Annotated in this window: 51 protein-coding genes (1 of these 51 running past the window's edge); 25 read left to right on the top strand and 26 right to left on the bottom strand. The window is 69.4% G+C overall.

Features of this window, described 5'->3' with window-relative positions:
* Window positions 1–96: 96 nt before the first annotated feature.
* Window positions 97–819, bottom strand: a complete 723-nt coding sequence (locus A4R44_RS15735; protein WP_067580657.1) for a TetR/AcrR family transcriptional regulator — start codon at window positions 817–819, stop codon at window positions 97–99.
* A 51-nt stretch (window positions 820–870) separates the two neighbouring features.
* Between A4R44_RS15735 and A4R44_RS15730 the strand changes: the two genes are divergently transcribed.
* Together A4R44_RS15730 and A4R44_RS15725 are read left to right on the top strand one after the other, a co-directional pair.
* Window positions 871–2,301, top strand: a complete 1,431-nt coding sequence (locus tag A4R44_RS15730; RefSeq protein ID WP_067580655.1) for an MFS transporter — start codon at window positions 871–873, stop codon at window positions 2,299–2,301.
* Window positions 2,302–2,469: 168 nt separating this feature from the next.
* A complete protein-coding gene (locus A4R44_RS15725) occupies window positions 2,470–2,961 on the top strand; it encodes a hypothetical protein (protein WP_067580652.1) in 492 nt (163 codons plus the stop codon).
* On the opposite strand, the gene A4R44_RS15720 is transcribed toward A4R44_RS15725, so the two are convergent.
* Window positions 2,955–4,277: an IniB N-terminal domain-containing protein gene (locus tag A4R44_RS15720; protein WP_198545297.1), complete on the bottom strand. Its 1,323-nt coding sequence runs from the start codon at window positions 4,275–4,277 to the stop codon at window positions 2,955–2,957. The two genes, A4R44_RS15725 and A4R44_RS15720, sit on opposite strands and share 7 nt — an antisense overlap.
* 896 nt (window positions 4,278–5,173) lie before the next feature.
* Window positions 5,174–8,617, bottom strand: coding sequence for an indolepyruvate ferredoxin oxidoreductase family protein (locus A4R44_RS15715; protein ID WP_067580647.1), 3,444 nt, complete (start codon window positions 8,615–8,617; stop codon window positions 5,174–5,176).
* 174 nt (window positions 8,618–8,791) lie between these two features.
* Between A4R44_RS15715 and A4R44_RS15710 the strand changes: the two genes are divergently transcribed.
* Window positions 8,792–9,250 carry an Lrp/AsnC family transcriptional regulator gene (locus A4R44_RS15710; RefSeq protein ID WP_043836493.1) on the top strand — a complete coding sequence of 153 codons (459 nt, stop codon included), beginning with the start codon at window positions 8,792–8,794 and terminating at the stop codon, window positions 9,248–9,250.
* 292 nt (window positions 9,251–9,542) lie between these two features.
* Here the strand turns inward: A4R44_RS15710 and A4R44_RS15705 are convergent, their stop codons facing one another.
* Complete coding sequence (locus A4R44_RS15705) at window positions 9,543–10,148, bottom strand: acetate uptake transporter family protein (protein ID WP_067581253.1); 606 nt, start codon at window positions 10,146–10,148, stop codon at window positions 9,543–9,545.
* A gap of 291 nt (window positions 10,149–10,439) precedes the next feature.
* On the opposite strand from A4R44_RS15705, the gene mftR reads away from it, so the two are divergent.
* Window positions 10,440–11,084: a mycofactocin system transcriptional regulator gene (mftR, locus tag A4R44_RS15700; protein ID WP_067580642.1), complete on the top strand. Its 645-nt coding sequence runs from the start codon at window positions 10,440–10,442 to the stop codon at window positions 11,082–11,084.
* Between the two features lie 238 nt (window positions 11,085–11,322).
* Here the strand turns inward: mftR and A4R44_RS15695 are convergent, their stop codons facing one another.
* The 5 genes from A4R44_RS15695 to A4R44_RS15675 form a co-directional block, all read right to left on the bottom strand.
* A complete protein-coding gene (locus A4R44_RS15695; protein ID WP_067581251.1) occupies window positions 11,323–12,078 on the bottom strand; it encodes a vWA domain-containing protein in 756 nt (251 codons plus the stop codon).
* 182 nt (window positions 12,079–12,260) lie between these two features.
* Window positions 12,261–13,199, bottom strand: a complete 939-nt coding sequence (locus A4R44_RS15690; RefSeq protein WP_067580640.1) for a MoxR family ATPase — start codon at window positions 13,197–13,199, stop codon at window positions 12,261–12,263.
* Window positions 13,196–14,317: an NDMA-dependent alcohol dehydrogenase gene (locus A4R44_RS15685; RefSeq protein ID WP_067580637.1), complete on the bottom strand. Its 1,122-nt coding sequence runs from the start codon at window positions 14,315–14,317 to the stop codon at window positions 13,196–13,198. The genes A4R44_RS15690 and A4R44_RS15685 overlap by 4 nt, the downstream gene beginning before the upstream one ends.
* 28 nt (window positions 14,318–14,345) lie before the next feature.
* The gene (locus A4R44_RS15680; protein ID WP_067580634.1) at window positions 14,346–15,845 is read right to left on the bottom strand and encodes an aldehyde dehydrogenase family protein; all 1,500 of its coding nucleotides are present in this window, start codon (window positions 15,843–15,845) and stop codon (window positions 14,346–14,348) included.
* A gap of 63 nt (window positions 15,846–15,908) precedes the next feature.
* A complete protein-coding gene (locus tag A4R44_RS15675) occupies window positions 15,909–17,555 on the bottom strand; it encodes a sigma-54-dependent Fis family transcriptional regulator (protein WP_067580632.1) in 1,647 nt (548 codons plus the stop codon).
* 129 nt (window positions 17,556–17,684) lie between these two features.
* Here A4R44_RS15675 and A4R44_RS15670 point away from each other — a divergent pair, with 129 nt between their 5' ends.
* Entirely contained in the window at window positions 17,685–18,254 is a 570-nt protein-coding gene (locus A4R44_RS15670) for a YdcF family protein (protein WP_232791621.1), read from the top strand.
* Between the two features lie 555 nt (window positions 18,255–18,809).
* Here the strand turns inward: A4R44_RS15670 and A4R44_RS48975 are convergent.
* Window positions 18,810–19,850: a TetR/AcrR family transcriptional regulator C-terminal ligand-binding domain-containing protein gene (locus tag A4R44_RS48975; RefSeq protein ID WP_067580628.1), complete on the bottom strand. Its 1,041-nt coding sequence runs from the start codon at window positions 19,848–19,850 to the stop codon at window positions 18,810–18,812.
* Between the two features lie 84 nt (window positions 19,851–19,934).
* Between A4R44_RS48975 and A4R44_RS15660 the strand changes: the two genes are divergently transcribed.
* From A4R44_RS15660 to A4R44_RS15610, 11 genes are all read left to right on the top strand, one after another.
* Entirely contained in the window at window positions 19,935–21,401 is a 1,467-nt protein-coding gene (locus tag A4R44_RS15660) for an FAD-dependent oxidoreductase (RefSeq protein WP_067580626.1), read from the top strand.
* A gap of 9 nt (window positions 21,402–21,410) precedes the next feature.
* Entirely contained in the window at window positions 21,411–21,839 is a 429-nt protein-coding gene (locus A4R44_RS15655; protein ID WP_067580624.1) for a MarR family winged helix-turn-helix transcriptional regulator, read from the top strand.
* A 388-nt stretch (window positions 21,840–22,227) separates the two neighbouring features.
* A complete protein-coding gene (locus A4R44_RS15650; protein ID WP_067580621.1) occupies window positions 22,228–23,850 on the top strand; it encodes an ABC-F family ATP-binding cassette domain-containing protein in 1,623 nt (540 codons plus the stop codon).
* Window positions 23,847–25,463: an ABC-F family ATP-binding cassette domain-containing protein gene (locus tag A4R44_RS15645; RefSeq protein WP_067580620.1), complete on the top strand. Its 1,617-nt coding sequence runs from the start codon at window positions 23,847–23,849 to the stop codon at window positions 25,461–25,463. The genes A4R44_RS15650 and A4R44_RS15645 overlap by 4 nt, the downstream gene beginning before the upstream one ends.
* A 276-nt stretch (window positions 25,464–25,739) precedes the next feature.
* Window positions 25,740–26,279 carry a serine hydrolase domain-containing protein gene (locus A4R44_RS15640; RefSeq protein ID WP_232791641.1) on the top strand — a complete coding sequence of 180 codons (540 nt, stop codon included), beginning with the start codon at window positions 25,740–25,742 and terminating at the stop codon, window positions 26,277–26,279.
* 155 nt (window positions 26,280–26,434) lie between these two features.
* A complete protein-coding gene (locus A4R44_RS15635) occupies window positions 26,435–27,577 on the top strand; it encodes an SPFH domain-containing protein (RefSeq protein WP_067580617.1) in 1,143 nt (380 codons plus the stop codon).
* Between the two features lie 25 nt (window positions 27,578–27,602).
* A complete protein-coding gene (locus A4R44_RS15630) occupies window positions 27,603–28,721 on the top strand; it encodes a hypothetical protein (RefSeq protein ID WP_067580614.1) in 1,119 nt (372 codons plus the stop codon).
* A gap of 174 nt (window positions 28,722–28,895) precedes the next feature.
* Window positions 28,896–29,996, top strand: a complete 1,101-nt coding sequence (locus tag A4R44_RS15625) for a class I SAM-dependent methyltransferase (RefSeq protein ID WP_067580612.1) — start codon at window positions 28,896–28,898, stop codon at window positions 29,994–29,996.
* A gap of 63 nt (window positions 29,997–30,059) precedes the next feature.
* Window positions 30,060–31,328, top strand: a complete 1,269-nt coding sequence (locus A4R44_RS15620) for an ATP-binding protein (RefSeq protein ID WP_067580610.1) — start codon at window positions 30,060–30,062, stop codon at window positions 31,326–31,328.
* 226 nt (window positions 31,329–31,554) lie between these two features.
* Window positions 31,555–31,929: a hypothetical protein gene (locus tag A4R44_RS15615; protein ID WP_067580608.1), complete on the top strand. Its 375-nt coding sequence runs from the start codon at window positions 31,555–31,557 to the stop codon at window positions 31,927–31,929.
* 80 nt (window positions 31,930–32,009) lie between these two features.
* A complete protein-coding gene (locus A4R44_RS15610) occupies window positions 32,010–33,983 on the top strand; it encodes a tetratricopeptide repeat protein (RefSeq protein WP_067580605.1) in 1,974 nt (657 codons plus the stop codon).
* A 221-nt stretch (window positions 33,984–34,204) separates the two neighbouring features.
* Here the strand turns inward: A4R44_RS15610 and A4R44_RS15605 are convergent, their stop codons facing one another.
* Complete coding sequence (locus A4R44_RS15605) at window positions 34,205–35,431, bottom strand: hypothetical protein (RefSeq protein WP_232791620.1); 1,227 nt, start codon at window positions 35,429–35,431, stop codon at window positions 34,205–34,207.
* A gap of 184 nt (window positions 35,432–35,615) precedes the next feature.
* Here A4R44_RS15605 and A4R44_RS15600 point away from each other — a divergent pair, with 184 nt between their 5' ends.
* The gene (locus A4R44_RS15600) at window positions 35,616–38,594 is read left to right on the top strand and encodes a tetratricopeptide repeat protein (protein WP_067580603.1); all 2,979 of its coding nucleotides are present in this window, start codon (window positions 35,616–35,618) and stop codon (window positions 38,592–38,594) included.
* A gap of 306 nt (window positions 38,595–38,900) precedes the next feature.
* Here the strand turns inward: A4R44_RS15600 and A4R44_RS45655 are convergent, their stop codons facing one another.
* Genes A4R44_RS45655 through A4R44_RS15580 form a run of 5 tightly spaced genes read right to left on the bottom strand, consistent with a single transcriptional unit; the run spans window position 38,901 to window position 41,932 of the window.
* Window positions 38,901–39,101 carry a ferredoxin gene (locus A4R44_RS45655; RefSeq protein WP_095213363.1) on the bottom strand — a complete coding sequence of 67 codons (201 nt, stop codon included), beginning with the start codon at window positions 39,099–39,101 and terminating at the stop codon, window positions 38,901–38,903.
* Window positions 39,098–40,213, bottom strand: a complete 1,116-nt coding sequence (locus tag A4R44_RS15595; RefSeq protein ID WP_095213403.1) for an NADH-ubiquinone oxidoreductase-F iron-sulfur binding region domain-containing protein — start codon at window positions 40,211–40,213, stop codon at window positions 39,098–39,100. The genes A4R44_RS45655 and A4R44_RS15595 overlap by 4 nt, the downstream gene beginning before the upstream one ends.
* Before the next feature lie 2 nt (window positions 40,214–40,215).
* Window positions 40,216–40,779, bottom strand: a complete 564-nt coding sequence (locus A4R44_RS15590; RefSeq protein WP_067580597.1) for a ferric reductase-like transmembrane domain-containing protein — start codon at window positions 40,777–40,779, stop codon at window positions 40,216–40,218.
* The gene (locus A4R44_RS15585) at window positions 40,776–41,702 is read right to left on the bottom strand and encodes an FAD:protein FMN transferase (RefSeq protein WP_067580596.1); all 927 of its coding nucleotides are present in this window, start codon (window positions 41,700–41,702) and stop codon (window positions 40,776–40,778) included. The genes A4R44_RS15590 and A4R44_RS15585 overlap by 4 nt, the downstream gene beginning before the upstream one ends.
* Entirely contained in the window at window positions 41,699–41,932 is a 234-nt protein-coding gene (locus A4R44_RS15580; protein ID WP_067580594.1) for a hypothetical protein, read from the bottom strand. Before A4R44_RS15580 ends, A4R44_RS15585 begins: the two co-directional genes overlap by 4 nt.
* A gap of 105 nt (window positions 41,933–42,037) precedes the next feature.
* On the opposite strand from A4R44_RS15580, the gene A4R44_RS15575 reads away from it, so the two are divergent.
* Window positions 42,038–43,123, top strand: coding sequence for a glycosyltransferase (locus A4R44_RS15575; protein ID WP_067580590.1), 1,086 nt, complete (start codon window positions 42,038–42,040; stop codon window positions 43,121–43,123).
* Between the two features lie 10 nt (window positions 43,124–43,133).
* Here A4R44_RS15575 and A4R44_RS47925 read toward each other — a convergent pair whose 3' ends face one another.
* Entirely contained in the window at window positions 43,134–43,379 is a 246-nt protein-coding gene (locus tag A4R44_RS47925) for a hypothetical protein (RefSeq protein ID WP_157904880.1), read from the bottom strand.
* 443 nt (window positions 43,380–43,822) lie between these two features.
* Window positions 43,823–44,155: a PadR family transcriptional regulator gene (locus A4R44_RS15570; RefSeq protein WP_232791619.1), complete on the bottom strand. Its 333-nt coding sequence runs from the start codon at window positions 44,153–44,155 to the stop codon at window positions 43,823–43,825.
* A 106-nt stretch (window positions 44,156–44,261) separates the two neighbouring features.
* Here A4R44_RS15570 and argG point away from each other — a divergent pair, with 106 nt between their 5' ends.
* Both argG and A4R44_RS15560 read left to right on the top strand, forming a co-directional pair.
* Entirely contained in the window at window positions 44,262–45,710 is a 1,449-nt protein-coding gene (argG, locus tag A4R44_RS15565; RefSeq protein ID WP_067580588.1) for an argininosuccinate synthase, read from the top strand.
* Window positions 45,711–45,828: 118 nt separating this feature from the next.
* Entirely contained in the window at window positions 45,829–47,430 is a 1,602-nt protein-coding gene (locus A4R44_RS15560; protein ID WP_067580586.1) for a DUF885 domain-containing protein, read from the top strand.
* A 48-nt stretch (window positions 47,431–47,478) separates the two neighbouring features.
* Here A4R44_RS15560 and A4R44_RS15555 read toward each other — a convergent pair whose 3' ends face one another.
* Window positions 47,479–47,901 (bottom strand): Fur family transcriptional regulator, encoded by a 423-nt coding sequence (locus A4R44_RS15555; RefSeq protein ID WP_067580583.1) that lies wholly within the window; start codon window positions 47,899–47,901, stop codon window positions 47,479–47,481.
* A 117-nt stretch (window positions 47,902–48,018) separates the two neighbouring features.
* Between A4R44_RS15555 and A4R44_RS15550 the strand changes: the two genes are divergently transcribed.
* Window positions 48,019–48,417, top strand: coding sequence for a Fur family transcriptional regulator (locus A4R44_RS15550; RefSeq protein ID WP_067580577.1), 399 nt, complete (start codon window positions 48,019–48,021; stop codon window positions 48,415–48,417).
* 3 nt (window positions 48,418–48,420) lie between these two features.
* On the opposite strand, the gene A4R44_RS15545 is transcribed toward A4R44_RS15550, so the two are convergent.
* The gene (locus A4R44_RS15545) at window positions 48,421–49,251 is read right to left on the bottom strand and encodes an SDR family oxidoreductase (RefSeq protein WP_067580574.1); all 831 of its coding nucleotides are present in this window, start codon (window positions 49,249–49,251) and stop codon (window positions 48,421–48,423) included.
* A 108-nt stretch (window positions 49,252–49,359) separates the two neighbouring features.
* Here A4R44_RS15545 and A4R44_RS15540 point away from each other — a divergent pair, with 108 nt between their 5' ends.
* The 3 genes from A4R44_RS15540 to A4R44_RS15530 all read left to right on the top strand — a co-directional run bounded on the left by A4R44_RS15540 (window position 49,360) and on the right by A4R44_RS15530 (window position 51,163).
* Window positions 49,360–49,626, top strand: a complete 267-nt coding sequence (locus A4R44_RS15540) for a helix-turn-helix domain-containing protein (RefSeq protein WP_232791618.1) — start codon at window positions 49,360–49,362, stop codon at window positions 49,624–49,626.
* A gap of 72 nt (window positions 49,627–49,698) precedes the next feature.
* Window positions 49,699–50,565, top strand: coding sequence for an alpha/beta fold hydrolase (locus tag A4R44_RS15535; RefSeq protein ID WP_067580568.1), 867 nt, complete (start codon window positions 49,699–49,701; stop codon window positions 50,563–50,565).
* A gap of 4 nt (window positions 50,566–50,569) precedes the next feature.
* Complete coding sequence (locus A4R44_RS15530) at window positions 50,570–51,163, top strand: TetR/AcrR family transcriptional regulator (RefSeq protein ID WP_067580564.1); 594 nt, start codon at window positions 50,570–50,572, stop codon at window positions 51,161–51,163.
* A gap of 1 nt (window position 51,164) precedes the next feature.
* Here the strand turns inward: A4R44_RS15530 and A4R44_RS51725 are convergent, their stop codons facing one another.
* Together A4R44_RS51725 and A4R44_RS50300 are read right to left on the bottom strand one after the other, a co-directional pair.
* Window positions 51,165–51,290, bottom strand: coding sequence for a hypothetical protein (locus A4R44_RS51725; RefSeq protein ID WP_255366094.1), 126 nt, complete (start codon window positions 51,288–51,290; stop codon window positions 51,165–51,167).
* Window positions 51,291–51,454: 164 nt separating this feature from the next.
* Window positions 51,455–51,898 (bottom strand): aldehyde dehydrogenase family protein, encoded by a 444-nt coding sequence (locus A4R44_RS50300; protein ID WP_232791617.1) that lies wholly within the window; start codon window positions 51,896–51,898, stop codon window positions 51,455–51,457.
* Between the two features lie 348 nt (window positions 51,899–52,246).
* Between A4R44_RS50300 and A4R44_RS15520 the strand changes: the two genes are divergently transcribed.
* A complete protein-coding gene (locus A4R44_RS15520) occupies window positions 52,247–52,762 on the top strand; it encodes a lytic polysaccharide monooxygenase auxiliary activity family 9 protein (protein ID WP_067580560.1) in 516 nt (171 codons plus the stop codon).
* A 141-nt stretch (window positions 52,763–52,903) separates the two neighbouring features.
* Here the strand turns inward: A4R44_RS15520 and A4R44_RS15515 are convergent, their stop codons facing one another.
* The 4 genes from A4R44_RS15515 to A4R44_RS15500 form a co-directional block, all read right to left on the bottom strand.
* Complete coding sequence (locus tag A4R44_RS15515) at window positions 52,904–53,167, bottom strand: hypothetical protein (protein WP_232791616.1); 264 nt, start codon at window positions 53,165–53,167, stop codon at window positions 52,904–52,906.
* Window positions 53,168–53,297: 130 nt separating this feature from the next.
* A complete protein-coding gene (locus A4R44_RS15510) occupies window positions 53,298–53,540 on the bottom strand; it encodes a PLD nuclease N-terminal domain-containing protein (protein ID WP_067580555.1) in 243 nt (80 codons plus the stop codon).
* 121 nt (window positions 53,541–53,661) lie between these two features.
* Window positions 53,662–54,777: an NAD(P)/FAD-dependent oxidoreductase gene (locus A4R44_RS15505; RefSeq protein ID WP_067580551.1), complete on the bottom strand. Its 1,116-nt coding sequence runs from the start codon at window positions 54,775–54,777 to the stop codon at window positions 53,662–53,664.
* Between the two features lie 1,825 nt (window positions 54,778–56,602).
* Window positions 56,603–57,072, bottom strand: partial view of a TM0106 family RecB-like putative nuclease gene (locus A4R44_RS15500; protein WP_067580547.1) — the 3' end only. It continues 2,881 nt past the right edge of the window; only the last 470 of its 3,351 coding nucleotides appear in the window; its start codon lies off the right edge, out of view — the gene reads right to left on this strand; the stop codon is at window positions 56,603–56,605.

The raw sequence follows: 57,072 nt of genomic DNA, 5'->3' as shown, positions 1-57,072 counted from the left end.
CAGCAGCGCAGCTTCCAGATGCCCGTGAAGGACTCCTTGAGGGAACCTGAGCCCTTCACGGACCTTCCGCAACGCGCACCGAGCCCGCCACCCCCGCTACCCCGGAGTCCCGCCAGCCAGATTCTGCGTGATCAGGTTGACCATGAAGGCGAACCGGTCATGCCCGGCACCGGACGTCAGCTCCGCCGCGTACCGCCGGGTGTGCGGGAACTTCTCCGCCGGCAGCCCGCTGAACCGCTCCATCAGCTCCTCCTGGCTGAGCACCCACTCGCCGCCGTGCTGCTGCCGTTGCTGGACGAGCGACCGCTCCCAGGCATACGCGGTGACGTAGAGCGTGAGCGAATCCAGCGCCCACGCGGCGGTCTGCGGTTCGATGCCGCCGGCCAGCAGGATCGCGAAAATCCCTTCGCTGACGCGCAGCGTTTCCAGATGCGTCGGGACCATCGCCAGCGCGGCGCGGGAGACACCGGGGTACTTGAGGTACAGGTCGCGGATCTGCCCGTAGACGTCCAGGACCTGCTGCCGCCAGGTCGCCGGGTCCGGTTCGGGCAGGTCGATCTGCGCGCAGAGCCTGCCGACGAGCAGATCGTCGAGGTCCTCTTTGTTGACGATGTGCGCGTACAGCGAAGACGGCCCGGTGCCGAGCACGGCGGTGACCCGGCGGACGGTCAGCGCGTCGTAGCCCTCGGTGGCGACGACCTGCAGTGCGGCGTCGGTGATCCGGTCGACCGTGATGGGTTCTTTCCGCGGTTTCGGCGCGCCCTCGGCGCCGGCGGACGCGTGCCGGGCGGCACGGCGCTCTCGGGGGGCAGCGGGCATGTCGTCACTATAGCTTGACACGAACTTAGTTCGTCATTTAGAACTTAGTTCGTGACTACTGAACTTAGTTCGTCAAGGCGCGTCGAGCCACTTCCGCTGGTCCAGGCGTGGCTCGTGCTGGCGGTCGTCGTGATCGCCGATCTGATGGACCTCATCGACACCAGCGTCGCGGCTCTCGCGGGCCCCTCGATCCGCGCCGACCTCGGCGGCGGGCCGATGACCCTGCAGTGGGTGCTGTCGGCCTACACCGCGGCGTTCGCGCTCGGTCTCGTGACCTCCGGCCGCCTCGGCGACCTGCTCGGCAGGCGCAGGCTGTTCCTGCTCGGCATGACCGGCTTCACCCTCGCGTCGCTGGCCTGCGGCTTCGCCCCCGGCCCCGGGTTCCTGATCGGAGCCCGCGTGTTCCAGGGCCTGTTCGGCGCGGCGATGATCCCGCAGGGCATCGCGCTGGTGAAGGTCGTCTTCCCGCCTGAGCGGCTGCGCGAAGCCCTGATGCCGTTCGGCCCGATCATGGGCCTCGCCACCGTCGCCGGACCGATCCTCGCCGGATGGCTGCTGCACCTGAACCTGTTCGGCAGCGAATGGCGCTCGATTTTCCTGATCAACGTCCCGTTCGGCGTCCTCGCCGGGCTGCTCGCCCTGCGTGTGCTGCCGCGGCACAGCGGCGAGGACCGCAGCGCCCGTCTCGACCTGCGCGGCGTCGGCCTGCTCACCGCCGCGTCAGCGCTGCTCATCGTCCCGCTCATCCAAGGCCGCGAACTCGGCTGGCCCGTCTGGACGTACGTGCTGATGGCCGCCGGCGTGGTCGCGTTCGTCCTCTTCGCCAGGTCTGAACGCCGCAGCAGCCACCCGGTCATCGCGCCGTCCCTGTTCGCCAAGCGCGGCTTCGTGTTCGGCCTGCTGATCACCGGCGGGTTCTACGCCTCCCTCAGCGGATTCGTGCTCGTCGTGAACCTGCTGCTGCAATCCGGTCTCGGCTGGACGCCGCTGCGGTCCGGGTTCGCCCTTCTCCCCTGGGCCGCCGGCACCGCGATCGCGACCCTGCTGTCCGGCGCGGCACTCGCCGCGAAACTCGGCCGCGCGTCCCTCCGCTTAGGACTGGTCATCGCGGTTGCCGGCCTGCTGGCCCTGTGGTGGTCAATCGCGCACTGGGGTGCCGCCAGCACTAGCTGGCAGCTCGCCCCCGCCCTCTTCGTCACCGGCGCCGGTTCCGGGCTGTTGTTCATTCCGCTCTTCGATTTCATTCTCGGCGACGCGACCCCCGAAGAAGCCGGCAGCGGTTCCGGAATGCTCAACGCCGCCCAGCAATTCGCCGGAGCCATTGGCGTCGCCGCACTCGGCACAGTGTTCTTCGCCCGCGTCGGACCTGCTGCCACGCCGTCCTGGATCCCTGCCGCCGAACTGGTTTTCGGCCTCTGCGCCGGTCTCTGCCTCGTAGCGCTGGCCCTCGTCGGATTCCTCCCGAAACACACCGCCCACTGAAACGAGCGACGCAGTGTCGAAAACCGCTCTGATTCGCCGTCGCCCGGCTTCTGTCCGAGCAGGACTACCACGTCATTCTCACCGCTCGGGCCGAATCCCTTGCCGCGCAACTCCCGAACGCCACGGCGTCGCGGCTCGATCTTTCCACCATGACCGCCACCCGGCTATGTGGCCGAAACCTTCGGCCGCCTCGACGCGTTGATCAACAATGCCGGCTACGTCGTCGATTTCGCCACGCTGTCCGCGCTCGACGTCGAGCTGCCCGCCGTCCAGTCCGCATTGGACATTGACGTACTCGGCCCGTGGCAGTCGACGCAGCTGTTGCTTCCTTCGCTGAAAGCCGCTCCGGCGCATTCCTTCGCCAAGAACACGCTGACTGGCGTGCTCGCCTCGGCACTGCGGAACACGCCGATCCTCGTCGACGCCGTCGATCCGGGAGAAACCGCCACGCACCCCGAACGCGGTGACGAGGACATCGCCCGCCCGGCACGCGAAACCGCCCGCGGCGCGGTGTGGGCCGCGACGCTGCCGACCGGCGGCCTCTTCCGGGACAGCGAACTAGTGCTGTCTCTGCTGCCCGGCACGGAAAACACCGCGGGCCCGGACCGTGACCGGTCCGAGCCCGCGGCGGGAAAACCCTTAGTGCGCCAGGATCAGTGACCCAGGTGCAGGCTGTCCAGGTGCACGTTGCCCGCGTGCGGCTCAAGGCCGCCCGCCACGTCGTGCAGGTGGTTCTGAACCTCGTTGAGCACCGGCGCGGCGTGCGAGGCGTCCGGCAGGTCGCCGGTCGTCGCGTGCTGGGTACCGGTCTCGACGGCGTCCTGGACGGTGCTCGTGACGTGCTGAGCAGCCGCGCTGACGGCCGGCGCGTGCGCGGTCGCGCCCTCGATCGCGTGGGTCAGCGAACCCGCGTTCGGGGCGGCAGGCAGCGCCGGAGCGTGCGGCAGTTCGCCGACACCCGGAACCTGCGGGAGCTCGCCCGCACCCGGCACCTGCGGGAGCGCACCGACACCCGGGACCTGCGGGAGCGCACCGACGCCCGGAACCTGCGGGAGTTCGCCCGCACCCGGCACCGCCGGGAGAGCCGGAACGGCCGGGAGACCCGGAACCGCGCTGGTGGCGTGGTCCAGCGTGCCGGACAGGTCGCCCGCCTGGGTCAGGTCGCCGGTCGCCTGGGTCAGGTCGGCGCGGAGGTCGTCGCCGTGGACGCCGACCGGGGTCGAGCCGATCGCCTCGTTGACGGTGCCCAGCAGGTCCGAGCCGCCCTGGCGGACGTCCTCGACGATCCCGCTGACCGGGCCGCCGACGACCGGGAGCTTGCCGGACTCGGACACGACGGCCTTCCAGGTCAGCGCGTCGCCGAGGTGGTTGGTGGTCGCGTCCACCGCGGAGCCGACGAGCTTGCCGTCGAAGACGTGCTCGCCCACCGCGTTGACGGTGTTCTGGGTGTCGATCGCGGCGGCGTCGACGATCGGGCCGACGACCGGGACCGAGTGGGTCGCCGCGGCGACGTGGTCCAGCACGCCGGAGACCGCGCCCAGCGCACCGTGGGTGACGGTGTTCAGGCCGGTCGCGTCCGCGACGTTGCTGACCCCCTCGAAGACCGGGCTGAGGTTCGGCAGGGCACCGGCGAGACCGCCGAGGCCCTCGCCCGCCTGGTGCGCCACCGGCTCGGCAGCGGCGTTCACCTGGTCGAAGGCACGGCCGAGGTCAGCGGACGGGATGCTCGGCGCGGCGGGCAAGCCCGGCACGGCCGGGACGCCCGGCACCGCGGGGACCGCCGGGACGGCGGGAGCGGCGGGCAGCGGGGCGCTGTCCATGACCAGCGGCATGATGTCCTGGACGTCCGAGGGGTTCAGCTCGCCCAGACCGGCGCCGTTCAGCACCCCCTGCGGGTCGGCCTTGTACTCCGCCAGCGACTGCGGGTCGTTCAGCAGGTTCAGCGCGAATTCATGCAGAGTCTGCACCGGGCCCATAGTTCGTATTCTCCTGTGGTGACAACGGATCGGGGTGGGGTGTCCGAGAAACGGACGAGCCGGCCCCAGAGCCGGCTCCTTTTCCGAACATAGGACTCCGCCGGATGCCCGCCATCGGGGGGTCACCCGGGTTAGCCGGGGCACCCACTAGGGACTTCACCGCTCCCCCGATTAGGGGCATTAGGGGATTCGGCTCGTCCGCGCTGGTCACAGGGCCGCCGTCGAGCCACCCCGCCGGGCGCCGCCCAACCCACCGTTCGGGGGACGGACGCGGGTCGCCGGGAGAGGTTCGCCAGGACCACCCATTGGTGTGACACCTACAAGGCTTTTCGCGCCGAGCCGGACGCGGCGGGAGGCCGGGACGGCAGGACGGCAGGGGACCGGGAAGCCGGGACGGCAGGACGGCAGCGGGCCCGGACGGCAGGAGGCCGCGAAGCCGGGACGGCAGCAGGCAGCAGGCCCGGACCGCAGGAGGCCGCGAAGCCGGGACGGCAGCAGGCAGCAGGCCCAGACCGCAGGAGGCCGCAGGCCCGAACGGCAGCAGGCAGCAGGCCCGGACCGCAGGAGGCCGCGAAGCCGGGACGGCAGGAGGGCCCGGACCGCAGGAGGCCGCAGGCCCGAACGGCAAGAGGCCCGGAGGGCGGAAAGCCGGGAGGCGGGCTTCCTGCTGCCGCCGGGCGGGTAGCTGGGCGATCCCGGTCCAGTGACCACAGCCGGGCTCGTGAGTGGCGATGCCGGTGCGACCAGGCGCAAGCGCTTACGACAAACCCGCGCCGCCGGTATCCAGCGCGCAGGTTCTCGTGGGTGGCAATGCCGGTGCGAACCGGCATTGCCACTCACGAGGCCCCGGCAGCAGCCGCGCGAACCAGCCGGACCGCCCTGTCGCGGCTGCCGCCTCAGGCAGTGGCGACCCGCACCGAGTCCGGCGTTTCCAGCTCCCGCAGCAGTTCCTCCTGCCGCCGCCGGTAGGAGGCCACGTTCGCCAGCTTGATCTCCTCGTACCCGCGCACCGAATCCGGCAGCGCGGCCAGTTCGACCAGCCGGGTGTCGCCCCGGTCGGTCGCTTCGAGCGCACGGGTCAGCGCCTGCCGGTACTCCCCGATCAGCGCCCGCTCGACCCGCCGGACCTCCGCGCGGCCGAACGGGTCCAGCTTCGTCCCGCGAAGCTTGCGCATCGCCCGCAGCGCCGCGAACGCGGGCCGGAAACCGCGGCCGCCGAGGCTGATCTTGCGGTTCATGCCCAGCGCGCGCAGCACCGGCGGGTGCAGCCGGTGCGCGAACCGCGTGCCGGCGCCGAACTGGGCTTCGATTTCCGCGGTCAGCTGCGGGTCCAGCGACAGCCGCGCCACCTCGTACTCGTCCTTGTAGGCCATGAGCTTGTAGAGGTTTCGTGCGACCGCCTCGGTCACCGAAGCACTGGCGCGGGTCCGGACCCGCTCGACGAACTCCGCGTACTCCCGCGCGTAGCGCTCGTCCTGGTAGGCGATGAGGTCCGGGACGCGCAGGTCGAGCACCCGGGCGAGTTCGCCGTCGGCCCGGACCACAGCGCGCACGCGGCGGACCGCTTCCGCGTCGGCCGCGGCCGGGGCCGGGGCCTCCGCCGACGGGGAGAGTTCCGCGTTGAGCACGTCCGGGTCGGCGACCAGCTGCCTGCCGCGCCGGAACGCCTGGAGGTTCGTCTCCACCGCGGTCCCGTTGATCCTGATGGCCTGTTCCAGGCTTTCCGCGGTGACCGCCAGCGAGCCGGTCTGGTACGCCGCGCCGAGCTGGAGGATGTTGGCGAACTGGTCGTCGCCGAAGATCTGCTCGGCGAGGCCGCGCGCGTCGAGGTAGTGCCCGGCCGCGGTCGCGTCGCCGAGTGCGCCGCGGATGCTCGACTGGTCCGGGTAGGAAACTTCCTTGTCCACCACCATGCGCCCGGTCGGAACCTCCGAAGTGGACACCACGGCGACCGTCCGCTCGGCGTCGGCCACGCCGAGGTACGCCGGGTCCGCGGCGACCAGCGCGTCGCAGGCGAGGTAGAGGTCGCACTCCCCGTTGGCGAGTTTCGGGGCCTGCTCGACCGCGCCGGTGGAGATCTTCACGTCCGAGACGACCGCGCCGCCCTTTTGCGCGAGGCCGGTCTGGTCGAGGGTGCGCACCTGTTTGCCGTCGAGAACCCCGGCGACCCCGAGGATTTGCGCGACGGTGACCACTCCGGTGCCGCCGATGCCGGTGATCCGCACGGCGACGTCGGACCGGGTTTTCGCCGGATCCGGCAGGACGTCCGCGCTGATCGGGGCGAGCTGCCGCCGCTTGACCTCGCCGGTCGGGACGACGGTCAGGAACGACGGGCAGTCGCCGTCGAGGCACGAGTAGTCGACGTTGCACGAAGCCTGGTGGATCTGGGTTTTACGGCCGAACTCCGTCTCGACCGGTTGCACCGAAAGGCAATTCGACTTCACGCCGCAGTCGCCGCAGCCTTCGCAGACGCGTTCGTTGATGAACACCTTGCGCGCAGGCGTTTCCTGCTTGCCCCGACGGCGCTTGCGCCGCTTCTCCGCCGCGCACTCCTGCTCGTGAATCAACACCGTGACCCCGCGATGCGCCGCCAGTTCTTCTTGCGTACGAAGAAGTTCCGACCGATCGCGCACCTCGACCCCGCGCGGCAGCTTGCGTTTCCGCAGCCGCCGCGGAGCGTCCGACGTGATGACGACCTTCGCCGCGCCCTCGGTCAGCAGCAGCGCAGCCACCTTCTCCACGGACAGCCCGCCGACAGCGTCCTGACCGCCGGTCATCGCGACCGCGGAGTTGTAAAGCAGCTTGTAGGTGATGTCGACGCCCGCCGCCACCGCCGCGCGCACGGCGAGGCTGCCCGAGTGCATGAACGTGCCGTCGCCGATGTTCTGCATCAGGTGCGGCGTCTCGACGAACGGGGCCATGCCGATCCACTGCGCGCCCTCGCCGCCCATCTGCGTCAGCCCGACGACCTCGCCGACCTGCTCCGGTTCCATGAACAAAGCCATGGTGTGGCAACCGATTCCGGCACCGACGAGCGTGCCGTCCGGGACCTTGGTGGACGAGTTGTGCGGGCAGCCGGAGCAGAAGTACGGCGTGCGAGCCAGCAGCGGCACCGCAATCCGCTCGCGACGACGCCGTTGTTTCCACGCCGCAACCGGTTCCGCTTCCGGCAGGCGCTTGGCCAGGCCGCTCGCGATGCGGTCCGGGTCCAGTTCGCCGAGTTCGGTGAACAGCACCTGGCCGTGCGGATCGGACTTGCCGTACACGCGCGGCGCGCCGGTGCGGCCGTAGAGGATCTCCTTGATCGCCGGTTCGACCAGCGCCCGCTTCTCCTCGACCACCAGGATTTCGTCCAGGCCCTCGGCGAATTCCTTGATGATGCCCGGTTCGACCGGGTACACGACGCCGAGCTTCAGCAGCCGGATGCCGTAACGGGACAGCTCCGATTCGTCGAGGCCGAGCATCCGCAGCGCCTGCCTGAGGTCCAAATAGGACTTCCCGGCGGTGACGATGCCGACCCGGTCGTCCGGTCCGGATCGGACGATCCGGTTGATTCCGCTGGCCCGCACGTATTCCATCGCGAGCGGCAGCCGCACGCGGTGCAGGCTGTGTTCGAGCGTGATCAGCTCCGGCCCGAGCAGGCGGCTGTTCGGCTGGTGCTTGTACGCGCCCTCGGGCATCTCCGGCGCGGTCCATTCCGAATCGACCAGCGCGGTGCCGCCGGAATCGGCGACGTTCGCGACGATCTTCATCGAGGACCACAGCCCGCTCGCGCGAGAAAGTTCGACGGCGTGCCTGCCGTGCTCCAGCACGTCCTGCGAGTCGGCCGGGAAGAACACCGGCATCGCGAGGTCGGCGAGCGCGTGCTCGGACGCACACGGGATGGTCGAGGATTTCGCATTGGGGTCGTCGCCGACCAGCGCGACCGCACCCCCGCGCGGATCGGTGCCGGCGAGGTTCGCGTGCCGCAGCGCATCGGTGGCGCGGTCGAGGCCAGGGGCCTTGCCGTACCACATGCCGACCACGCCGTCCGGACGCATCGTGCCTGCTCGGGCGGCCAGCTGGCTGCCCATGACCGCCGTCGCGCCGAGTTCCTCGTTCACGCCCGGCTTGTGCACGATGTTGTGCTCGGCCAGCAATCCCGACCGGCGCGCCAGCTCCAGGTCGAACCCGCCGAGCGGCGAACCCTGGTACCCGGACACGAAGGCCGCCGAATCGGCGCCGTTCCGGCGGTCCAGCCGGATCCGGTCGAGCAGGACGCGCACCAGCGCCTGCACCCCGGTCAGGTAGACAGTGCCCGCTTCGCGCACGTACCGGTCTTCCAACGTGAAGGCGTTCATCCGCACTTCCCTTCCGCACGCCATCAAGCCCACGGGCACCCGCCGCTGGGACGTGAGCCACCTCACCCCACGCCTGAGCCCGGCGCAACGTGCCCGGCCACTGTAGTGGCAAGGACGCAACGGATGACGCGCGAGAGGGCCGATCAGGCAGATCCGTTGCGTACGATGCCGCTCATGGCCGAAGAACTGCTGGACGCGACCGACCACGAGATCATCGCGTTGCTCCGCGAGGACGCCCGGCGCACGTTCTCGGACATCGCCGGGCGGGTGTCGCTCTCCACCGCGGCGGTGAAGCGGCGCGTCGACCGGCTCCGGGAGAAGGGCGTGATCACCGGCTTCACCGTGCAGGTCGACCACGCGAAACTCGGCTGGGGCATCGAGGCGTTCGCCCAGCTGAGATTTTTCGGCAGCACGAACGTCGCCGAGATCGTCGAGACCACCACGCGAATCCCGGAGGCGCAGGCGGTGTTCACCATCGCAGGCGACCCGGACGCGGTCGTGTGGCTGCGCAGCCGCGACATGGCGCACCTGCAAGCCACGATCGACGAACTGCGGCGCAGCCACCGGATCACCAGCACGCGCACCCTGATCGTGCTCGACTCGTGGGTGCGCGGCGAGGACCGGCCGGAATGACCTTCGGGCAGTGCTGCGGCGATCCGGCTGCCGCTCGGGCATCTTCGAGGTGACGCCGAAAGAGAGCCCGGGGTTCTGGTGCTGGAGGGCACGATCGCGGCGGCCCCTATCTGGCCGCTGACGGCGCACTGGCCAGTCGCCGGACGGCTGTCCCGCACTCAGCATCAGCGGCAAGCGGCTCGGGTCCGCCACTGACAGAAATCCAGCCGCCGGACTGTCCTCTTTCGTCGTGGACTATCCGGCCGAGGCGGCTGCCTGATCCTGTTCCTGCACGAACCGCTTCGCGGAGTGGTCAGCGCCTGCCGATCGGTGCCGTCGGCAGCACCGTGCGGCCGAAAGTGGCGTTGGTGACGACGGCGAACGAGCCGTACCAAGCGACCACCGCGGTGGCGAGTCCGAGCCAGCCGCCGATCTTGCCCGCGCCTTCCGCACCGCCCAATTCCCCGATTGTGAGGAAAAGGAAGGTCAGGAACAACAGGACGAACACTCCGATCAGGACGGCGTTCGTGCGCAGCGACGCGATCATCATGTAGCCGGTGAAAATGGTGAACACCAACAGGAACATCCCGGTCGCGGTCGCCGCGTCGGCGGGCGGGATCTTCGCCGCGAACTGCCAGACGTAGAAAGCGAAAGCCAGCCAGAACGCGCCGTAGGTGCCGAACGCGGTCGCGCCGAAGGTGTTGTTCTTGCGGAACTCCCACATCCCGGCCAGCAGCTGGGCCAGTCCGCCGTAGAAGAGGGCCAGTGGCAGGACTACCGGTTCGACGGCCTGGGGGACGAGTCCGGCGTTGACGGCGCTCAGGACGAACGTGGTGGCGGCGAAACCGGCCAGGCCGAGCGGTCCCGGATCGGCGATGCCAGTGGCGGTTGAGGCCGGGCGAGCAGCGGTCTCACTCATCGGATCCTCGATTCTGCTTTGCGGCAGGATCTTCACATCTGACACCTGGCGCAACAGACTTGTCCACTGTCCATAACGTCCCTCTTTCGAGTGGCTATGAGGGAATGCCGCGTGGCGAATCGGCGAATAGGGTTTGTTTCGGGCGTTCCGTCTTTTATCGCGCATTCTTCGTCAAGTCGACCGTCCATTGTGGATATCTCCGAGCGGCCTGGCGGTGGCCGCAGGCGCCACTGGGGGTGCGTGACCGAGTAGTGTCACCGGGTGACAGAAGCACCCGCGGGAGGGGGAGGCATGCCTGCTGATCCGGTCGGCGAGTCCGGCGAGGTGCGACCTCGGCGGGGCCGCCCTCGGGGGACCAGCGCGCGGCAGCTGGAGGAAATCGCGCTGCGGCTGTTCACTGAGCAGGGGTTTCACGAGACGACGGTGGATCAGATCGCGGCCGCGGCCGGGGTGAGCAGGCGGACGTTCTTCCGGTACTACGACGCCAAGTCGGATGTGCTGTGGAACGAGTTCGACTCCGAGGTGGACACGATCCGGGAGTCGCTTGCCGAGGCTCCGGAGGATGTGCCCGTGCTGGAGGCGGTGCGCCGGGCGGTGCTGGCGGCCAATCATTATCGCGCTGAGGATGTGCCTGAGCTGCGGATGCGGATGAATCTGCTCAGCACGGTCGCGGAGCTGGCGGCTAGTGCTACTCGGCATTATGACGCTTGGGAGCGGGCGGTGATCGGGTTCGTGGCTCGGCGGACGGGGCAGGCCGAGGATTCGCTGTATCCGCTGGCGGTGGGGCGGGCGGTCCTTGCCACCTGCCGGGCGGCTTATGAGCGGTGGTCCGCTCGGGCGGATGCTGATTTGACGTTGTATCTGGATGCCGGGTTGCGGGCGTTGGCGGCTGGGTTCGCCGATGAGGTGCTGGTCGGGGAGCCTGGGCCGGATTAGGGTTCGGCTTCCTCGCCTGGCGGCGACATTGCGCCCCTGGTTGCGGTGGGCACCCCGAAGCTGATGGTGCTGACGGGAAGCTTCGTATCGGGGTGCCCGGGGGGTGTGGATGCACCGTTCGCTGGGTGCACCGGCTGCGGTTTCGCGAGCTGGGATAGCGCCCCAGGCGGCGGGCGGGGCGTGCAGGCAACGGTCGTGAGGGGAACCCTCAGGGAATCAGGGTCGGTGAGGGTGGCCCTCACGGACGGTCTAACAGCGCGGCTAGTGCGGCGGGGGCGGCCGCGGCGCCGCTTAGTGGTTGCCAGCGGGCACCTGATTCGCGCGCGAAGCGTTCGGCTTCCTCGCAGTCCTCGGCTGGCGCCAGGATCAACAGTTCTTCGCACGCGCGGGCTGCGGGCAGCGGGTCCTGGTCATCTGTGGCTCGGCAGTCCGACAACAATAGAACCGTTTTCCTCGCTGCGCGTGAGGAAGCCAGTTGCTCATTCGCCTTCCGTAAGGCTGCCGCCAATGCGGTGACTCCGTGTCCTCGCAACGACAACACCGATTCCACCACCGCGGCCTTCGACCGGGAGGATCTCAGCGGGCGGATCACCTCCGCGTTCCGGGCGAAAGACACCACCGCGTGTTCCGCTGGGGCCCGCCACGAACAAGCCGCCGCGGTGAGGGCGGCTGCGGCCAGTCGGGCGCCGGTCATTGAGCCGCTGGTATCGATTACCAGGCATAGCGCCAATTCTGGTCGTGCCCAGCGGCGGGACACCAGGTCGTCCAGTGCTGGGACCCTGCCGACCGCGGCCGCGTCCACCAGTGCGGGCAAGGACCGGTCCAGGTCGAGTTCGCCGCCTCGGTCGGCCCGGTCGTGGCGTAGTTTTCCCACGCCCCGGCCCCGCGCGACGCCGCGTCTTGCGACGTCGATCATTAATCTGCGGGCCAGCGCTCGCGCCGCTGCGCGCAGGGACTCGTCGGTGGCTTTGCTCATTTCGACCAGCAGCGCCATTGCTTCGTCTGCGTCGTCGCGGAAGACCGCGTTGAACGCCTCCTCGTCCAATACGCCGACCTCGGGCGAGATTTCCGCGAAACGGCCGTTGCGGGAGAGTTCGGAGCGTGGGGTGGTGCTGCTCCGCGCTGAGCCTGGCCGGGGTGGGCGTTGCTGCTGCGGTGGGCCCGCCGGTGGCGGGCTCAGGCTTCCCCCGGCGGGTCACCGCCCTCGGAATCCGGCGGAGGGGATTCCTCGCCGAAAACCGCGATGTACAGCTCGTCGATCACCGATTCCGCGGTGCGTCCGCTGGATTCGTGCAGGCCGATTCGGCCGGACAACGCGGCCAGCGCGGCGTCGTGGCCGATTCGCCAATCCGTGGTCGAGGCGTCGCGGATGCGGGCCAGGGAAACTGCCAGTCGTACGACGTCGATCGCGCCGCGCACTGACGAACCGACTCGGACATCGGCGTGGTCGCGCGTGCGGCGTACCAGGTCTACGACTTGGTCGCGCCATCCGGCGGGGACCGCCGGGCCGCGGCGGGCGACGATGTCGCTTTCTTCGTCTTGGGTTTGGTAGCCCATCACGATTCGGCAGACCCGGTCGTAAATAGCCGACGAGATTCGGGCCGTGCCGACGGCGTCGAACGGGTTCATCGCGGCTACCAGACGGAATCCGTCCGCCGCGCGCACTCGGCCCAGGCGGGGCACGTGCAGTTCGGCTTCGGACATGACGGTGATCAGGACGTTGAGTGTCTCCTCCGGGATCCGGTTGATCTCTTCGACGTACAGCAGGCCGCCGGTGCGCAGTGCCTCGATGAGCGGACCGTCCACAAAGGTCTCGGGCACATAGCCTTCGGCCAGTACTCGCGAAGGGTCGAACTGTCCGACCAAGCGGGCGGGCGTGAGCTCGGCGTTGCCTTCGACGAACACGAACGGTGAGCCGCCTGCTTCCGCGACGGCGCGCAGCAGGGTGGTTTTGCCGGTGCCGGGCGGGCCTTCGAGCACGACGTGTGCGCCGCAATCGAGGCCGGCCAGCAGGAGTTCGATTTCGCGCCTGCGGCCGACCACGTCCGCGGTCAGGAGGGGAACCGCGGACTGCGGACCGGAAACCGGCCCGCAGTCCGCGGACAAAGCCGTCACGGTGCGTCGTGGACCAGCACGCCGCGCACGTTCCGGCCCTCCAGCAGATCGTCGTACCCCTGGTTGACCTCGTCCAGGGTGTACGTGCGGGTGATGATCTCGTCCAGCTTCAGGTCCCCGCTCTGGTACAGCCCGAGGATCTTCGGGATGTCCGTGGTCGGGTTGCAGTCGCCGAACAGGCTGCCCTTCACCGTCTTCTTGAACAGCGTCAGGATCGAGCCGGGGAGGTTGACGTTGTTCACCGACAGTTTGTTCAGCCCGGTCAGCACGATCGTGCCGCCCTTGCCGGTGGCGTTGAACGCGCCGGTCACGATCTCCTCGGTGACGATGCCCGCGGTGACGATCGTCTTGTCCGCGCCGTTGCCGTTGGTGAACGACTGCGCCAGCTCAGCCGCTTCCTCCGGCGTCGCGACCGCGTGCGTCGCGCCGAGTTCCATCGCCTTTTCGCGCTTGTTCTCCAGCGGGTCCAGCGCGATCACGTTCTTCGCGCCGGCGTAGCGCGCGCCCTGCACCGCGTTGATGCCGATGCCGCCGACGCCGGACACGACCACCGTCTCGCCCGGGCGTACGTTGGCCGCGTTGACCGCCGAACCCCATCCGGTCGGGACGCCGCAGCCGACGAGTACCGCCTTGTCGAGCGGAAGATCGTCGTCGACCTTCACGACCGAGTTCTGGTGAATGGTCGAGTACTGGCTGAACGTGCCGAGCATGCACATCGCGCCGTACTCCTTGACCGGGCCCGGGCCGCTGAACGGGAACCGCTCGCCCGGCAGGTAGCCCTCCAGGATCGTGGCGCCCATGTCGCAGATCGCCTGCTGCCCGGTGGAACACCAGCGGCACGTGCCGCAGTTCGGGATGAACGAGCACACCACGTGGTCGCCCGGCTTGACCCGGGTGACGCCGACCCCGACGTCCTCGATGATTCCCGCCCCCTCGTGGCCGAGCACCATCGGCAGCCGGGCCTCCAGGTCGCCGTGCGCGATGTGCACGTCGGAGTGGCACAGTCCGGCGTGCGTGTAGCGGATCAGCACCTCGCCCGGGCCCGGGCCTTCGAGATCGAGTTCGACCACCTCGATCGGCTTGCCCACCTCGTAGACGACCGCTGCTTTCGTCTTCATCCGGAACTCCTTTGTTCGAGCGGGCGGATCACAGCGCGATGTTCACGGACTTGGTCTGCGTGTAGAGGTCGAGCGCGGCCGCGCCCAGTTCCCGGCCCCAGCCGGATTGCTTGTAGCCGCCGAACGGCATCGCCGTGTCGAAGCCGTTGTACTGGTTGACCCACACCGAGCCTGCCTTCAGTTCCTTCGCAGTACGGTACGCCTTCGCGACGTCGCGTGTCCAGACCCCGGCAGCCAGTCCGTACTCGCTGTTGTTGGCCGCGGCGGCCACGCCCTGTTCGGCGTTGAACGGCATGGCCGCCACGACCGGGCCGAAGATTTCTTCCCGGACGATGCTGAATTCCGGTTTCACGTCAACGAAAACGGTCGGCTCGATGAAGTATCCGGTGTCGCCCCAGCGTTTTCCGCCGGTGAGCGCGCGGGCGCCGTCGGCGAGCCCTTCGCCGAGGTAGCGCGAAACACGGTCGAACTGCTCCTGGGAAACCATCGGCCCCAGCTGGGTTTCCGGGTCGAGTCCCGGCCCGATCTTCACCTGGCTCGCCGCCTGTGCGACCGCCTGAGTGAACTCCTCGAAAATCGTGTCCTCGACATACAGCCGCGTTCCGGCGACGCAGCACTGGCCGTGGTTGAACATCCACGCGTTGACCGAACCGGGCACCGCGAGGTCGAGATCGGCGTCGGCGAACACCACGTTCGGGCTCTTCCCGCCCAGCTCCAGGGAAACCTTTTTCAGGTTCCCGCTCGCCGCCTGGACGATCTTCTTGCCCACCTCGGTCGAGCCGGTGAAGGCGACCTTGTCGACGCCGTCGTGCGCGGCCAGCGCGGCACCGGCGTCGCCGAAACCGGTGACGATGTTGACCACGCCGGGCGGGAATCCGGCTTCCTCGAACAGCTTGCCCAGCAGCAGCGCGGTCAGCGGCGTCTGCTCGGCGGGCTTGAGCACCACGGTGTTGCCCGCGGCGAGCGCCGGCGCGATCTTCCACGCCGCCATCAGCAGCGGGAAGTTCCACGGGATGATCTGCCCGCACACGCCGACCGGCTCGCGCAGTGTGTAGGCGTGGAACTGCGCGTCCGGCGCGAACGGCATCGACACGTTCACCGTGCTGCCTTCGATCTTGGTCGCCCAGCCCGCGTAGTAGCGGAAGACGTCGGCGGCCCAGTTCGTGTCGACCGCCGTCGCGATCGCCGCGGACTTGCCGTTGTCGAGCGCTTCCAGCTGGCCGAAGATCTCCGCCCGCTCGGACAGCAGATCGCCGATGCGCCAGATCAGCCGTTCGCGCTCGTTCGGCTTCATCGCCGCCCACGGGCCCTCGTCGAACGCCTTGCGCGCGGCGGCGACGGCGCGGTTGACGTCCTCGGCCTCGCCGTGGGAGACCTCGGCGATCTTCTCCCCGTTCGCCGGGTCGTAGGTCGGGAACGTGCGGCCCGACGCGGCCGGGACCCAGTGCCCGCCGATGAGCAGTTCGAGCGGGCCGGACACGAACTCCCGGACCTCGGTGTGCAGGGGGAATTCCACCGTTGCGGTCACCTGACGCCTCCTCACTTCGTTGTGACGGAGGTCATCGTCACCCGGGGGACCGGGGGCGAAGTGTTACAGAAGTGGACAGTCGTCGGTCACGCCCAGCGCCTGCATGCGGCGGTAGAGCGTGGTGCGGCTGATGCCGAGTTCGCGGGCCGCGCGCAGCTTGTTGCCTTCGCTGGCGCGCAACGCCGTGACGATCGCGTTCCGTTCGGCGAGTTCGCGGCCGCCGAGCTGCCTCGTGCGCGAGCTGCCGCGATACGCGGGCGGCAGCTGGGCGAGGTCGATCACCCCCGTGTACGGAAGGCGCGACACTTCGCGCATCACCGCGCGCAGTTCGTGCAGGTTGCCCGGCCACGGATGCGTCCGCAGCGCGGCCAGCGCGGTACCGGTGAAATGCGGTTTCCGGTCCGGATACTCGTCACGGAGCATCGCCACGGCGATCGCGGGCAGGTCGTCGAGGCGTTCGCGCAGCGGGGCCAGGGTGACGGTTTCCGCACATCTCGCGGCGATCGCCGCGACGGCTGGGGACATTGCGGCCGATGGGACGGAAGTGAGCAGCAACCGGGCCGATTCCGGGCTGTCGAGCGCCTCGCCGACCAACGGGAGCAGGCTCTCCGGGAGCAGGTGAACGTCGTCCAGGACGACGGCGGCGCGCGGCTGCGCGACCAGGTCAGCGAATCTTGCCGCCCAGGCTCGCGGTTCCTCGCGCAGTGCGGCGGCGGAGTGCAGGACGACCGGATCGTCCACGCCGGCCCGCGCGCGGGCTTCGGTGGTGCGGCCGGTGCCGGATTCGCCTGTGATGAGGACCGAGCGTGCGGTTTTTGCCGCTGCGGGGGCCGGTTTCCGGCTGCTGCTCTGGCTCTTCGCGATGCGGAAGACGGCACCGTCTGCCGAACCCTCGACCCGCTCGGCTACGACCGAAAGGCTGATTCCGTCACCCACATCGAGGCGAGTGTCGAATACTCCGCGTTCCGGCACTTGCGGCAGCAACGTGCGCAACAGGGTCGGATCGGCGGGGCGAAGCTGTTCGATACAGGTTTCGTTGGCGAACACCAGATCGCCGCCGAGCACCGCGACCGGCATGCTGCGATGGTGCGTGGCCTGCTGGAACGCCAGGAACAGCCGCCGTTCGCAGGCGCGGGCGCTCTCCAGCACGAGCTGTTCGATGTCGCCGACGACGCGTTTCACCAGCGGCCCGAACAGCGGATTGCCGCTGTCGCTTTCGCCGGTGATGTCGAGGACGCCTTCGATCCGCCCGGTGAGCGGATGCCGGATCGGATGGCCGTAGCAGCTGAACCGCTTCAACGCGTCGGCGTAGTGCTCCTGGCCGTGGATTTCCACCGCCTGGCGAGATTCGTGCGGCGTGCCCAGCGCGTTCGTGCCGACGCGGCCCTCGCTGAGCTGCGAACCGTGCAGCACGCCGAGCTCCTCCAGCCGGTGCTGCATCCCGCGATCGCCGAACCAGCGGAAGACGAGACGGCAGTCGCGGTCGGCGAGCAGGATGGAGAACCGGGTGCCGGTCAGCTGCTCGACGAGCTGGTCCAGCACCGGACGGGCGGCGGTCATCAGCCTGCTGCGCGGATCGACGTCACCGATCGAAATCGCGGCCCGGTCCAGCTCCGGCACCACGCCGAACAGCTGGGACCGGCGCCACGAATCGGCGATCGGCGGCCGCAGGACAGCGGAGCCCTGCGACGGTATCCCTCCGAGCGACACTGCTCCTCCCGACTACCGGACGGCGACGTAGCGGTTCGTGTGACAGTACCTTCGCGGATCGACAAGTTCCAGACGTGCTTCTTTCCGTGACCTGGTCTGTCCTTTGTGGACAATGGTAGGGTCGGGTGCGTGCCGCGCCGTTTTCTGCTGTTTTTCGTCGTGTTGTTCGGCTGGGCCGAATGGGAACACTGGCGCGCCTCGCGCCGCGGGATGGGCGGCCGCCCCGGGACGTCGGGCACCGGCGAGGCGGTGGTCGTGCTCGGTTACCGCAACGGCGGGTCGCGGGCCAATTTCGTCAATCGCTGGCGAGTGCGAGCGGCAGTACGTTCGCAGGCGCCCGGACCGTCGCGACTGGTGCTGTGCGGCGGAGCCGTCGGCGGCGCGGAGACGGAGGCCGCGCTGATGGCACGATACGCGCGGGAGTACGGCTGCCGCGGGCCGCTCGTGCTCGAAACCGAGAGCCGGTCGACGTGGGAGAACGTGCTCCACGCGGTGCCGTTGATCGAGGACGCGGACCGGATCAAGATCGTCTCGAATTCCTTGCACGCGGAAAAAGCGCGGCACTACCTGCGACGGCACCGGCCGGATTTGGCGGAGCGGCTGGTGCCCGCGCGCGACTACCGGTTCGGGGAGTGGCTGGCGCTGAAGCCGGTGCTGGCGGTGATGGGGAAACGGAACCTGCGGCGGCTGCGGAGGTGAGCCGGGGGTGCCTGGCGGTGCGACTGGGGTTGCGGAGCCGCTAGCACCGAGAACTGGCGAACGCGGGTCGAAGGCGTCTCGCGGTACGTTGACATCGCGAGCGTGCGTGGACGGGCGTTTTGCCGTGCGCTGGCACCGTGAGCGTGCCGTGGACGGGCGTCTTGCGTTGTGTCGGCATCGCGAGCGTGCGTCGACGGGCGTCCTGCGCGCGAGCGTGCGTGGACGGGCGTCCTGCGGTGTGTCGGCACCGCGAGCGTGCATCGACGGGCGTCCTGCGGTGCGCTGGCACCGCGAGCGATCACGACCCGGAGAGATCTCGCCACACACCGTGCTCGCGAGCGCTGCGGCCGAGCGCGAGCCGGAGACATCTCGCAGCTCCGGGCATGCCTGCGGCCGAGACATCGCACGCACCGCGAGCACGCGCCTCGGGCCGAAGGCACTTTGCCGCGCAAAGGCATGGCGAGCAGCGCGAGCGAGCCGCAGCCGCAGCACAGACCTCACCCCGTCGGCGGGCACGCGTTCCGGGCTCGTGAGTGGCGATGCCGGCATCGCCACTCACGAGCCCCCGGGCAGGTGCGCGTTGATCTTGGCCACCAACGCTTCCAGCCCGGCCCGCTCGTCCCGGTCGAGCGGGGCGAAGACCATCTCGTCAGCCTCGGCCAGCACCTCGTCGAGCCCCGCGACCAGGTTGCTCCCGGCCGGAGTGGCATAGACGCGCTTGCGCCCGCCCTCCGTGCGGCGCTCGACCAGCCCGCGGCGTTCGAGCCCCTTCAGCAGCAGGGAGACGTTCGCGGGCGTCGTGTGACTCATCTCCGCGACGTCTCGCTGGATGACGCCAGGCCGCCGCTCCAGGTAGCCGAGCACCGTGGCCTGTTCGAAGGTGAGCTCGCGCGTACGGCTCCATTCCTCGATCCGCTTGTGCTGCGCCCAGCGAATCGACCGGAAAAGGTCGCCGGAGGTCGACCGCGGCTGATTTTTCCCGCAGCCAGTTAAGTACTTAACTGGCGCTTGAGGCTGGACCAGCGGCAGGAAAAGCTCGTCGACGATCGACCGGATCCGGGCGGGCCGCAGCGGCGCGAGATCCAGCAGCAAGTCGTGGCGCACCAGCTGGAACGGCAGTTCGAGCACCGTGCCGGAGAGGTGCGCCAGGTCGATCTCGCCCCGGTCGTGCGCGCGCTGGTAGATCGACCCTTGCGGGAGCAGCCGGTCGCCGATGATCCGGTCGCGGACTTCGCCGGGGGTGGCGGCGGCGCCGAACGACAGCCCGGAGAAAGCCGCGGCGGCCGCCATGGCGAAGAATCCGGCCAGTGCTTCGCTCGTCGAGGTCAGGTACGCGAGCAGATCACCGCGCAAACTTCCGGTGTCCGGGACGGCGATCGGGTTGACGTCGCGGTGCCGCCGCATCGCGGCCAGCACGAGTTCGTCCTTGTTGGCCCACCGCCGATAGAGCACGGCCTCGCTCGTGCGGGCCCGGACGGCGACCGATTCCATGGTCAGCCGCGCGTAACCGGCTTCGACCAGTTCGTCCCATCCGGCGGCCAGCAACGCGGATTCCAGCTGCTCGCCATGCCGGCGACGGGCGGTTTCAGGGGCCACTCAACTCACAATAGAAAGGTTTGCCTTTCTTAGCAAGTTTCCCTATCCTGGCGATCAGGAGTTCTTCGGAGCCAGGGGGTTGAAATGCCGAACGCAAACCTGTCCGCGCCGGAATTGCCGGTTCTGATCGTCGGTGCGGGCCCGACCGGGCTGACGCTGGCCTGCGAACTCGCCCGGCGCGGCGTCGCGTTCCGGCTGGTCGAAGCGTCCCCCGGCCTCCGCCCGGGCTCGCGCGGCAAGGGGCTGCAGCCGCGCAGCCTAGAGGTGTTCGACGACCTCGGCGTCATCGACCGCATCCTCGCCAACGGCCGGTCGGCGATGCCGATCCTGCTGACCGGCCCCGAAGGCCAGACGAGCGGCAGCCCGACCTACGAGGAACGACCCGATGTTCCTTACCCCGCATCGGTCATCACGCCGCAATGGCGGGTCGAAGAAACCCTCGGCCTGCGGCTGGCCGAACTCGGCGGCACGGTCGAGTTCGGCACCGCGCTCGAAAGTTTCGACCAGTCCGCCGACGCGGTGACGGCAGTGCTGCGCACCGGCGACCAGACCGAAACCGTCCGCGCGGAGTGGCTGGCCGGCTGCGACGGCGGCCGCGGTGTCGTCCGCAAACAAGCCGGAATCGCCTTCGAAGGCGAGACCGACGAACGGATCCGGATGATTGTCGCCGACCTGGCCGTCGACGGCCTCGACCGCGACGCCTGGCACATGTGGCGCTGCGCCGAGGGCTTCGTCAGCCTCTGCCCGCTGCCCTCCACCGACCTGTTCCAGTACCAGGCGCCCATCCTCGGCGAAACCGGCCTCGACCTCGCCACTCTGCAAACGATCTTCGACCGGCGAAGCGGCCGCGCCGACGTCCGCCTGCACGAGCCGGAATGGACGTCCCTGTGGCGCTCCAACACCCGCTTGGCCGACCGATACCGCGTTGGCCGCGTCTTCCTCGCCGGCGACGCCGCGCACGTGCACTCCCCCGCCGGCGGCCAGGGCATGAACACCGGCATCCAGGACGCGCACAACCTGGGCTGGAAACTCGCCGCCGGGGTACCGGAGCTGCTGGACACCTACGAGTCCGAACGCCGCCCGGTCGCCGCCGGCGTGCTGCGGCTGTCGACCGCGCGACTGGCCGAAGCCGCCGAGCAGAAGAGCATCCCGATCCGCAGCGACCGGGACACGACCCAGCTCAGCGTCAACTACCGCGGCTCCGCACTGGCCCGCGACGACCGCAGCGAGTCCGCGCAGCTCCGAGCAGGCGACCGCGCCCCCGACGCCCCCGGCCTCACCACCGCCACCGGCAACTGCCGCCTGTTCGACCTCACCCGCGGCGGCCGCTTCACGCTGCTGAACTTCGGTCCCCGATTCGACTCCCCGGTCCGCACCTTCCACGTCGTTCCCGAGCCCGCCGCCGACGACGAGATCGCCGATTCCGCCGGCCATCTGGCCCGCGCGTACTCCCCGGCCGACCGCACCCTGGTCCTGCTCCGCCCCGACGGCTACGTCGGGCTGATCTCCGACGCGGGCGACTTCTCCGCCGTCAAGGAGTACCTGCTCTAGCCTCTTCCCATGTCCGCCCCCGACGAACTGGCCGCCACGCTGTACGGCGCGGTCAGCCTGATCGCCCGCAGGCTGCGCCAAAGCCAGGTCGCGGCCGAACTGTCCCTGCCGGAACGCTCAGCCCTGTCCCGCCTCGACCGCGACGGCCCGGCCACCACCGCCGCGCTGGCCCGCGCCGAGCAAATCACCCCGCAAGCGATGAGCACGACCATCAGCGGCCTGTCCGTCCGCGGCTTCGTCACCCGCGACGCCGACCCCGCCGACGGACGGCAGATGATCGTCTCGCTGACCCCCGAGGGCAGCGAGGTGCTGCGGGCCCGCCGCGATGCCCGGATGCGCCAGTTCGCGGCTTCGCTCAGCTCGGGGTTTTCGCCGGAGGAGCTGGCGGTGCTGAAGGAGGCGGCACCGTTGCTGGAGCGGTTGGGGCAGACGTTCTGAACCGCTGTCCGTCCACTGTGGAACTCGGATGCGCATCCTCCGCTTCCTGGTATCCTGGCCGACGGACAGCAGACTCGATCAAGAGGACTCCTATCGTGGCAGGTGAAGACGACATCTCCGGGTGAGCCCGGGGCACGGGCCGTCACGGCACCGGCCCCTCGCTGATCCCTCGCGCGGTCCCAGGCCGCGCGTGGAGGTTCCCGTGCTGGTCAGGCGATGTACGCCCCCGGACCCACGGGCTGCGAGGCACTCTCGATCGAAGGCGAGCGCGCCGATCGGGTGAAGCCCAGGCACAAGCCGGGCAGCGGATCGCGAACGGCCCCACCTCAGTCGTCCACACCACCACCAGCGGGGACACCGCCCTGCCGATCCACCGCGAGGCCGCACCATGTCCGATCTTCGTATCGTCCTGTCCGGGATCTCCTTCTCCTGGCCCGACGACACCCTCGTCTTCGACCAGCTCTCCGCCACCTTCCCGGCAGGCCGCACCGGGCTCGTCGCGCCCAACGGGGCCGGGAAGTCCACTCTCCTGAAGCTCATCGCCGGGCAGCTCACACCGGCCGCGGGCAGCGTCACCGCCGACGGGGTGCTCGGGTATCTCCCGCAGGACCTGCCGCTCACCGCGGATCGCACGGTCGCTGAGGTGCTGGGCATCGACGCGATCCTCAAGGCCATCACGGCCGTCGAGGGAGGCGACGCGGCCGAGGAGCACTTCACCGCCATCGGCGCGGACTGGGACATCGAGGACCGCACCCGGGCGCAGCTGGACCGGCTCGGGCTTGGCGATCTCGCCCTCGACCGGCTGCTCGGCACGCTCAGCGGCGGACAGGTCGTCTCGCTCGGCCTCGCCGCGCAACTGCTGCGCAGCCCGGACGTCCTGCTGCTCGACGAACCCACCAACAACCTCGATCACGCCGCCCGCCAGCAGCTTTACGACCTGCTTTCCGACTGGTCCGGCTGCCTGCTCGTGGTGAGCCACGACCGTGCGCTGCTCGACCGGATGGACCGGATCGCCGAGCTCGGCGCGGGCGAAATCCGGTTCTACGGCGGCAATTTCACTGAATACGAACAAGCCGTGCGGGCCGAACGCGAGGTCGCGGAAAAGAATATCCGCAACGCCGAGCACGAGGTCAAACGCGAGAAGCGCGAAATGCAGCAAGCCCGGGAACGCGCGGACAAACGAGCGAGCAACGCGAAGCGCACTCTGTCCAGCGCTGGTCTGCCGAAGATTTTCGCGGGCACGATGAAGCGCAACGCGCAGGAGTCCGCGGCGAAGGCGGACGGTACGCATTCGGCGCGGGTCAGTGCGGCGAAGGCCAAGCTCGACCAGGCCGAACGGTCGTTGCGGGAGGATCAGAAGATCAGTCTGGAGCTGCCGAAAACGGCGGTTCCGGCTGGGCGGACGTTGTTTGACGGCAAGCATCTCCGAGTGCGCGGGCTGTTCGCGGGCGAGGGTGCGGACCTGTCTGTCCGGGGTCCGGAAAGAATTGCGCTTACCGGGCCGAACGGCGCGGGCAAGTCGACGTTGCTGCGGCTGACGCACGGCGGCCTCGCCCCGGACGCGGGCGAGATCAGCCGGGTGGACGGGCGCATTGCGTATCTGTCGCAGCGGCTTGATTTGCTGGATGCCGAACGGACAGTCGCGGAGAATCTCGCTGACGCCGCGCCGGAAATGCTGCCCGCGGACCGGATGAATCTGTTGGCACGCTTCCTGTTCCGCGGCGCGCGGGCGCATCTGCCGGTCGGGGTGCTGTCCGGCGGGGAACGGCTGCGCGCGACGCTCGCGTGCGTCCTGTTCGCCGAGCCCGCCCCGCAGCTGCTGCTGCTCGACGAACCGACGAACAACCTCGACCTGGTCAGCGCCGGCCAGCTGGAAAGCGCGCTCAACGCCTACCAGGGCGCGTTCGTGGTGGTCAGCCACGACGAGCGGTTCCTGGCCGAGATCGGCGTCGACCGCTGGCTGCGGCTGGAGAACGGGCAGCTCCGGGAAACGGCCGGGAGCACGGAATGACCGTCCTGCGCGCGCACGAGATCGTGCGGGTGCTCGGGGAACGGCGCGTGCTCGACGGAGTGTCGGTCACCGCCGCCCCCGGCCGCCGGATCGGGGTGATCGGCGAGAACGGCACCGGGAAAACGACGCTGTTGCGAGTGCTCGCGGGGGTGGACGCGCCGGATCGCGGCGAGGTCGAGCGGCCGCCGGATCTTGGCTTCCTGCACCAGGAGATGCCGTTCGATCCGGCCGAGACGGTCGCCGGCGTCCTCGATCAAGCCCTCGCCGCGGCCCGCGAAGCGCTGGCCGAGCTCGACCGGGTCGCGGCGCTGCTCGCCGAGGCGCCCGAAGAGGCCGCGCTCCTGACCGAGTACGCCGAATTGCTCGACCTGGCACAACAACACGAGGCGTGGGACGCGGACCGGCGCGCGGAGATCGTGCTCACCGGGCTCGGGCTCGCCGAGATCGAGCGGGAGCGCACGCTCGGCTCGCTTTCCGGTGGTCAGCGCGGCCGGCTCGCGCTGGCGGACCTGCTGGTACGCCGTCCGTCTGCGGTGCTGCTCGACGAACCCACCAACCACCTCGACGCCGAAGCCGCCGCGTTCCTCGAAGCGCAACTGCGCGAACTGCCCGGCGCCGTGGTGTTCGCCAGTCACGACCGGGCGTTCCTCGACGCGGCGTGCACCGACATCCTCGACCTCGACCCGGCTCCGGACGGCCCGGTACGCCACGGCGGCACCTACACCGAGTACCTCAGCTGGAAACGCGCCGAACGCGAGCGCTGGGAACGGCAGTACCTTGAGGAGCAGGAAGAACTGGAGGAACTGCGCGACGCGCTCGGCGTCACCACGCATCGGGTCGCGCCCGGCCGGCTCGCGCCGGACAACGAGAAAATGGGCCTCGGCCGCAGGTCCGGCCGGGTGCAGAACCAGATCTCGCGCCGGGCCCGGGCCACCGCTCGACGGCTGGACGAGCGGGAACGCGCCCAGCTTCCCGCGCCACCGCCGCCGCTGCGGTTCCGCCCGCGAGCACTGGCGGTCGAAAACCCGCGGGAAACCCTTGCCACGCTGGACAATGTGCGCCTTCCGGAGAGGCTTTCCCTGGACCGCCTGGAGATCCGGCCGAACACCCGGCTGCTGGTCACCGGCCCGAACGGCGCGGGCAAGTCAACGCTGCTTCTCCTCCTCTCCGGAGAACTCGACGCGGCGGGCGTCACCCGCCACCCTGGCACAACCACCGGAATCCTCAGCCAGGACACCGCTTTCGTCCGGCCACAACGGACCGCGCGCGCCACCTACCTCGCGAAGCTGGGTCCAGAACGCGTCGCGGCGGTACCGCTGAACTCGTTGGGGCTGCTGACAAATCGCGAAGCTTCCCGACCGGTCGGCGAACTGTCCGTCGGACAACGCCGCCGCCTCGCGCTCGCACTGCTCATCGCCGACCCGCCGCACCTGCTGCTGCTCGACGAGCCGACCAACCACCTTTCCCCCACCCTGTGCGACGAACTGGAGGACGCCCTCGGCACCAGCCCGGGCGCGATCGTGGCCGCCACGCACGACCGGCGGCTGCGCGAAAACTGGACCGGGCAAGTCCTCCACATCGGACCCGGCCACCGTGCTACTCCATGCGAGTGATCCGCGCCGGGCGGATGTCCGGCGGAAGGCTCCGGCAACGACCACCCCCGCGGAACATCCGCCGCGAAGGGAACGATCGATGCGGCACGAGGTCCCGCGCCGCCATGTCGGTTCCGGATTCATCCCGGGCGCGGTGGCCCCTTGTCGCTCACCGCGACGACGTCCAGGTCACCGCGATCGGACAGCTCGACGTCGGGAGCACCGCGCCGATGGCCCGCGACTCCGTCTTCCAGCCCGTCTCCAGCACCAAGCCGATCACCATGGCTGGCCGTGCTGATGCCGGTCGAGGACGGCCGGTTCGGCCTGGACACTCCGATCGCCGAACTGGCCGCCCCGATGGTCGTGCGGACGCCGCGGAACCCGGTCGACGACGTGTCCGCCGCACGGCCGATCACCGTCCGCGACCTGCTGACCTTCCGCGCCGGTTACGGCTTCCCCTCGGACTTCTCCCTTCCGCAGGTCCAGGAGCTGTTCACGGTGCAGACCGGCGGCCGCGAGGCCCGGCTGCGCCCGGAACCCGGCGGGTGGCTCGCCCGGCTGGCCCGCATCCCGCTGCCGCACCAGCCCGGCGAGTCCTGGCTGTATGACACCTGCGCCGACCTGCAAGGCATCCTGATCGCCCGCGCGTCCGGGGTCCCCGCCGCCCAACGCGACCGGTTCGCTCGCTACTACCGCTCGGCAGAAAACCAGCCGCGAGCTGCTCGCGGCCAGCCCGGTCTTCCTCGAAGGCCAGGGCCTGGGCTCCGGCGGCGCGGTCGTGGCAGGTCCCGGGCCGCTACGGCTGGGCCGGCGGCACCGGAACCAGCGCTTGCCTGACGCCGGCGAGGAGTTCGGTGGCGATCCTGCTCACCCGGTGGCGTACCGCACATGCAGGACTTTTGGCCGGAGACGGCCACGCCGGAGTGATCCGGCGCGAGCCGCGCACTGTACTGTGGCCCGCGGGCACGAGGCAACGCGACGAGGGGTCAGACGTGGGCATCTTCGACAAGATCCGCGGCGAGTTCATCGACATCATCGAGTGGACCGACGACAGCCGGGACACCATCGTGTGGCGCTTCCCGCGCTACGACAACGAGATCAAGATGGGCGCCAAGCTCACCGTCCGCGAATCGCAGGCCGCGGTGTTCGTCAACGAGGGCCAGGTCGCCGACGCCTATCCGCCCGGCATGTACACGCTGCAGACGCAGAACATGCCGATCATGTCCACCCTCAAGGGCTGGAAGTACGGCTTCAACTCGCCGTTCAAGGCCGAGGTGTACTTCGTCAACACCCGGCAGTTCACCGACCTCAAGTGGGGCACGCAGAACCCGGTCATCCTGCGCGACGCGGAGTTCGGCATGGTCCGGCTGCGCGCGTTCGGCGGCTACGCGGTCCGCGTGGTCGAGCCGGTCGCGCTGCTGAAGGAACTGGCGGGCACCGATCCGCAGTTCCGCACCGAAGAGGTGTCGGACTACCTGCGCAGCATGGTCATCAGCAAGCTCGGGCCCGCGATCGCGGCGGCCCAGGTGCCGATGCTCGACCTGGTCACCCAGCAGGACCAGATCGCGGGCAAGATCGCGAACGCGCTGAACCTCGAACTGCGCGAGGTCGGCATCGAGATCTCGAAGTTCATGATCGAGAACATCTCGGTTCCGCCCGAGGTCGAGGCCGCGATGGACAAGCGGACCCAGATGGGCGTGGTCGGCGACCTCGACCAGTACACGAAGTTCCAGTCCGCGAACGCGATCGAGGCGGCCGCGGGCAACCAGGGCGGCGCGGGCGAGGGGCTGGGCATCGGCCTCGGCATGGCGCTCGGCCAGCGCGCGGCCGGACCGCAGCAGCAGCCCGCCCCGCAGCAGTACCAGCAGGCCCCGCCGCAGCCGCAGTACCAGCAGCAGGCCCCGCCGCAGATGCCGCCGCCGCTGCCGCAGAGCGAGCAGTGGTTCATCGGCGCGAACGGCCAGCAGCTCGGCCCGTTCGACCGCGCGGGCCTCGGCCAGCAGATCTCCTCGGGCACGCTCGCGCAGGACACTCTGGTGTGGAAGGCGGGCATGGCGCAGTGGACCCCGGCCGCGCAGGTGCCGGAGGTCGCGGCGCTGTTCGGCGCGGCCCCGCCGCCGCTGCCGCCGTCCTGAGCCGCGTCAACCTTCTGGGGGACCCATGACTGACCCGCGCTTCCAGCAGGAAGGCGTGGCCAACACGACTTATCCGTGCGGCGGGTGCGGCGCACGGCTGGAGTTCGCGCCGGGCACGACGGCCATGCAGTGCCCGTACTGCGGGTTCCGGCAGGAGATCGCCGCCGGGGAACGGCAGATCCGCGAGATCCCGTTCGCGGAGCTGGCGAACCTCGCGCGCAAGCCGGTGGGGTCGATCGGCAAGTACGTCTTCGTGTGCCAGCGGTGCGCGGCGAGGACGGAAACGAACGAGACCGCCAGCATGTGCCAGTTCTGCGGCGCGCCGCTGGTGATTGACCCGGGCGCGTCCGGACAGCTGGTGCCCGAAGGCGTGCTGCCGTTCGCGTTCGACCGTCCCGCCGTGAGCACGCATCTGAAGAAGTGGACCTCTTCGCGCTGGTTCGCACCAACCGCGCTGAAGAAGGTCACCACGGCGGAGTCCACGAAGAGCACGTACATCCCGCACTGGACGTATGACTCGCAGACCGTGTCGGTGTACACCGGTGCGCGCGGCGAGTACTACTACGTCACCGAGACCTACTACGACAACGGCGAGCGCAAGACGCGCCAAGTGCGCCATACCCGCTGGTATCCGGCGCGCGGGCAGGTCGCGCGGAACTTCGACGACGTCCTGGTGCCGGCGAGCACCCAGCTGCCGTTGCCGGAGCTGGACAAGCTCGCGCCGTGGCCGCTGCTCGATTCCGCACCGTACCAGCCGCAGTACCTCTCCGGGCACTTCGCGCTGCGGTACGACGTCGAACCGGAGAACGGCTTCGAAGAGGCGAAGAACCGGATGGCCCCGGTCATCGCCGACGACTGCAAGTACGACATCGGCGGCGACACGCAGCGGCTGAATTCGGTCGACACGCAGCACAACAACGTCACCTTCAAGCTGATGCTGCTGCCGGTGTGGGTCGCGACCTACGTGTATGCCGGGAAGAACTGGCAGATCCTCGTCAACGGCCGCACCGGCGAGATCCACGGCCAGCGTCCGTGGAGCAAGGTCAAGATCGCCGTCGCGGCAGTGCTGGCGCTGATCGTGATCGCGGTGATCGTCTACCTCATCGCGACCAAGGGCCACAGCACCGGAACGACCCACCACTGAGTTTCGCGAAGGATGTGATGTGCCGTGCTCATGGGCATGGTTCTCGGCGACCGCCGCTCCCGCGTTTCGCGGGAGCACGCGGGTTCGCCGCTGCCTTGATCGGCGGGAATCCTCGCCTGCTCTCCGCGAAGCGTCGACGGCTGCCTGGCCCTTCGACCCTTCCCGGGAGCATTCATGTCCACCGTCACGTGGACCGAAAACGGAACCACCCACACTGCCCGCTGGCATTCCGAAAACGGAACTCCGCCGCCGGGCCGCATTGTCGTCGTCGATGACCGGCTGACCGCTGCCGCCGCACTGCGCTTCGCCCGCGCGGGCACCGGAATGCTGTGGCGCGGCGATTTCCCCCACGCGCGACAGCTCGTGCGCGCCATGGACCGCCGGCTCCCGCGACCTTCGGGATCTTTCGCCAAAGTGCGCTCCGCTCGTGCGGAACGTGCGACGCTGCTCGGAAAAGTCCTGGTCGTGGTGGACGGCGACCATTCGCTTCAGCTCCGCCGAGCCCCGGACATCCAAGCCGCCTGCGAGCACGCGTTCGGCGGTTTGCCCGGCACGCTGCTCTCGTTGCGTGAGCTGCTCGGTGCCCTGAGCGCATATCAATGGCACCAGAAAGGCATAGCTATCAAGGCTTTGGGCGCTCGGCTTTATCCGGCGTACAGCGTGTTCGCGCCGACCCGCAGCGAATACCTCGACCTCGTCGCACAGGAGCCATTACCAGGCAACGGTTCTCCGGTCGTTTTCGATATCGGCACCGGTACCGGCGTGCTCGCCGCCATCCTCGCCCGGCGCGGTGCCGCCGAAGTGCTGGCGACCGACCTCAACCCGCGCGCCGTTCGCTGCGCACGGGACAACCTGCGGCGACTCGGCCTGTCCGATCGGGTCCGGGTCCTCGAAACCGACCTCTGGCCCGCCGAACAGCGGGCCGATCTGGTCGTCTGCAATCCGCCCTGGCTGCCCGGAAACCCGGCGTCGGCACTGGAACTCGGGATCTACGACGCCTCGTCCGCCATGCTGAACCGCTTCCTCGACGGCCTGCCCGGGCATCTGACGCCGCACGGCGAAGGCTGGCTGATCCTGTCGGACCTCGCCGAACACCTCGGCCTGCGGACCAGGGCCGACCTGCTCGCCCGGATCGCGGCCGCCGGGCTCGAAGTCGCCGGACGTCGCGAAACCACGCCACGGCACCGGCGCGCCACGGACAGTGCCGATCCGTTGCACGCACAGCGTTCCCGGGAGCGGACGGCCCTCTGGCGGTTAACCATGTCCAGAGCGTGACCCGGCGTTTCCACGCTGGACTGCACCAATCGAATATCCTCGCCGGAGACACGGGGAGGGACGATGCCCGTACCGGGTTTTGCCGTACCACGCCAGGAATTCGTGCGGACGCTGCTGCATCGCGGCAGCCCGCCGGAACGGCCGGACGCCGGGGAGGACCTCGGCGCGGTCGGCGACGCGACGCTCGCCCGCGCCGCGCGGTACTGGGTCGTCGTGCCCATCGCCTACCGGATCGCCGCGTTCGTGAAGGTGTTCATCGGGTTCGCCGCGGCCAACGGCGGTGCCGGACTGGTTCCGGTGCTGCCCGCGGCCGCGCTGGGCGTCGCGGCGAACGCCGGGTTCCTGTGGTGGCTGCTGCGCTCCGGCGGCCTGCCCGCGCGACGCACGCGGCGGGTGCTCACCGCGGACCTCGGCGCGGGCCTCGTGCTGAACCTGCTGATCGCGGTGCTCGCGCCGGACGCAGTCCAGCCATTCGCGATCGACGTCACCTGGACGTGGCTCGTCGGCTCCGTCGCGATGTGGGCCGGGACGTCCGGGTTGCCCGCGGCGTTGCTGCTGCTCGCCGCGGCGGTCCCGGTACGCGTCCTGCTGACCGTGGCGGGCGGGCTGCGGCTGGACAATCCGCTCGCGATCAACCGGTCGATCGGCTGCCTGGTCGCGCTGGCGGTGTCGGTCGTGGTGGCGTGCGGAATCCTGGTGCTGCTGGGCGTCGGCACCCGCTTCGCCCTCGACATCGGCCTGCGCCGCGGTCAGGAGGCCGAACGCAGGCGCACCCAGCGGCTGCTGCACGACAGCGTGCTGCAGACCCTGGAAGCGCTCGCGATCGCCCCGGCCGACGACGCCGACCACGCCGCCGAACGGCTGGCCCAGCTGCGCTCGGTCGCGCACGCCGAGGCGGCCGAACTCCGCCGGAGCATCACCGAGCCGATCGAACCGCGCACGGGACGCGGCTTCGTGGTCGAACTGGCCGACGTCGCCGCCGAAATGGCCCGCGAAGGTCTGCGCACCCAGCTCGTCGCCGCCGACTTCGCCGACGACGACCGCCTTTCCGCTGACCGGCGCACCGCGATGTGCGAAGCGGTGCGGGAAGCACTGCGCAATACGGTGAAACACGCCGGGACGAGCCGGGTCGTGCTCCGGGTGGAGGAACGCGACGGCGGGACGGCGGTGGTCGCGCGCGACCAGGGCCGCGGCTTCGACGTGCGCGAACGGGGGCCGGGGTTCGGCATCCGGCAGTCGATCGAAGCCCGGCTGGCCGAGGTAGGCGGCACCGGGCGGGTGGAATCCGCTCCTGGGCACGGGACCCGGGTAACACTCTGGGTTCCGCATTGACGGACCGGATCGGGTGATATCGCACCTCGCACTGTCCCGCCACGACGATTTCGGAAGAAATCGGCGGACTATTCCTTCTATTCAATCCACCTTTTGCGCACTTGTGTAACCATTTGATAACAAACAATCTCCGCGCATGCACCACGTTCGCAGGTTCACATTCCACACCCGCGAGGCTGATAATGGAGGGTCGTGCACAACAAGGGCTAGCCGCGGGAGCGCTTGCATGGACACGCCGGACGAGGCACGCGCGAATCGGGTCGAGCGGAATCGCCGGATGCTCGCATCGTGGCGGGCCGGTGCGTCGATCACCGAGATCGCCCGGGAGCACGGGCTGTCGCTGAGCTGGACCGGGCGGCTGCTGCGACAGGAAGGCGCCGTCCTGCCGGAAATCCGGCAGGGGGTGCGCCGCGAACTCGACGTTCCGCGAATAGTCCGGGAGTACGAATCCGGAGAAACCATTCAGCGGATCGCGAACGCGCACAAGGCTTCATACGGAACCATCCGTCGCTTGCTGCTGCGGGAAAAGGTCGCCATACGCCCACATGGCGGGCAGAACGCGCTCGATCGGCGCAGTACCGGCGATACCCAGCGTCACTAATCCCTTGCTCGGGTGACCCGTGCCTCGTTTTATTTCTTTTGTCGCCCCGAGCCGGTAGGGAGGAATAACGGGGGTGTGGAATGTCTGAAGCACGGCCAGGGGCGGCGGCGACGTCCAGCAGACCAGTGCGGGCGCCGGTCCAGCTTCCACCCGCACCGCCGGTACTGCTCGGCCGCACCCCGGAACTGGCCCGGCTGGACGAAATCCGGCTCCGGTCCGACCCCGCCCCGTCCGTCGTCGTGCTCACCGGCGTCGGCGGGATCGGCAAAACGGCGCTGGCCCTGCACTGGCTGCACGCCCATCGCACCAGGTTCCCCGACGGCATCCTCTGCACGAGATTTTCCTCCGAGGACAGCGAAACCGCGGAATCCGCGAGCGGTGCGCTGCACGGTTTCCTTACCGCACTCGGCATTCCGGCCGACGACGTCCCCGCCTCGCTCGCCCAGCGGGCCGCCGAATTCCGTGCGGTGACTACTGATCGCCGGTTCGCCGTGCTGCTCGACGACGTCCGGCGCAGCGCCGACGCCCGCGCCGTGCTGCCGTCCAGCCCGAACGCTTTCGTGCTCGTCACGAGCCGATCCCAGCTGACCAGCCTCACCCTGGACGGCGCGGAAATCCTTCCGCTGGAACCGCTTCCGGACAAACCGGCCCGCGAGGTGCTCGCGCGCCGCTCCGGGGAGCGGCAGATCAGCAAGGAGGACGCGGAAAACCTGCTGTCCGACTGCGCCGGTCTCCCGCTGGCCCTCACCATCACCGGCGCGAGGCTGCGCGTCCGGCCAAAACGCAACCCACACCAGGAAGCCCGGCGCGGACGCACCCGGCGCTTCGGCGATTTCACTGATCTCGCAACAGTTTTCGACGCCTCGTACGCCGCGCTGGACGATTCGGCGGCCCGGCTCTACCGAACCTGCGGCATCCTCCCCGGACCGCACCACGCCGTCGACGCACTCGCCGACACCCTCCAGAGTTCGCCAGCCCACCTTGACGACGCCGTCGACGAACTGATCGAAGCCAACCTCCTCCACGAATTGGAGGACGAAACCGTGGCCCAGCACGACGTCGTCCGCCACGACGCCCGGGTGCGCTCGGAACGCCAGGACGCCGAAGCCGACCGCGACTATCTCCTACACCGCTACACCCGTTGGTACCGCGACCAAACCGTCGCCGCGAGCACGCTCATTCACCCTTTCCGGCCGAACTTCGCCGCCGAAACCGTCGCGGCGACCGGATCTTTCGCCGACCGGGACCAGGCGGTGCGCTGGTGGCGGCGGGACCGCCCGGTCATCAACGCCGTCGCGAACGCCGCCTCGGCCCACGGCTGGGACGAGGAACTGTGGCAGCTCGCCGAAGCGTCCTGGGGATTTTTCCTGCACCACCGGGATTACGAACCGTTCCTCAAGCTGTGCACGGCCGGTCTCGCGGCCGCTCGGCGCTGTCAGCTGCCGCTGGTGGAAGCCCGGATGCACAGTCAGATCGGTTACGTGCACGAGCGGTTGCAGCGTTTCGAAGAGGCCGCCGCCCACCACGCCGCCGCACTCGAAATCGGCGAGCGGGAGCAGCACGGGCCGACCCAGGCCACCGCGCTTTCCCGAATGGCCAGGGACGCCCGCGCCCGCGGCGATCTCGAAGCCGCGCTGGACCTGTACGAGCGCAGCGCCGAGAAGCATGCCGAAATCGACCGGCCGCGCGGAGTCGCGATGGCCCGGCGCCGTCGCGGTGACCTGCTGGCGACCTTGGGCCGCGAGGACGACGCGGTGCGCGAGCTGACCGAGGCCGCCGCCTTCATGGAGGAAGTGGGCGACGCCAGCCAGCTCGCGCGCACTGTCGTCTCGCTCGCCGCGATTCACGCCCGTCGCGGCGACTATCACCAGGCGCGCGCGGAGCTGGTGAGCGCGCTTGAGGGAGTGGAACGGCTTCAGTCACCCCATTTCCAGGCCGAGGTCCTCACCGCGCTCGCCGGGCTCGAACGCGGCCACGGCGACGAGGCAAGCGCCGAGCGCCGTCTCGAGCAAGCGCGTCTCCTCAGCGGGGACTCCGCCGAGCCGCCGCACTGACCACACCGCTCCGCCGGGCCAGCGCACTGCCGCGGCGATCGCACCGGGCCACTCCGCGATCAGGTCATCGGCCTCGCCGGCAGTCGCGGCCCGAGCGCTGGACCGGACCACGACATCCGCGCTGACCGCCGACCGGGGTCCGGCCAGACCGACGTCCGCGACCAGCACCGGCATCCCGCGGCGCCCGGGCAGCGCGAGCCGGACTCGCGCGATCCCGGCGGTCATGCGTCCCGCCCGGGCAACGGCAGGGGAACCGCCGGCGACGGCGGATACGCCAGCGTGTTCGGTTCGGACAACTCCAGCAGCCGGTACATCGCCGACCGCAAAATCCCCGCCGAACAGTCGAGCCTCGTGCTGACGACCGGCAGCACCGCCGCGGCGAGCCTCGGGGCGGCGGCGATCGCGGCTTCCTCCTGGCGTTCGAGCGGCTGGTCCGGATCGAGCGGTTTCGCGTGTGCTCGCACGACGTCCGCGACGCTCCCGGTTTGCGGTCGCCCGTCCGGCAGCGACGCGAGCGTCACCGGCCTTCCCATGGCGGCCGCGTATCCGGTGGTCGAACCGTGGTCGCCGATCACCCAGTCGGCCGCGATCATCGTCGCCTGCCACCCCTGTTCGGGCGGGATCACCCGCAGCCCCGCTTCCTGGCACCGGCCGAGCCACGCCGTGACCTGGCGCCGCCCGTGCACCGCCCAAATATTCGGGTGCAACACCGCCGCCACCGCGTAGCGGTCTCGCGGAAGCGCGGCCACGATCGCCTCGTACATCGTCGGCACCCGGCCGAACGCCGAGTCAGTGAACCAGGTCGAACTCAAGACCACCAGCCGTCGCGAACCGACGCCCAGCGCCCGCCGGTACTGCTCGCGCAGCCCGCTCGCCGCCCGCATCCCGTCCAGGCAGATGTCTCCGGCCACGACCGCCGCGGGCACCGCCTCCGGGCACCGGTCGCGCAGCACCTCGACCTCGGCGTCGGTGCCGAGGCCCAGCACCGAGGGAAGCACCCGCCCGCGAAACGTGAGCGACTGCCGGTCGATCGCGGTCGTCTCGACGGTCGCCCCGCCCGCCTGCCTGCTGAAGCGACGCCCCGGTATCCGCCCGACCCCGTGCCCGATCAACAGCAGCGGCCCCCGCACCTGGTCGATCTGCTGGTCAGACGCGGCCAGCACCAGATCGAACCGGTGTGCCACCGCCTGTTCCCAGGGGAGCAGCAGACCGTGCTTCCCCCGCACGTACTCTTCCGCCCCAGCCCACCGATCGACGCTGTGCGGCACGGTGAACATCACCTGTACCCGAAGATCCTGCTCGAGCAGCGAGATCAGCTCAACCAGCCGCGTCCCGATCGTCACGGTCGGAACCATCGCCAGCACCGTGCGGCAGCCCGGCCTCGTCACCCGCGAAGCAGCGTCGAGACCGATCGGACCGCGTACCCATACGTCGTGCGCCATCTTCATCCCCTCTTCTCCAGAAGCCGACGAGCCGAGCCTGCGATCCGGTCCTGACCGGAGGCTTCCCGCGACTGGACACAAAGCGGACCGGAACCGGACAAGACAAATCCTCCGATGATCGTTATCCCGAAGCGGTCGCCGATTCACCGGATCAATGCGAAACTGGGCAATCGACGAGGGAGGACGTCGAATGGACTTCGCCTACGGAATTCTCGGGCAGACTGCGGTGCGGATGCACGGGAAGATGAATGAGCAGTCGGGAACGCCGCAAACCCGGAATATTCTCGGAATCCTGCTCACCCGGCCGGGCCAGCGCTTTTCCCGGGACGCTCTCCTCGCCTGGGCCTGGGACGACGACCTGCCAGGAAACCCGCACCACGCACTGCACAAAGCGGTCCACCGGCTGCGCGAAAGCCTCTCCGAAGCGGACTTGCCCGCTTCGATCGCCCGCTCCGGAGACGGCTATCTCGTCGATCTCGACGGGAGCCAGGTGGATCTGGCCGTTTTTCGGAAAAGAATGCAAAAGGCGCACGAGGCAGCGGATTTGGCCGATCATGAAACGGCGTACGAATCAGCCGCGTCCGCGCTTTCCCTGTGGCGCGACGAGCCGCTGGCGGGCCTCCGCACCGAACGCGCGGACAACTGGCGGGAGGACAAAGTAAAGTCCATGTTGCTTCCCGCGCGCCACCTGCTGACGAGTCAATTGCTCGCACTCGGCCGCCCCGACGAGGCCGCGGGCTGGATGCAGGAACTGGCACCCGAGCACGCCAGCCGCCTGGCGTTCGTCAAGCTGCAGATCCAGATCTACTACGCGCTCGGGCAGCCCCAACAGGCCCAGGCCCACTTCCTCGACGCCAACCGCCGGTTCCTCGACGACGCCGACGACACCGCCAAGGTCATGCTGAACGCCTTCCACGGCGAAATCCGGGACCGCTACGAGAACCCGCCCGCCCCCGCTGCCCCCGCTCCGGTGCGAGCCGCGCCGCCATCCCACCCGCTCCCCCGCGACCTCCGCGGATTCATCAGCCGCACCGGTGCACTGGAAACGCTGGACCACTGGCTCCGGCCGGACTCGCCGACCCGGTCGCCCGCCGTCGTGCTCAGCGGTCCGCCCGGGATCGGGAAGACCAGCCTCGCGGTCCACTGGGCGCACCAGACCGCGAACTCGTTCCCGGACGGCACGATCTACCTCGATCTGCACGGCTTCGGGCCCGCCCCGCGGCTCGAACCCCCGGACGTGGTCGATCGCCTGCTCCAAGACCTCGACTACCCGGTCGACCACGTGCTGGGCGCGGCGGCGAGAGCTGCCGTACTGCGGCAGCAACTGGCCGGCCGCTCCGTGCTGGTGATCCTTGACGACGCCGCGAACTCCGACCACGTGGACCAGCTCCTGAACGTGCTGTCCGAATGCGCGGTGATCGTGACCTCGCGCCGTCGCCTCAGCGCACTGGTCCGGCGGCACGAACTCGCCGCGCTCAGCCTCGATCGCCTCGACGACCGCGATTCCCTGGAACTGCTGGCCCGGCGCTTGCGAGGCCGCGGAGAACGGGAACCCGACGCGGCACGCCGGATCGCGCATCTCTGCGACGGCCTGCCGCTCGCGCTCACCCTCGTCGCCGAGAGCGCTGCACGCCGTCCGGGGCTGAGCCTCGCCACGATGCTCGACCAGCTGCGCGATCCGGAACTGCTGCTGAGCATCGGCGACGACGGCGACGACCAAAGCCTGCGCGCCGCGTTCTCGTCGTCGTACCAGCTGCTCGAACCACCGAGCCAGGCCGTTTTCCGGCTCTTCGGCCTTCATCCCGGCGCGGAAATCCACCTCGACACCCTGCTGTCCGCGGCCGGGCGGCCCGCCGCGGAAACCCGGCGCGCGCTGGAGACCTTGGTCGGCCTGCACCTGGTCGACCAGCCCGGCGACACCGATCGCTACCGAATCGTCTCGATCTTCCACCGCTACGCCCAGACGCTGAGCGATCAGGACTACGACCCGCGGCCCTTGCGGCGCTTGCTGTCGCATTACTACTGCACCGCGGACAACGCGCACCGAATGGCGCATCCGCACCGCGACCGCCCGCCGAGACTTGACCCGGAACCCGGCATCCGCCCGACGCGGTTCACGACCTCCAACGCGGCAACGCAATGGTTCTTGCGCGAACGAACGAATCTCGCCGCCCTCGCAGACCTCGCGGAGCAGCACCGTCATTTCGAAATAGCGTGCATGATGCCGCATCTCATTGCGGATACCCTGGCAAAGTACGGCTTTTACGACGAGATGAGTGGTGGCTTGGCCATCGCCGCGCGGGCCGCGCGAGAGAACAAGGACTCTCATGCAGAGGCATCGACTCTGAATGACCTCGGCGAACTCAACCTCATCCTCAGCAACTACAAAACAGCCGGGCACACGCTGAACCAAGCACTGGAACTCGCCACGAACGACGGATCGCCCATCGGGGTCTTGACAGTCACCATCAACTTTGCCCGGCTGTACCGGCAAACCGGTCGCTTCGCGGAAGCGATCGCGCTCTTCCGACGCTGCATCACGCACGCACAGCGCAACGGCGACCCGGTTCGCGAGGCGAAGGCGGAGCAGTATCTCGGCGAAACCCTGGCCGAACTCGACCAGTACGAACGCGCGCTCCCGCACTATCACCGCGCGCTCCATCTGCGCGCGCTCACCGGAGACACCGCCGGTCAAGCCACGACCTACACGACACTCGCCGAACTCCACCTTCGAGAGGAACAATTCGCGGTCGCCCACCGGCATTGCCACCTGGCGCAAGCCCAGATCGCCGGCGACCTCACCGCCACGATGCGGCTGCGCACCGTGCAAGCGCGCCTCGCCGCGGCCGAGCGCGACGACCGGGCCGCGCTGCGGTTGTCGCAGGAAGCCGTCGAGCTGGCCGCTCGGGCCCACAACGCGACCGGCCAGGCACGGGCGTTGGAGGCATTCGCCGAGATTCTGTACTCACGAGGGAATCGCGAAGACGCTGTTGCCGCCTGGAGTCGCGCAGCGGCCTTTTACCGGGGCCGCGGGAAGGACGCCAAGGCTAACCGCGTCGAAGAACGGCTGGCGGTGGCCCGTGACGCACACGTGATTCCACCGGCAAGGGACGGCGAGAGGACGGTCGCCATGCCTGCGCCGCGGCGGTCCTCAATCACGAATGGGTGAACTACTCTTTGCTACTGGAAGAACCTACCGCCCGTGCGAGAGTATCCCCGGGCGAGCTATTGCCACTTGCAGACAGGTACTCTAAGTAGGTCCGATTCACCGGCCGCACGGATGTAGCGATAGCTTGCGCCCTACGACGTCCACGTTTCGCGTAGACGTCTGACCGACCTCCCCATTAGGAGATTTCGTTGTTCCATCTAGTTGCGGCCTTTGCCGACTATGCCCCGTGGTTCACGGTAGCCGCCGGAGCGATTTCGGCATGGTGGCGGTGCTGATTCGCCACTGAATCCGGAGCTGGCGTTGTGATCACCGCGATTTCCGTAGCCGCAACGCCAGCGCCGGACAAGCCGCAGCCGCCCGCCGGGCTTCCGCCAGCAGTGGCTCAGGCACCGTTCCCCCGCGTACCACCGGGTAGCCCCATTCGTCCACAGTGATCAGTTCCGGTAGGATGTCCGCGCACAAACCGTGTGCGCGGCAAGCGATCGGGTCGACCGTCAGGCGGTTCATGCGGCACCCGCCGTGACTCGGCACGAGCCAGCCGCCAAGTGCGCCCGGACGTCGGCCGCGAAGACTCGCAGGGCGCTCGCCGCAAGGCGGACCGCGCCGTCCGGGTGGGCGCACGCACCGCGTCCGCTGAGGAGCGGGAGGCGGCGAGCGAGGCGGCCTGTTGAGTCGCGACCGGTCAGCAACTCGGCGAAATCGGCGGCGACGGCGGGAAGTCCGAACATGCACGGTCCACATTGGCGGGCTGATTCGGCGGCCAGTCCGGAAAGGATGTTCGCGGTCAGTCCGAGGCCGCAGTTCGGTTCCGGGAGCAGGTACAGCGAGGACAAGCCCGGTTCACGCCCGAGCGGCAAGGGATCGGCCAGCGAGCGCGGCATCCAGGTGCCACCGTAGCCGCCGATCAGGACTGCTTGTGCGGTAACGGATCCACCGACGCGGGCGAGAATCGTGGCGACCGGGGTGTCTGCGGGAACCTCCAGGACGCCGGGGCGGGTCACGGCACCGGTGACGGTGACCAGGTCAGTGTGGACAGAGCGGTAGCGGTCAGCGCCGATTCTGGCGACAATCGCGAATCGGGCCAGGGTTTCGACATTCTGTACCAGCGTGGGACGGCCGCGCAGGCCGCGTTCGATCGGGCGCGGGAATTTGCCGGTCGGGCGGGCATCGCCGGCGGACAGGAAATGCACCAGGGCGGTTTCCTCGCTGGCGACGTGTCTAGGCGGAACTGCGACCAGTTTGACCGGGATGGCGTCGCGGCGTTCGGCCAGAGCGGCTTGGAGCCTGCTATTTACCTCGTGCAGGCAGAGAAAGGCCTCGGTTGCCCCGACGGCGTAAGCGGCGAGCTGGATTCCGTCCAGGACTAGGTGCGGGGCAAGCTCCAGCAACAAACGGTCCTTGCTGCTGAACGGATCGCTCTCGCACCCGTTGGCGACCACAATGGACCGTCCCGGTGCGACAGAGCGCAGTTTCGCTGCGGAGGGGAAGCCAGCTCCGCCTCGGCCGCGGATACCGGCGGCGTCGATTTGATGGATCAGGGCGTCGCGGTTCAGGGTGTCGGGTAGTCCACCGTGGACAGACAGGTGGGCGGCAAGGTCTTGCCGGTGCCGGGGAAGCACGGTCACCTCCTAAGTGGAGAGAGGCAGCGAGCCTCGGTGTCGGGATGGGTACTGCCGAACCGCACGCTCGCAGCGGCCAGGACGGCAACGAGGCACAAGACATCTAGTGCGATGAGCGGCGGGCGCGCGCTATCGGAGGCGATGAGGCCGACGCTGTGGGCGAGAGCAACGGGCCAGCACAGGTAGGCGAGCCAGTGCACCGCGCGCCACCACCGAGGCGGGATGCGGGTTCGCAGCAGGCTGGTCACAACGATGGCGAGCAGCAAATCCACCGCTACCGCACCGATCCCGATCCAGAACGGCTCGTATCCCGAGACGAACGGAACGACGACGGCGAGCCAGCTGAGGTCCACATAGCCGTCGACGACCGCGAAGACGATGTGCGCGGCCAAGAAGACGAGACTGGCCAGGGCTAGATTCCGGTGCAGGTCCGCGAGGGCGAAGCGGGGCCACCGCCGGGTCGCGAACCGGCCGGAGTTAAGGAATCCGAGCACCACCACCGCGGTCGAGAACATCAGCGCGACGATTCCGGTGGCACGGCTGAAATACCAGAGCGCGGAACTCACGACGCACGCTCCCGGCGATCTCCCGGCCAGCCCGCTGTCGTCCGGACCGCGCCGCGCGAACTCACCAGCCGGGCGGGTATTTCCCGAGATCCGAGCCATTCCAGCGCCGCGAAGCCCAGCACGACCGACGCGGTGCTCGCGGTGTTGGCGTCCACACAGGACTTCGCCGCCACCGACACCGTCCGCCAGCACGGGTCCGCCGGTTCGCCGGTTCGCGGGTCGACGATGTGATGCACCGTGCGGCCGCCGCGTCGCCAAGTCCGCCGAGCGATCCCGGACGTCGCCAGGCCGCCGCTGGTCAGCGCGATTGTGGTGTCGGGGCGGGCTGCCGCGTCGGCGTGGTCGTCGCCGATCGCCACTTGCCAGCCGCCTGCCGGAGCCGGGCCCGCGACGGCGAGGTCGCCGCCGAGGTTCACCAGCACCCCGCAGCCGGTGCGGCGGGCGATTTCGACGGCGGTCTGGTCCGCGGCAAACGCTTTCGCGGTCGCGCCGAGGTCCAGTGTGACGCCGCGCGGCAGCACGACGATTCGCCGGGCCGGCTCGAACAGCACCCAATGCGAGCCCGGCGCGGGGACTGGTGCCACGGCGGGTCCGTCGGTGATCTCGGCGAAGTCCCGGTCGTAGCCGAGCGCCGTCAGCGATCCGCCGACCGTCGGGTCGACCAGGCCGCCGCTCAGCCACGCGGCCCGCAATGCCGCCGACAGCGCGTCAGCCAGCAGCGGGCTCACTTCCACTTCCCGTCCCGAGGCACGGTGGAGGGCCGAAATCTCCGAATCAGTCCGGAAACGGCTGCATGCCCGATCCAATTCGGACAGCCGAGTCCGCAGCAGCGCGGTCGCCGGGCCGAGCGCCGCCGCTTCGGTGACAAGCACTCGCGCCGTCGTGCCCAGCGCGGGAAACGCGGCCGAATACGGCCTGGTCACGACGCACCCGATCCAGTGTGCGCATGGCCGGAGCCGGGATCCTCCGCTGGCGCCTGCAACTGGTCCTGGCTGGAAGTGCCCGATTCGGTGGACGAAGCAGCCGCCGTCAGCCCGTATCCGATGCCGCCGACCGCCGCGACTCCGAGCACTGCCGCGACCGCCGTCACGAGCGCGGTCCGGTGCCGGACGCGCGCCCGTTCCTCTTGCCTTCTCCTGATGAGCGGGTCCATGCCGGGGTGTCCTCTCCGGTGGTGGGAGCACCCAGTCTCAGCCGTGTTTCTATGAGTTCGCTGGGAGCGACCTGTCAGTTTGCTTCCCGTCACTACACTCCGCGCATGAGCACGGTCCTCGCGTGGGCGACGCTGGCGGCGTGGGCCGGGCTCGCGTTGTGCCACAGCTGGTTCTGGCGCACCGACCCGCGCCTCCCCAAACTGGTCCGGCCGGACGACTGGCCGTCGGCCGCCATCGTGGTACCGGCCCGCGACGAGGCCCCGCTGCTGCCGGAAACCCTGCCGGCGCTGCTCCGCCAGAGCTATCCGGGTGACGCGCGGGTCATCCTCGTGGACGACGGCAGCAGCGACGGCACCGCCGAAATCGCCCGCTCGCTGACTGTCCCCAATGGACTCCCGCTCACCGTCACCAGCCCCGGCGAACCACCGGAGGGCTGGACCGGCAAGCTCTGGGCCGTCGCGCACGGCGTCCGCGAGGCAGGCGACGTCGACCTTCTCCTGCTCACCGATGCCGACATCGCGCACGGCCCGGGTTCGCTGGAAACCCTCGTCACCGCGGCCAACAGCCGGGACCTGGTGTCCCAAATGGCCGTTCTGCGCACCGAGACCTTCTGGGAACGGCTGATCGTGCCCGCTTTCGTCTACTTCTTCGCGATGCTCTACCCGTTCCGTCGCGTGAACTCCGCCCGCTGGCGCACGGCCGCCGCAGCTGGCGGGTGCGTCCTCGTCCGCCGCGAAGCGCTCGAACGCGCCGGAGGAATCGCGGCGATCCGCGGCGCGGTCATCGATGACGTCGCACTCGCCCGCGCGGTCGCTTCCGCGGGAGGCCGGATCTGGCTGGGTTACGCCGAGGATGTCCGGAGCGTCCGGCCGTACCCGCGGCTCGCGGATCTGTGGCAGATGGTGGCCCGCAGCGCGTATACCCAGCTGCGGCACTCGCCACTGCTGCTGTCCGGGACGGTGGTGGGCATGATCGCCGTCTTCCTCGCCCCGCCGGTGCTCGCCCTGACCGGCGCGTGGCAGGCCGCGGCGGCGTGGGTCGTGATGGCGGCGACGTTCGTCCCGGTGGCCCGGTATTACCGGCAGCCCCTGGCCGCGGGGCTGCTGCTGCCGTTCACCGCGGCGCTGTACATGCTGATGACGATCGACTCGGCTCGCCGCCGGACCGGGTGGAAGGGCCGGACGTACTGAGCGCGCTACCTCACTTGCGCCGACGACGCCACAGGCCGATCGCAGCCATCAAAGAGCCGAAGAGGCCAGCAACCACGGTGGGAGCGACAAACGCGATCGTCACCAGCACTGCCCCGAAAACCACACACATCAGCAGGCCCGCGATGACGACGAGCCGTCCGATTCTTATGGCGTTTCGAGTTCGTCGGTCGTCTGAGACCAGGCAGATCAGCCAGTTTTGCTGCTTAAGCGCATTGCTGGACGAACGACGCTCCATCGTTCACCCGCGTCCGTTTCGACCCGCCCGCAACGCGAGCCTGAGGCTGGGAACGCGAACTAACACCCGTAGCGCGTGCAGGACTTGCGCGGACGTCGACGCACCGGATCTCGCCAGGTCGTCCAGTTCTGAAAGGAAGATCTCCTCGTACCTGAGCCGGTCCGCAGACGGCAGCAGCGCCGCCGCCGACTTTGTCACCCAACGAGGAGACTTAGCGCGGACACCTCCCGCCGGAGGCTCGCGCAGCGGTCCGACAGCCCGATGTTGTGGCCCGACGTGCTTTGTGGCCACGATATCCGACTGGCGGCGGCTCAATGTCGGATCGGGTTTCCTGATGCCGTTGGCGTCACGAGAGTAGCGGTCCGGGATCGGATCGATCAGATGCACTTCTACGTCCGGATCCCGATCCGGCCACTTCGGCACCTGGACGTTCCCGGGCTTCGTCACTGCGCACCGCCCAGAAGGCCTGGCCGCAACTGCCGGAGCGCTTTCGCTGACGCCGCCGAACGATGCAAAGCCGCCCGGACAAGACCGATCGAATTCGGATCAAGCTGGTAGTACCGCCGACGCGGGCGCCCTTCAACCGCCGGATCGATCTCCTCCCATCGGCTGCGCAGCCAGCCGCACCCCTCCAGCCGGGCAAGGATCGGGTGAATCGTTCCGCTCGCGAGGCCTGCCTCCGAGCAGATCTCCAAGCCGTATCTCTCCCGGTCCGGCTCCGCCATGAGCACATACAGCACGAGCTGCGTCGGAAGCGTCATCTTCGGTCCCGCCATACTCTAACTCTACCTAGCCTCCACAGAACCGCACACCGGAGCCGGGAGAGCGAGTTCACACCACCCAGTGATGCACGTTCATACACAGTCGTGCATAATCATTCTTATGTCCAAGGTGCTCACTTCCCTTCCCGTCGGCGAGCGGGTCGGCATCGCGTTCTCCGGCGGCCTCGACACGTCCGTGGCGGTGGCGTGGATGCGCGACAAGGGTGCGGTTCCGTGCACCTACACCGCCGACATCGGCCAGTACGACGAACCCGACATCGCGTCCGTCCCCGGCCGTGCGCACGCCTACGGGGCGGAGCTCGCGCGGCTGGTCGACTGCAAGGAAGCCCTCGTCGAAGAGGGCCTCGCCGCGCTGACCTGCGGCGCCTTCCACATCCGCACCGGCGGCCGGGCCTACTTCAACACCACCCCGCTCGGCCGCGCGGTCACCGGCACCCTGCTGGTGCGCGCGATGCTGGAGGACAACGTCCAGATCTGGGGCGACGGCTCCACCTACAAGGGCAACGACATCGAGCGGTTCTACCGCTACGGCCTGCTGGCCAACCCGGGCCTGCGGATCTACAAGCCGTGGCTCGACGCCGCGTTCGTCGGCGAGCTCGGCGGCCGCAAGGAGATGTCGGAGTGGCTGCAGGCGCACGACCTGCCCTACCGTGACAGCACCGAGAAGGCCTACTCCACCGACGCCAACATCTGGGGCGCCACGCACGAGGCGAAATCGCTGGAGCACCTCGACACCGGCATCGAGATCGTCGAGCCGATCATGGGCGTGCGGTTCTGGGACCCGGAAGTCGAGATCGCGGCCGAGGACGTCACGATCGGCTTCGAACAGGGCCGTCCGGTGAGCATCAACGGCAAGCAGTTCGGCACCTCGGTCGAGCTGGTGCTGGAGGCCAACGCGATCGGCGGGCGGCACGGCCTCGGCATGTCCGACCAGATCGAGAACCGGATCATCGAGGCCAAGAGCCGCGGCATCTACGAGGCTCCGGGCATGGCGCTGCTGCACGCCGCGTACGAGCGGCTGGTCAACGCGGTGCACAACGAGGACACCATCGCCAGCTACCACAACGAAGGCCGCAGGCTCGGCAGGCTGATGTACGAGGGCCGCTGGCTGGATCCGCAGGCGATGATGCTGCGCGAATCGCTGCAGCGCTGGGTAGGCACCGCGATCACCGGCGAGGTCACGCTGCGGCTGCGGCGCGGCGAGGACTACTCGCTCCTCGACACGTCCGGTCCCGCGTTCAGCTACCACCCGGACAAGCTGTCGATGGAGCGCACCGAGGACTCCGCGTTCGGCCCGGTCGACCGGATCGGCCAGCTGACCATGCGGAACCTCGACATCGCCGACTCCCGCGCCAAGCTTGAGCAGTACGCGAGCCTGGGCATGGTCGGCGGCAACTCGCACCCGAAGCTGATCGGCGCCGCGCAGGCGGCCGCGACCGGCCTGATCGGCGCGATGCCCGAGGGCGGGGCCGAGGCGATCGCGTCCCGCGGCCGGGCCGACGATGTCGAGCTGCTCGACCGCGCCGCGATGGAATCCGGCACGGACTGAGGCTTTTCTCCCGCGGATGCCCGCGCCGGATCACCGGCGCGGGCATTCTCTTATACCAGCGTCCGCACCCCGCTAACGTCTCTATGCCCGGGTGGCGGCTCCCGGATAACGTGGCTGCGTGACCCCGATTTTTCAGCTGTCCGCCGACCACGTCACGGCTGAGGCAGCGCTCGACCCGATCGCCGCGACCCTGGACGGCGTAACCACCGACGCGACCGCGCTCACCGACCTCACCCCGGACGGTTTCGCGGCCCGCGCCGAGCTGGCCCGGCGCACGCTCGCCGCTCTCGCGGGGCTGTCCCCCGAGTCCCGCACGGACCGGATCGCGGCCGCGAATCTGCGGGACAGTCTCGAAGCTCAGCTGGCCTGGCACGAGCTGGACGAGCCGTTCCGCCAGGTCCAGGCACATTTCGGCACGCTGAGTTCGATCGCCGATTCGGTCCGGCTGCTGCCGCGCCGCGACGCGGACGACTGGCACGTCCTCGCGGTCCGGATGACCGGCGTCGAAACGATGCTCGCCGGCTGGCAGAAGACGCTGCAGGCCGGTCTCGACCGCGGTCTGCGCGCGGCCCGGCGGCAGGCGCTGGAGACGGCGGCTCAGGCCGAACGCTACGCCGGTGTCCACAATGCCCTCGTCGAGGAGTACGGCGACGGACCGCGGGCCGGCGAACTGCGCGCCGGGGCCGACGCCGCCCATCGCGGCTACGCGGCGCTCGCCCGGTTCCTGCGCGAGGATTACGCCCCGCACGCCACCGAAACCGACGGCGTCGGCGCGGAACGCTACGCCGTCGCGGCCCGGCTTTCCCTCGGCGCGGACCTCGATCTCGCCGAGGCTTACGAATGGGGCTGGGCGGAACTTCAGCGCATCGAAACGGAAATCGCCGCCGAGGTCGCGAAAATCCGGCCCGGCGCGAGCGTGGCGGAAGTCCTTGCGCTGCTGGACAAAGAATGCGCGGTGAACGGCGAAGAGTCCTATTTGGACTGGCTGCGCGCGGCGCACGACCGTGCACTGGAAGCGGCGAGCGAGCACTTCGACATCCCGGAACCGTTGCGCGCCTTGGATGTCGTACTCGCGTACGGCTCCGCGTCGGGTTCGCCGTACTACACCGGACCCGCCGAAGACGGCACCCGCCCCGGCCGCACATGGTGGCCGCTGGGCGGACGGGAGCGCTTCGCGACCTGGTCCGAGCTGACGACGGTGTTCCACGAAGGCGTTCCCGGACACCATCTGCAGATCGGCGTCGCGGGCCTGGCCGGCGACTCGGTGAGCCGCTACGCACGCGTCCATTCAGTGAGCGGCCACGCGGAAGGCTGGGCGCTGTATGCCGAACGCCTCGCCGACGAACTGGGCTGGTTCTCCGAACGCGGCACGCGACTCGGCATGCTCGCCGGTTCGGCGCTGCGGGCCGCGCGCGTCGTGATCGACCTCGGCTCGCACCTCGACCTGCCGCTGCCGGACGGTTCCCGCTGGGACTTCGACACCGCGTGCCGGTTCCTGCACGAGCGCGGATTGGCCGCCGAACACCGGGTACACGCCGAAATCGTGCGCTACCTCGGCTGGCCGGGCCAGGCGATCTCGTACAAGATCGGCGAACGCGCGTGGCTCCGGGCACGTGCCGAAGCCGCCGCCAAACCCGGGTTCACGTTGCGCCAGTGGCACGAGGACGCGCTGGCTGTCGGCCCGGTCGGGCTCGCGGCGCTGCAGGACGCGCTGTCGTGAGTGTTCATCGCGGTGAGCACCGGGATTGCCACTCACGAGGCCCCAGCGTCAAGCCTCAGCCTCGCACTCCGCGCACATCCCCCACCACGTGACCTCCGCCTGGTCCACCCGGAACCCGGGCACCGGACCGGGCTCAAGACACGGTGCCGCACCGACCGCGCACGGCACGTCCTGGATCCGGCCGCAGCCGCGGCAGACCAGGTGGTGGTGGTTGTCGTGGGTTTCGAGTTCGAACCGCGCGGGCGAGCCGGCCGGTTCGAGCGGGCGCAGCAGGCGGGCGCCGACGAGGTCGTCGAGCACGTTGTAAAGGCCTTGCCTGGACAACGCGCCGACGGCCCCGTCGGCGTCGAGCACCGTCGCGATTTCCGCCGCCGTGACGTGCGGGGTCCGCGCGACCGCGGCCAGCACCGCACGCCGTTGCGGCGTGTTGCGCAGGCCCTTGTCGCGCAGGCGCGTCCCGAACTCGTCCATGGCCGGATCGTACCCCCAGACTTGACCGAATCAATTCTGGCGTGCAGTGGCTCACAGTCCCAGAGTTGACCCGTTCTTACAATTGACTGGATCAACTTTGAGGACTACAAAGGAGGCGTGCTCACGACCTCCGCACCCATCCCGCCCAGCGCCGACGCCGGAACCCGGCTCCGGCGCGCCGGCCTGCGCGTGACGACCGCCCGGCAGGTCGTGCTGGAAGTGCTGGCCGAAAACCCGCACGTCACCGTCGCGGAGCTGCTGCCGCTGGTCCGCGAACGGCTGTCGATGGCGTCCACGAGGGGCGTCCACGACGTGCTAACCACCGGCGTCACCGCCGGTCTCGTCCGCCGCTTCGACCACGTCGGCGTCGCGCAACGCTACGAGCTTTCCGGTTTCGACCACCGTCACCTGCTGTGCCGCCGATGCGGCCGGTTGGAGGCGATCCCCGGCCTGCCAACGGAATCCGCCGAGGAAGCGGTGTCCGGCCTGTGCTCGCGCTGCGATTCGGCCGAGTAGACCTCAGCGGAACGCGGCGATAGCACGAGCCGCCCAGTCGGCGAACGATCGCGGCGCACGGCCGAGAATCCGCTCGACGTCCGGGCTGACGCGCAGTTCGGCCGGAGTCGGCGAGCCGATGATGTCCAAGGTGTCGTCGGCGAGTTCGCCCGGCACGCTCTGGATCATGCCCGTCTTGGCTTCGGCGCGGGTCAGTTCCCGGAACCGCACCGGCTTGCCCCGTGCGGCGGCCAGCGCCTCCGTTTGCTGACGCGGCGCGATCACCTCCGGCCCGGTCAGCTCGTATACGCCGCCGACGTGCCGGTCGTCCCGCAGGCAAGCCGCCGCGACCTCGCCGATGTCCGCCGGATCGATGATCGGCACCCCGGTGCCGCCGAACGGCGCGGCGACGATCCCCCGCGTGCGAACGGATTCCGCCCACCACAGCGCGTTGGAGTCGAACCCGCCCGGCCGCAGGATGACCCAGTCGAGGCCGGACTCGCGCAGTACGTCCTCCAGCTCGCGCATCGCGATCCGCGTCCTGCCGAACGGCCTGGTCGCCACGCCCAGAGTGGAGAGCAGGACGATCCGGCGGACCCCGGCGTCCGCGGCCTTCGCGATGAGGCCGGCGGGGTTCGCGCCGACCGCGCGCAGATCGCCGGACAGCAGCAGGAACAACGCTTTCACCCCGGTCAGCGCGGGTTCGAGACTGGCCGGATCCGCCAGGTCGGCCACCACCTGCCGGACGCCTTCCGGCACCTCGGCGGCCCGCCGCGACACCGCCGTCACCTGCTCGCCCGCGTCGGCGAGCACCCGCACCAACGGCCGTCCGATGTTTCCGGTCACCACGATCATGAACAGCTCCCTCCGTAGGCGGCCGACGCTAGGCCGTTCACCCCCGCCGTCTCGCGCCGCGTTATGCGGTGTTTCACACCGGCTGCCCCGCGTACCGTGCTCGGCCACGTGACCAGCCGGTGGGGCGTCTGGATCCTCATCTCGTTGCGGGACAAGGAACTCCGGTTCTGCGAACTGCGCGAAAGCATCCGGGGCATCAGCGAGAAGATGCTCGCCCAGTCCCTGCGCGCTCTGGTCGAGGACGGCCTCGTCTGGCGGCACGTCGAGCCGGCCCCGCCTCAGGTCACCTACGGCCTGACCGAGTTCGACCAAGACCTCGGCGCGCCCCTGGACGACCTGTTCGGCCGGATCACCCAGCGGCTGAGCTCCCAGTAGCCGCACTGGTCAGCACGCGCATCACCGCAGCGGCAATTTACATACAGACTGCATGTATGTATCTTCACCAGGATGAGCGCATACGCGGAACTGGGCACTGCCCGGCACGTCAACCTCCCCCAAGGCGAACTCCGGTACTTCGAGCGCGGACACGGCCGCCCGGTCGTTTTCGTGCACGGCGTACTCACCAACGCCCTGCTCTGGCGCAAGGTCGTCCCGACCGTCGCGGACGCCGGATTCCGCTGCCTGGCCCCGGATCTCCCGCTGGGCGCGCACCCGGTCCCGATGCGTTCGGACGCCGACCTCAGCGCCGCCGGCCTCGCCACTGTCCTGGGGGACTTCCTCACCGCGCTGGACCTGGAAGACGTCACCCTGGTCGCCAACGACACCGGCGGCGCCATCACGCAACTGCTGCTCGCGCGGTACCCGGAGCGGGTCGGGCGGGTCGTGCTGACGCCGTCGGACAGCTTCGAGTACTTCTTCCCGCCGATCTTCCAGGTGTTGCCGGCGATCGCCCGAGTCCCGGGTTCGATGGCGGTGCTCGGCCAGTTGCTGCGGATCAAGGCGCTGTACCGGCTGCCGCTGCTGTTCGGCTGGGTCACGAAGCGCCCGCTGCCGCCGGACGTCGCCGAGGAGTACCTGGGCAAGCTGCGGAAATCCCCTGGTCTGCGAAGGGATCTGCGCAAGTTCCTGCGCACCGTCGACGCGAACCACACCCTCGCCGCGGCGGAGAAACTGCGGCAGTTCCAGCGGCCGGTGCTGCTGGTCTGGCCGCCGGAGGACAAGCTGTTCCCGATCAGCCTCGCCCACCGCTTGGCGGAGGTGCTGCCGGACGCGGAACTCGTCGAGGTCCCGGACTCCTACACCTTCGTCTCGGAAGACCAGCCGGAAGCGCTGGCCGGGCACATCACGCGCTTCGCCGCCGCCATGGCAGATTAGGTGCGTGCGACGTACCCAGCAAGAACGCTCCGACGCGACGCGAGCCGCACTCATCAAGGCCGCCCGAGACCTCTTCGGCGCACGCGGCTACCACGACGTGCCAGCCGAAGAGATCACTCGCACGGCAGGCGTCACGCGGGGCGCGCTGTACCACCACTTCGGCGACAAACAGGGCCTGTTCCGGGCCGTCGTCGAAGCGGTGGAACGCGAACTGACCGCCGAGGTCTCGGAAGTCCTCGACGGCGCACCGGACCCGCTTTCCGGCCTTTCGGGAGCACTGGGGGTGTTCCTGGACGCGTGCCTGCGCCCGGACGTCCGGCGGATCTCGCTGACCGACGCCCCCGCCGTGCTGGGCTGGGACGCCTGGCGCGAGCTGGAGGCCGAGTACGGCTTGGGACTGGTCGCGGAGAACCTGGCGGCCGCGCGGGAGGCCGGGTTGATCGTGGACACGCCGGTGGATGCTTTGGCGCAACTGGTATTGGCGGCGGTGATGGAGGCGGCGCGGATGATCGCCGATGCGGATGACCCGGACCGGGTGCGCGAGGATGTGCAGCAGGTGTTTTCTGGGTGGTTGAGCGGGTTGTTGCGGACTTCTTAGGTCACAGCCTGATCGACTTCTGGTTCGTGAACTCCTCGGTCCCGATGGCCGCACCCAAGCCGAACGGCGAGCCATCGGCGATCTCGATGGCACGATCCTCCGGTTCGGCGCGGAACAAGATCGCCACCGGCCCGCAAGGTCGCACCCTGGTCCACCGCGCGGGCCACCTGGCCCGCGACCCGCTTGGCGAAGCGGTCCACGAATTCCTCATAAAGGCCAGACTGGACAATAATTCGTTTAGGCGCGTTACCGGAGTTGTCCGCAGTTACGCATCCGCGCGGTCGCTGCCGGTTAGGGAAACGCCTTGAATGCGCGGATCAGCGAGAACCATCGAAACTGACGGCCGGACGCGAAGGTGTTCACATACGCATCGCCCGCTACGCCCGCTCCAGGCGGAATCTTCTCAGTCGTCAGCGTCGAACGCGGGCAAATCGACGCGTGCTTGAGCAGAATCATGTTGCCCAGAACCAGAATCGGCGCGACAAACCGGACCACCTGACAGCACGGGAAGTTTCCCGGCAGCACGCCCAGCAGCGCACCGATCGGTTCCTTGCGCAGCACCGCGGATCCGCCGCGGATCGGGAGCGGCGGGTCCGGGCCTCGTTCGGCGTAGCAGCGGAAGATGTCCACGACGATCCCGACCCCGCCGCGGCCCTCGTTGATCCGCTTGCCCATCCCCACGGTCATGGTCGCCGCCAGCTCGTCGGCACGCTGTCGACCAGGTGCGCTGGTCATTCCGCTATGGGACGAGCCCCGCCAGCTGCGGTATCCGTGGCCGAGGCGCTCGATCGCCGCGCGGGTCGTCCTCGATCAGCTGGCCCGTGGCCAGGTCGGTCACCGCGTACATCGCGGTCCTCCTGCGGTCGCCATCCTCGGCGACCTTCTAGTGCATGCAGTATCCCGCAGAGAGATAACGCAGGGTAGCTAATTCTTGACCGAGCGCGGGCGGCCGAGTATGGTCTAGACCACAAATCTCCCCACCCCTCCGCCCGCGCACCACCCCACCGCGGGCTCGTCGGTCGTGCCGTGGCACGGCCGGCCGCCCTCCGGCGCGGGAGCGGGCCCGGCTTCGAAGGAGCCACCATGTCCCGCAAACGCACGATGCTCGCCGCACTCGGCGGCGCGGTCCTCGCTCCGGTGCTGATGCTGATCGGCCCCGGCATCGCCAGCGCGCACGGCTACGTCAGCTCCCCGCCGAGCAGGCAGGCCCAGTGCGCGGCCGAAACGGTGTCCTGCGGCGACATCAAATGGGAACCGCAGAGCGTCGAAGGGCCCAAGGGCCTGCAGAGCTGCAGCGGCGGCAACGACCGGTTCGCCGACCTCGACGACGACAGCAAGGGCTGGAAGCTCACCCCGGTCAGCACCCAGGTCACTTTCACCTGGACGTTCACCGCACGCCACCGCACCAGCGACTACGAGTACTTCATCGGCGGCACCGAGGTCGCGAGCTTCAGCGGCAACGATCAGGCCCCGCCGGCGACCGTGTCGCACCAGGTCGACCTGAGCGGCTACCCCGGACAGCAGAAGGTGCTCGCGGTGTGGAACATCGCGGACACCGGCGACGCGTTCTACGCCTGCATCGACCTGAACGTTTCCTGACCGCGTGAAATGCCGGGCGGCCGGGCGGAAACCCGCTCCGGCCGCCTGGCGCTTCATCCGGCGAACGCCTCGGCGACGGCGAGGCCGTCTTCGTAAACGTGGTACGCGTGATCAGCCCGCTGCCGACGGTCAGGCGCACTGTCAAGCTGGTCGCGAAACGCTTGCCGGTTTGAGCACCGCGTCCGCGCGCGAGGAACAGGGGCGGATCCACGGCACCACGGGACGCTCCGGTTCCGGCCAGTTCACCCGCCCGTCGACCGCTTGCGTGATCCGGTCCGGGTCGCCCGGCCCAAGCCGGCGCGGGAATTCCGCCACGACCGTCCTGGCGTCCGAGGACGAGGGAGGCGGCGGACCGGCGAACTGGCAGTCGCGCCGGATGCGGCCGTCCTCGCCAAGTTCGGCCACGGCGGAGCCGGTACCGGCTCCGGCGGACCGGAACACCGAACCTGCCCCGCCAACGAATTCCTCGAAAGACTTGCCAGCGTCCCTCTCCTGGTCCAGGCCCGGACGCTGACCGCGCCAGTGACATCTGGCGTCAGCGAAGCGAGGCTTCCGCGCTCCGCTTGCCGACCAGGAACCACAGCATCGGCCCGAGAAACGGCGCGCAGAACGCGAAGACCACCCACACGAACTTCATCCCGGGGCCGAGCGGGCTGCCGAGCACGCTCACCAGCGCGCCGATGAAGAGCAAGACCGGAAACGTCACGAGCACCGCGATCCCGGCGATGGCGGCGAACCGCAGGCCTTCATGGACGGTGTCGGCCAGGACGGCGGTCATCAGAACGTTCCTCTCTCACGGCGGGCGAAAACCCATTGTGCGAGCGGAATCGCTCAGTCCGGATCGGCTTGACGGCTCGATCCGGGTACCGCTTAAGTCGTACTCACGTCCACTATGGACGTCAGGCCCCGAACAGCTCAAGCAAAGCCGCCGGTGCGTCCGCGCGGAAGCAGCTGTCGAGGCTTTGCGCCGATTCCGCCGCTGATTTCGCGCTGCGCGGGAACAACTCGGCCTCGTACTCGGCGAGTGCGCGTTCGACGTCGTCCGGGTGCCGGGCGAGCGCGAGGCCCAGCTCAGCGCCGTCGAGCATGGCGAGGTTCGCGCCCTCTCCGGCGAACGGCGACATCAAGTGCGCGGCGTCGCCGAGCAGCGTGACGCCGGGCACTCGCGACCATGAATGCTCGACGGGGAGCGCGTGGACCAGCCGTGCGACCAGCTCGCTGTCCGCATCCTCGACCAGGGCGCGAAGCCGGTTGGACCAGCCGTCGAAGTGGCTCAGCACGGCGGCCTTGGCGGCGGCGTGCTCGGTGAAGTCGACGGACGCGGTCCAGGTTTCCGGGACGCGCACGGCGACGTAGACGTGCAGGCTGCCGTCCGGTTCGCGGTGCGCGAGAAAGCCTTTGTCCTCGCCGAGCGCGAAACTCATGCCGCCGCCGAGGAGCGCTGCCGCGTCCGGGTGCCGGGAGTCCGCGTCGAGGAGGTCGATCTCCACGAAGGAGATCCCTGCGTACGCCGGTTTTTCCGGTGAGACCAGCGGCCGGATTCGCGACCAGACGCCGTCGGCTCCGATGAGCACGTCCGTGGTGAGAGACGTGCCGTCGGCGAGGGCGAGGCGATGCCGTCCGCCGGACAACGGTTCCGCGGCGTTGACCTTCGCTCCCCAGCGGACGGTGCCCGCCGGCAGCGAATTGAGGAGGAGGTCGCGCAGTGCCCCGCGGTCGACCTCCGGTCGCCCGCCGGTGCCGTCGTCCGCCGCGGAGAACAGGAGGGCGGCGGTGCGGTCGTAGACGCGGGTTTCCTGGCCGCCGGAGTGGATCAGCGCTTCGAATTCGGCGTGCAGACCGGCGGCGCGAAGGGCGACCTGGCCGGAGTCGTCGTGGATGTCGAGCATGCCGCCCTGCGCGCGGGCGGAGGGGGAGGCGTCGAGGTCGAGGACGGTGGCTTCGATGCCGTGCACGTGCAGGACGCGGGCGAGGCTGAGACCGCCGAGTCCGGCGCCGACGATGGTGATGGTCATGGGGTTGCTCCGTTTCTTGGCGGGTGGCTCAGACCAGGGTAACGAACATGTTCGTTACGAACAAGTTCGTTCGCGAGTGACGCCGGTCAACTGCGGTCGGAGCCTGCTGTGGCGGCCTCGGACAGTCCCCGCCGGGACGCGGCTCGCTCGCGGCGAACGCACGACGATTCGCCAAGCAGCGCAACCTGATCGAGGTTCACCCGTCGCGGCTTCCCGAGCCGACCAAACGGTCACTCGATTGGCGGCGATCCAGATCACCTTATGGGGCCGGAACATTCGCGCGGTTCACGCGTTGTACAGAGTGTCGGTACGGAGGTGCCCCCGGGCCTCACCTTCTGCCTTCCAGGAATACCGGTCCGGCCGGAGCCTGGTCGTGCCACTCGCCGCGAGGCGGCCCCCGTACCGGCGCAGAACTACCCGCTCCGCGTCACTGCTCCCCCCAGCCGCGGAACGGGATCCGGTGCTCCTGCTCCCGCCGGCCGGTAACCCCCAGCCGGTCCGGACGGCGAGCGGGAGCACACCCCCGGCCGCGGGAATGTTCTTGACCCGCAACGAGTTGTAGTGAGCAGAGTGGTACTGCTGTGCACACTGCATGAGCCGAGTCCAGCCGCAGGCGCGCGCCGGCGGTCTGCATGAGCCGAGTCCAGCCGCAGGTGCGCGTCGGCGGTCCGGATGAGCCGAGTCCAGCTGCCAGTGCGCACCGGGCAGTCCGGACAAGACTGTCCGCACCGAACCCGCCGTTTTCTCAAGCCACCCCGTCCGCTGCGGCATCTCTCCCCAGTGCCCCGCGCGGACGGGGATCCCGCGCCCCCGCTCCGGCTCCCGCAGGCCGGACGCGCGGGGCGCCCTGACCACCTCGCTCGCCGCGCCGCCCCTCCCCCCACGGTCGCGCGAGCGGGGACATGCGCCCGCCCGGCCGCCGGATCCCGACCGGACCGGCCGGGCGGGTGCCCGCGTAGCGCCTAGCGAGCCCTTTGCGGCGTGGGCAGGCTGGTCTCCGCCGGGCGACGCATCATTGGCCACAGACAGGCGCGGTCTCCGCCGGGCCAACGCATGGCCACAGGCAGGCGCGCCTGCCGCCGAACGGCGCAGTCCCCCCGTCTTGAGCGGCCGCGTCGCGGCCCGGGCATACCCCGCCCCTCGCCTAGCAACGCATCCCGGCACGGGCAGCGCACGTTTAGCCGAGCACCGCATCGCGCGCCGCAGACACGCGCCCGCGCACCCAGCAAGCATCCCGGCGCGGGCACCCCACACCAAACCGCATCCCAGCACGAACATGCGCGCTCCTCACCAGCAAACGCATCTCAGCACGGACATGGGGCGTGCCCCTCCCCAGCAACGCATCCCCAGCGCAGCCATGGCGTGCCCCTCACCCAGCGATGCGTCGCAGCGGGGGCAACGTGCCCTTCGACGGGCGACGCACCGAGCCGCAGGCATGCACGTCCCACACCGGGCGACACATCACAGCCCAGGCATGCACGCCCGCACTGCGCAATGCAACCCAGCGCAGGCAGTGCGCCCTTCGCAGACCAACGCACCGCGCCACAGGCACGCCTCCCCGCACCGGGTAACACATCCGGCACGGGCAGCGCACCCTTCGCCAAGCAACACCTCACGCCACAGGCACGCACGCCCCACACCCAGCGACCCGCGACAGCACAAGCAACGCGCCTTCGCCGAAGCGCGCATCACCCCGCAGAAACGCACTCAGCGACCCCCGACAGCACAAGCAACGCGCCTTCGCCGAAGCGCGCATCACCCCGCAGGCACGCACTCAGCGACCCGCGACGGCACAGGCGAACTCGTCCGTCGCCAAGCGCCCGACTCAGTCGATCCACTCGCGGGCGTCACGGAGCAACCCGAGCATCCCGGAGACCAGCCGCATCTGGTCCACCGTCCTGATGTCGGCTTCGAGCAGCTTCGGAGAGCACACCAGGACAGCGACGGACTGCGCGCGGGAGAGAGCGACGTTCAACCGGTTACGGGACAACAAGAAATCAAGGCCTCGCGGCAAGTCTACCGCCGAAGAGGACGTCATGGTCGTCACCACAACGGGTGCTTCTTGGCCCTGGAACCGGTCCACTGTGCCGACTCGGACGTCGCCGAAGCCCGCGTCGGACAGCGCGCGCGTCACTACTCGCGCCTGCAAGTTGTACGGGGCTACCACAAGGAAATCGGCGTCAGTGAGCGGTCGGCCTTCCCACGATCGGCCGTGCAGTGACTTGATCGCCGAGACCACTTGCTCGGCTTCTTCCACCGACCGCGTGGTGTTCCCGCGATGCTCGACCGATGCCA

This window comes from Amycolatopsis sp. M39, from assembly GCF_001651785.1.
In the GTDB taxonomy this organism is placed as follows: Bacteria; Actinomycetota; Actinomycetes; order Mycobacteriales; family Pseudonocardiaceae; genus Amycolatopsis; species Amycolatopsis rubida.
Note: the sequence above shows the minus strand (reverse complement) of the source record. Positions and strands in the feature narration are given on the sequence as shown.

What these genes read in the sequence shown, in the direction of transcription:
- A4R44_RS15735 (WP_067580657.1), bottom strand. Translation starts at nt 819, where the DNA reads ATGCCCGCTGCCCCCCGAGAGCGCCGTGCCGCCCGGCACGCGTCCGCC.
- A4R44_RS15720 (WP_198545297.1), bottom strand. Translation starts at nt 4,277, where the DNA reads ATGGGCCCGGTGCAGACTCTGCATGAATTCGCGCTGAACCTGCTGAAC.
- A4R44_RS15715 (WP_067580647.1), bottom strand. Translation starts at nt 8,617, where the DNA reads ATGAACGCCTTCACGTTGGAAGACCGGTACGTGCGCGAAGCGGGCACT.
- A4R44_RS15710 (WP_043836493.1), top strand. Translation starts at nt 8,792, where the DNA reads ATGGCCGAAGAACTGCTGGACGCGACCGACCACGAGATCATCGCGTTG.
- A4R44_RS15705 (WP_067581253.1), bottom strand. Translation starts at nt 10,148, where the DNA reads ATGAGTGAGACCGCTGCTCGCCCGGCCTCAACCGCCACTGGCATCGCC.
- mftR (WP_067580642.1), top strand. Translation starts at nt 10,440, where the DNA reads ATGCCTGCTGATCCGGTCGGCGAGTCCGGCGAGGTGCGACCTCGGCGG.
- A4R44_RS15695 (WP_067581251.1), bottom strand. Translation starts at nt 12,078, where the DNA reads ATGGCGCTGCTGGTCGAAATGAGCAAAGCCACCGACGAGTCCCTGCGC.
- A4R44_RS15685 (WP_067580637.1), bottom strand. Translation starts at nt 14,317, where the DNA reads ATGAAGACGAAAGCAGCGGTCGTCTACGAGGTGGGCAAGCCGATCGAG.
- A4R44_RS15660 (WP_067580626.1), top strand. Translation starts at nt 19,935, where the DNA reads ATGCCGAACGCAAACCTGTCCGCGCCGGAATTGCCGGTTCTGATCGTC.
- A4R44_RS15655 (WP_067580624.1), top strand. Translation starts at nt 21,411, where the DNA reads ATGTCCGCCCCCGACGAACTGGCCGCCACGCTGTACGGCGCGGTCAGC.
- A4R44_RS15650 (WP_067580621.1), top strand. Translation starts at nt 22,228, where the DNA reads ATGTCCGATCTTCGTATCGTCCTGTCCGGGATCTCCTTCTCCTGGCCC.
- A4R44_RS15645 (WP_067580620.1), top strand. Translation starts at nt 23,847, where the DNA reads ATGACCGTCCTGCGCGCGCACGAGATCGTGCGGGTGCTCGGGGAACGG.
- A4R44_RS15640 (WP_232791641.1), top strand. Translation starts at nt 25,740, where the DNA reads ATGCCGGTCGAGGACGGCCGGTTCGGCCTGGACACTCCGATCGCCGAA.
- A4R44_RS15630 (WP_067580614.1), top strand. Translation starts at nt 27,603, where the DNA reads ATGACTGACCCGCGCTTCCAGCAGGAAGGCGTGGCCAACACGACTTAT.
- A4R44_RS15625 (WP_067580612.1), top strand. Translation starts at nt 28,896, where the DNA reads ATGTCCACCGTCACGTGGACCGAAAACGGAACCACCCACACTGCCCGC.
- A4R44_RS15620 (WP_067580610.1), top strand. Translation starts at nt 30,060, where the DNA reads ATGCCCGTACCGGGTTTTGCCGTACCACGCCAGGAATTCGTGCGGACG.
- A4R44_RS15615 (WP_067580608.1), top strand. Translation starts at nt 31,555, where the DNA reads ATGGACACGCCGGACGAGGCACGCGCGAATCGGGTCGAGCGGAATCGC.
- A4R44_RS15610 (WP_067580605.1), top strand. Translation starts at nt 32,010, where the DNA reads ATGTCTGAAGCACGGCCAGGGGCGGCGGCGACGTCCAGCAGACCAGTG.
- A4R44_RS15605 (WP_232791620.1), bottom strand. Translation starts at nt 35,431, where the DNA reads ATGAAGATGGCGCACGACGTATGGGTACGCGGTCCGATCGGTCTCGAC.
- A4R44_RS15600 (WP_067580603.1), top strand. Translation starts at nt 35,616, where the DNA reads ATGGACTTCGCCTACGGAATTCTCGGGCAGACTGCGGTGCGGATGCAC.
- A4R44_RS45655 (WP_095213363.1), bottom strand. Translation starts at nt 39,101, where the DNA reads ATGAACCGCCTGACGGTCGACCCGATCGCTTGCCGCGCACACGGTTTG.
- A4R44_RS15580 (WP_067580594.1), bottom strand. Translation starts at nt 41,932, where the DNA reads ATGGACCCGCTCATCAGGAGAAGGCAAGAGGAACGGGCGCGCGTCCGG.
- A4R44_RS15575 (WP_067580590.1), top strand. Translation starts at nt 42,038, where the DNA reads ATGAGCACGGTCCTCGCGTGGGCGACGCTGGCGGCGTGGGCCGGGCTC.
- A4R44_RS47925 (WP_157904880.1), bottom strand. Translation starts at nt 43,379, where the DNA reads ATGGAGCGTCGTTCGTCCAGCAATGCGCTTAAGCAGCAAAACTGGCTG.
- A4R44_RS15570 (WP_232791619.1), bottom strand. Translation starts at nt 44,155, where the DNA reads ATGGCGGGACCGAAGATGACGCTTCCGACGCAGCTCGTGCTGTATGTG.
- argG (WP_067580588.1), top strand. Translation starts at nt 44,262, where the DNA reads ATGTCCAAGGTGCTCACTTCCCTTCCCGTCGGCGAGCGGGTCGGCATC.
- A4R44_RS15555 (WP_067580583.1), bottom strand. Translation starts at nt 47,901, where the DNA reads ATGGACGAGTTCGGGACGCGCCTGCGCGACAAGGGCCTGCGCAACACG.
- A4R44_RS15545 (WP_067580574.1), bottom strand. Translation starts at nt 49,251, where the DNA reads ATGATCGTGGTGACCGGAAACATCGGACGGCCGTTGGTGCGGGTGCTC.
- A4R44_RS15535 (WP_067580568.1), top strand. Translation starts at nt 49,699, where the DNA reads ATGAGCGCATACGCGGAACTGGGCACTGCCCGGCACGTCAACCTCCCC.
- A4R44_RS50300 (WP_232791617.1), bottom strand. Translation starts at nt 51,898, where the DNA reads ATGACCAGCGCACCTGGTCGACAGCGTGCCGACGAGCTGGCGGCGACC.
- A4R44_RS15520 (WP_067580560.1), top strand. Translation starts at nt 52,247, where the DNA reads ATGTCCCGCAAACGCACGATGCTCGCCGCACTCGGCGGCGCGGTCCTC.
- A4R44_RS15510 (WP_067580555.1), bottom strand. Translation starts at nt 53,540, where the DNA reads ATGACCGCCGTCCTGGCCGACACCGTCCATGAAGGCCTGCGGTTCGCC.
- A4R44_RS15505 (WP_067580551.1), bottom strand. Translation starts at nt 54,777, where the DNA reads ATGACCATCACCATCGTCGGCGCCGGACTCGGCGGTCTCAGCCTCGCC.